The sequence below is a fragment of the Vibrio sp. 1641 genome (assembly GCF_033339995.1).
Taxonomy (GTDB): Bacteria; Pseudomonadota; Gammaproteobacteria; order Enterobacterales; family Vibrionaceae; genus Vibrio; species Vibrio alginolyticus.
Genome location: NZ_JAWOVP010000002.1, coordinates 552,773 through 610,443, shown reverse-complemented (window position 1 = coordinate 610,443; position 57,671 = coordinate 552,773). Strand labels below are relative to the sequence as shown.

Sequence of the window (57,671 nt, the reverse complement as noted above, 5' to 3'; positions counted from 1 at the left end):
GCAGAAAACCAAGGTGTCTCACCACTCAGCAGGCCCGATGGCAAGACGGTTTTGAACTTAATCGGCTGCGTGTAAAGTGTGCCTGACACCTTCTCGCCGTCCGGCGCAGACACCTGAACGCCCACTGCGACAGGTGGAATCACAAAATCACCAGAAGCTTGAGGATACAAAGTCACTTCCCATCGTTGACGCGACCAAGTTTGTCCCTCTTTTTGCTCAGTAAAGTTGGTTGCTAGTTGATTACGCTGTTTGGCGATAACATTGGGCATTTCAATATTGCCAATTCTCGTACCACCCGTAAACCAACGCGGCGTTGCCACTTCGATGGTTAAAATAACTTGCTCATTGACGCTAAAGCTTGGTGTTTTACGCTTCTCTCCAGCCGTTGGTTGTTGACCAACCCACGCTTGTAACTCTACACCATGCTCTCGTTGAACGTCACGAATATCTTGAGCTAACACACTACTACTCAGGAGGAAACCGAAACAGATAACTACCCACAAGGGTAAAGCAAAGGGCGTAAAACGGTGACTTTTCATCATTGCACCGCCTCCTCTGTATTTTCGCTCGCAGTAGAGGTTGATTCTCCGGTTTCTATTGAACGCAATTGAATCTGAAACTTCGCATTTAAGAAGTATTTAGGATCCGCTTCGACTCGCTTTAACCATTTGTCGGCTAATTCTTGGCTACCTATGATGTCGTCTGCATTTAACGTCTCTTTAATCATCAACTCCGCTGACGTTTTTTCATCCGCCCCTTCTGCGGTTTGAGGGTTATCACCTAGCTCGGTTGATGCTTCTTGCTCTGTTCCTGCCTGACTCTCACTCATCCGGTTGATGTCCTCTACAATACCACCAATCACTTTCAAGTTATGCTCAACATCCGGTCTTAGCCTCTCGCTCAACGTTGGCTTGTTGGCTAGGGATTTTAACAAGTCACGTGCAGCCAAATATTCACGCTGACGCGCCAATGCACTCGCCGCATTATAAAGACCGTAATCTCGAACCTCTTCGGACGGGTCGTTTTGCATTTCCAAAAACGCACTGTGCGCGAGCTCAAACTCGCTAGCGTAGTAGTACGCCGTGCCTTTACGTAATGGATCGACAAAGTGTTTTGCAGCTTCTAAATACGCTTGTTGGTTGAACAAACGCTGTCCTTGTTGATCTGGCGTTAGCCACAAATCCCACCACCATTGCGCCACCTTGTCGAAAGCCGTCACTTTTTGCACAACTTGTGGCTGCTCGGCTTTAACTGAAATGTTCTCGGCCAATGCACTTGTTGGCATCAATAACGTGCCGCTCACCATTACAATCACGCACCACTGCACTAACCACCCTTTTCTAAACCACAGCATCATGATCAGCGCGATTGGGAACAGAATTTGATACCCCATGTCTTTCCAAGGCATTGAAGATTCGCCATTAAGCTGCATATTGCGCTCAACGTATCGATTCAGTTGCTCGATATCACTATTATCGACGGTCACTTCCACCAATCGACCGTTAGCCTGACTAGCCAGTTCTTGTAGAGAATCCAAATCCATTGGGTTGTTACTCACAATGTCAGCATTCCCTGCCGCAAGAATTAACAGTTGATAAGGTTTGCCCGAGAAATACGCTTGGTATTGCTCAATCGTGGCTGGATTAACGCCATCACTCACCAACAGAACAGTGGAGCCTGGTTGACCTTGCAATTGTTGGTCAATTAACGGCAATGCTTTTTCGGCAAGCTTACCTTGCACGGGCATAATTTCTGGCGTAATGGCCGCCAAAAACGGGTCAAATACTTTGCTGTCTTGAGTTATAGGCATCGCGACATGAGCACTGCCCGCGAACACGACTAAACCCGTTTTTCCGCCTTTTCGCGCGGCTAGCAAATCGCGTATTTTCTGTTTGGAACGCTCAAGGCGGCTTGGTGGGAGATCTTTTTGCAGCATCGAGTCACTGTTATCAAGCACCACAAGCATAGAGGCTTTATCTTCGCCAAAGGGGGAAGATTCACGTTGCCACGTTGGGCCTGCACAAATCACAATGGCGATGAACACAATCAGCATCAAGAGCTTAAGCGGCAGTTGCTTACGCCAGCCTCGCTCACCTATCGTCAAAGCATTGCGTAAATGTTCGGGCAGAATATCCTTCCAGCTTGGCTTGCTTTCTTCTCGCCAGCGTAACCACACCAAGAAAAACATGGGGACCAAAGCCAGTAACCACTGTGGTCGAATAAAATGAAACTGCGTAAAGAATTGCGTCCAACTAAGAGAATCAAACATCGCCCTCTCCTAATGATGATCGTGTAACAGCCCTTCTTTTGAGTGTTGCGACGCTGAACGCGAGCAAATGCATGATGACCACTAACGCCATCAAGTAATGATGAAGGCTTTGTTTTGGGCGGTATGTAGTGCTTTCGTAAAGTTGAGGTTCCAGTTTGCCAATTTCGTCGTAGGCAGCCGATAGTTCATCACGGTTGAGTGCTTCAAACGCTTCACCGCCGGATTCTTTCGCAATGCGATGAATCGTGTCCATATCCAACGCGGTTTCACCTATCGTTTCCGGATCGCCCATCGCAATGACGTGTACTCTCACGCCTTTGGCTTTCGCAACTTTCGCCGCATCAATCGGTTCAACAAAACTGCCCGTGTCGTTACCATCGGTTAATACAATCGCGACTTTTTCACGGTTTTGGTCTTGTTCTAAAGCACTACGCGACTTATCGCTTTGCTCAAAAACTTTAATCGCTAAGCCAATCGCATCACCAAGATGGGTACTCTGCCCTGCCATTGCCACATCGGTTTGGTTAAGCAGTTCGAGCCACACTTTTTGGTCTGCGGTAAATGGCGTTTGCACGAAAGCAGCATCACCAAAAAGCACCAAGCCTAATCGGTCACCTTTACGAGACTGAACAAACTCCGACAGCACTTCTTTTGCCGCATCAAGACGAGAAATTTTTTCGCCTGTACGTGAGGTGAAATCTGGCTCGGCCATGGAGCCCGAAAGATCCACCACCACCATCACATCGCGCCCTAAACTCTCGCGAACTTGAGGCTCGCCTAACACGGTGGGTTTTGCCATCGCACACACCACCAAAAGCCATGAGAGAATTAACGTTGCTCGTTGCCACCAGCTTGGGGTTAACTGGCTTGCACCTTCTGACGGCGTCTCGCCAATCGCTTCCACCAACTGACTAAAAAACGGCACTTTGATCGCCATTTGCTTAGTGCGATATGCAGGCACCAAGTAGTATACCACCAATGGCAACGGCAAAATCAGAAACCACAGTGGGTGAGCAAATTCAAAACCAGACAAACCAGTTAGCGATACAAGAAGATCATTCATGTTGACCTCCCTGATTTGCTTTGCGTTTCAATAGTGGTGATTTCTTTGTTGTGCCTTTTTGAGCATCGCAACGGTGTTCACTCACCCAGTTTTTCGCACGAGCAATAAGCGTTACTCGCTCTTCGTTGGTTAGCATAACGCTTGGGTCAACAATACTTTGTAGCCAACGCTTTGAAAGCTCATCGTTAAAGACCACTTGCGAGTTTGCTTGAGAATCTCCGGTTTGCAGATATAGCGCATCGAGCTTGCGCAAAAAGGCGGTATCAAACAATTTCGCGTTACGGCTATCAACATGAATCAACACAATTTTAAGCACAGAGAACAATGCTTTAGGCATGCCTTTGTCGCTCGGTTTGATTTGCGAAATCGCCAACAGAGCTTCTTGTCGGTAGCGGTTACACCACCACTGTTGAGCCAAACGATACGCGACATACACCAATGCAATGAGCGCAACCGCCGCTAAAATTTTCCAGCCAATAGTTTGCGGATACCAACTCACGCTTGGTGGCACGGCCACATCATGTAACTCACTGAGTATGTAGGTACTCGGAGGCGTAGGAAGACCACTCATTTAACGCCCTCCTACCAGTTTTTGAAATTGTTTAATGTGCTCGCCAGTCGTATCGAGTTCAATGTGCGGAAGGTGTTTCATCGCCATAAGTTGAGAGAGTGATTGACGCTGTAAGCTGGTTCGAGCCTCAAGCTTTGCGCTCGCGGCTTCTACCTTTGCTTTGCTGTCTAAATTGAGTTGATACTGCCCATCACCAACCACCCATTTCGATTTTGCCAAATCGTCTGGTAACGTTTGTTCTAATGGGTCACTAACCATCACTGCGAGAACATCATTGTGCTGTTGCAGCTGTTTAAGGTGATCAAGATGGTGCTCCTCGCAGTCGCTCCAGTCGCTGATAAAAATCAAAGTGGATTGCTTGAGCTTCATGCGTTTAATGAGCTCAATCCATTGACTGAACGTTACTTTTTCGGAGTTGCGGGAGTCCACATTGAGCGATTTATTGGCTTTAGCGAGACGTTTAAGTTGCGCCAGAAGATCGTTTTGCGAACGCTGTGCCTTGCTGTGAAACAACGCCTGCGGGGATGCGATGACAAAACCGACTCGGTCGCCATCTTTTAATACTCGCCACCCACACATCGCTGCGATCTCTGCCGCGACAACTGATTTCATTACTTGCGTCGAAGCAAAAAACATTGTGCTTCTCTGGTCGACACACACGATTACGTTGCGATCTTTTTCTTCTGTATAACTGCGTACATGCGGCTTACCCGTACGCATCGTAACTTTCCAATCAAGGTTACGAATATCATCACCTAATTGGTAATGGCGCAGCTCTTCGAAGTTCAATCCACGACCGCGAAACAACGAATTGTGTCGGCCAGAGAGAACGCTACCCGCCTTTAGGTGAGGAAGTAAACTGAATGATTCTGCTTGTGCTTGAAGACGTACTAAACGAGCGTAATCGCAGTACAAACGAGGATCCATCCCCTGTGATTTTGGCGCAAGAGTTGGCTTAGCCATAATGCCTCCCACTTACCCAATTTCTACACAATCTAGCAGCTCTTGTACGACTCGTTGGTGATCGACTCCGTCTGCTAGTGCATCGTAGGTCAAAGAAAAACGGTGGCCCAATACAGACGGAACCATGGCACGCACATCGTCAGGAGTCACATGGTCACGTCCTTGCATCCACGCATACGCACGAGCGCATTTGTCGAGTGCGATGGAAGCACGAGGACTAGAGCCAATCTCAATCCATTTTGCTAAGTTTGAATCGGCATAACGCTCTGGCTTACGAGTCGCCATCACTAACGCAACGATGTAGTTTTCCACTAGGTCTGATACCACGATGTTTGGTAACTGACGACGCGCTTCTAGCACCACGTCTGGCTCGATGTGTTTTGGCGTAACAATTTCGCTGCTGGTTTCCGCACCCAATTCTTCACTGCGCACCAAACGAATGATGTCACGTTCGGCGTCATCTTCTGGATAATCGACGGTAACCTTCATTATAAAGCGGTCCATTTGCGCTTCTGGCAGTGGGTACGTGCCCTCTTGCTCTACTGGGTTTTGCGTTGCAAGCACCATAAATAAGTCTGGCAATACGTGAGTTTTATCGCCTACCGTGATTGTGCCTTCGGCCATGGCTTCAAGCAGTGCCGCTTGTACTTTGGCTGGTGCACGGTTGACCTCATCAGCAAGTACAATGCTGTTAAAAATTGGCCCTGGCTGAAAATGGAGTTGCGGCTTACCATCCAGCTCTTGATAAACCTCAGTACCCGTCACGTCAGATGGTAAAAGATCCGGTGTAAACTGGATTCGACCAAAACTGGTGTTTAACAAGTTCGCCAACGATTTTACGGAACGTGTTTTTGCCGTTCCCGGTAAACCTTCTAGCAGAATATGCCCATTTGTTAATAACCCAATGACTAAAGCTCGAACCACGTGGCTTTGTCCAATGACGCTTTTTTCTGTTTGTTCGATGAGTTCTTTTATCGCTTGTTGTGCGTGGTTCATAGGATACCTTTTCAATGGTTTAAGCCGTCTTTTCGATAGTTAAGTATAAGAACAAATGAAATAACTTAAGGTTATATTCACTATGTTATCTTTGCGGTTCTTGAGATTGGAGAAGTTGTGCAAGACCAACCAACATCGGTAACGCATAATCAAAGAACATTTTGATTCCCGAACACAAATAGTTTAGACCACTCTCACCATTCGGCGTTTTGATCAAACGGTTTTTGGGGCACTCACCCCAACAATAAGGCAAGTAAGGGCATTGCTTACAATACGTCGGCAATGAATCGCGTTTTGCCATGCCAAAAGTATATTGTCTTGTAGAGAAGGCCATTTCATTCAGTGAGTGTTCATGAATGTTGGCGAGTTTGTATTCTGGATACACATAGTGGTCGCAACTGAACACGTCGCCATTGTGCTCAATCGCCAACCCTTTGCCACAAAACTCCGCCGTCATGCAAAGCTGAGACGGTTTCCCCATTACTTGCGCCACCGCGGTTTCAAACAGATTAACCAACACACGGCCAAGATCGTTATTCACCCACTCTTCAAAGGTCGCCATTAAAAAGCGTCCCCAGTCTTCAGGATCGACTGACCAATCCGTTACAATCGACATTGGATGCCCCGGTTTAGCCAGATCACTGCCTTTGGTTGGGATCATCTGTTCGTTCCAAAACTGCGGCGCGGTTGTTTGGAAGTTGTTGGCTTCTACCACCGGCGCAAACTGAATATAAGTCACACCCAATTCTTGGGTTAAAAATCGATATACTTCGAGCGGGTATTTCGCATTGTGACGATTCACCGTGACCAACGCGTTGAATTTCACGCCATGCGCTTTGAGCTTATCTACCGCTTTCATCACGAGATCAAACGTTGGCTTACCGCTGCGGGTTTTGCGATATTTGTCGTGCAGCTCTCGTGGTCCATCAATCGACAAGCCAACTAGGAAGTTGTGCTCTTTTAAAAACGCACACCACTCATCGTTTAGCAAAATGCCGTTGGTCTGAAGATCGTTTTCAATGCGAACGCCTTTCGGCTGATGTTTCTTTTGCAAAGCTACGACATTGCGGAAATAGTCCAACCCAAGCAGCGTCGGCTCCCCGCCCTGCCATGAGAATACAATTTCTTCGCCATCCTGACTTTCGATATAGCTTTTCACGAACGCTTCCAGTGTTGCGTCGTCCATTTTTGGCTGCTTTTCTTGGTGCAGTAGATTTTCTTTATGCAGATAAAAGCAGTACTGACAATCGATGTTGCACTTTGCTCCGCCTGGCTTTGCCATCACATGGAATCGACGGTCATACGCGCCCAGAACCGGCGCTTTAGACGCCGTTTTAAGAGGAACAATAGGCATAGTAGTAGAATGGCGAGGGGAAATCTTACTCATACGTTTCTCACTATTACATATACCCAAATAACCTCGTGAGCGCTGTACAGCAAAAGTGAAGCTATTTGGGTATATAGCGCTCCAAAAAGCGCTATATAATCTTAATTTACTTAGAAGACTTAGGTACGAACGAACCTGCTTCCATACGAGGCGGGAATTCTTTGAATGTACCCATCACCTCTTTCACTGTATCCATTGCTGGCATCATTAAGAATGAACGCTCGTACATCCAACGAGAATAACCCATGCCTTGATCGCCTCGTTCAAATGGATCAATGCTCAAGTCAAAGATCAGTGGCACACGAAGTTTAGTGAACGGCTTACGCCATACATCCATACCCGTTTCATTCTCTTGAATCATAAAGTGGAACTTGTACTTTCCTTGGCGCAATGCCACAAGATCGCCGTCGTCGCTCCAGTAAACGAACTCATTTCGTGCGGATTTGTCTGACTTACCCGTTAAATATGGCAGTTGGTTGTAACCGTCTAGGTGAACTTTGTAGTCCATATCGCCAACTTTTTTGCCTTTTAGCAGTTCGTCTTTAACTTTGGTATCACCTGCCGCAGCAACTAGTGTCGGGAAAAAGTCCTCTAATGACATCATGCCGTTGAATGTTTTACCTGCCTCAATTTTTCCAGGCCATTTAATCAACATTGGCACACGGAAACTCCCTTCCCAGCCAGTGTTTTTCTCTGAGCGGAACGGTGTCATCCCTGCATCCGGCCACAAATCAACCATAGGGCCGTTGTCAGTGGTGTAAACAATGATTGTACTGTCATCCACACCTAACTCTTTGATCTTGTTAAGTAGCTGACCGATTTGGTCATCGTGCTGCTTAACACCATCCGCGTAGAAACCGGCACCTGTTTTACCTTGGTATTCTTCAGGAACATGTGTGAAGTTGTGCATGCGAGTGGTGTTAAACCAAGTAAAGAACGGCTTGTCCGCTTTTACTTGCTTTTCTATGAAGCTCTCTGCGGCATCAAGAAACTCACCATCAACATTTTCCATACGCTTACGCGTTAGTGGACCGGTATCTTCGATTTTGCCGTCAGCGTAAGAATGGATAACGCCACGAGGGCCAAATTTCTTCTTGAACTCCGGGTCTTTAGGGTAATCCACGTTCTCTGGCTCTTCTTCTGCGTTCAAGTGGTATAGGTTGCCGAAGAATTCATCAAAACCGTGGTTGGTAGGAAGATGCTCGTCTCGGTCACCTAAATGGTTCTTACCAAATTGTCCGGTTGCGTAACCCATTTGCTTAAGCACGGTTGCAATCGTCGGATCTTTTTCCGAGATACCTTCCGGAGCGCCTGGTAAGCCCACTTTTGATAGACCTGTACGTTTTGGCATTTGACCAGTGATGAATGCAGAACGGCCTGCTGTCGAGCTTTGCTGTGCGTAGAAGTTAGTGAACTTCGCACCCTCTTTAGCAATGCTATCGATGTTTGGCGTGTTGTACGCCATCATGCCTTGGTTGTAGGTACTAAGGTTCCAGTAACCAACATCATCACCAAAGATGACAAGAATGTTGGGTTTGTCTGCTGCATGTGCAACTGCAGATGCAGCGCCCAAAGCTAACGTACATGCGTTAAGTACGAGTTTTTTACTGCTCGTTTTGGTCGCATTTTTCATATTATCTCCAAGAGTTCGCTAGTGCGTAAAAAATGGTATTCGCTTTTCAATACCATTGTTGATATAAGATAAAGCACTAATTTAAGGCGATAAATGCAGTCAAAATTAGTTAACCTATAAATTAAATTTATGAGTGACGTTATGGACTTGAATTTGATCCAAACTTTTCTTGTTGTTGCGGAGTTTCAATCTTATACAAAAGCCGCGGAACAATTAGGGCTTACACAACCTGCTGTGAGCGCTGCAATAAAGCGTTTAGAGCAAGTCGTAGATAAGCAATTATTCGTTAAAAAAGGACGAGGGATCGCACTAACCTCCACCGCTTATCAATTACTGCCGCAATTCCAGCAAGCGGTTAATATTATTGACAATGCGATATCTGATAAAAATCATTTTGAAGTGTGTTGTTCGGAAATTTTGTTGCACATTATGGACCCGATAAAGAACACTATTTTTTATGAATCACCACCCGAAAAATTCCTATTATTTGAGCTGTTAAGACAACAAAAAGTCGATCTAGTAATCGATACGGTGATCACGAAAGATGCAGCGTTTATTATTGAAGATGCCTATGAGGAAGAAGCCGTGGTTATCTGTCGTGAGAACCATCCCCGTGTACACGGCACGCTCACAAAAGAGCAATTTTATGAGGAAACTCACTGTTTATTTTCAGGAAAATGGAACAACATGTCGGGGTTCGAGCAACTAGCAAAGGAAACAATTCAAGAAAGAAAAGTCGACTTGATCACATCTTCGCTAGCGGGCATGGCGCTGTATGTCGCCCAAAGAGACAGTTTAGGGATCGTGTCTCAATCTTTTGCAAACAAGTGGAGCAAAGCGCTCAAACTTCAAATTTTGCCCTGCCCCATTTCGATACGCTCTATCCCTTACAAGTTCGTCTACCATAAGCGAGAGGTAAACAACCCAGCCCACATCGCTCTACGTGAAAAAATCAAAGCCAACTTAACGGCAGCCCACTACGAACCAATTTGTTTATAACTCTTGTCAATTGAAGCGTTAGGCGTTTTCGTCATCAAGCTTTCTACAAACCTGAATAGATAGAATTTTACAGATAAAAAAGAGGCTCACGTTAATGAGCCTCTTTCTATATGTGATACTTCACTTAGCTTTTCTTACTTATTTGGGTTCTCTTTTAGTTTCTCCATCACTTGATCGAGCGAGAAGCTTGCTGCTTTTTGCCTTGGTGGGAACTCTTTAAACGTTTCAAGGAATCTGCCAACGTAAGCTTGCGCAGGAACAAGCATGTAAGCACGGTCTAGCATCCAATCATAGTAAGTGTTAGAAGTGATATCAGCCACTTCGTAAGGATCCATACGCAAGTTGAAGATCTTAGGAACACGAAGTGTGGTGAATGGTTCAGCCCAAATACGCAACGTGCCTTTTGCTCGTTGCTCCATAAAGACCAGCTTCCATTTGTTATAACGAAGTGCAGTTAAGTCTCCATCATCTGAGAAGTAAAAAATTTCTTCACGTGGGGCCTTATCCTCTTTACCAGTCAAATATGGTAGGAAGTTATAGCCGTCTAGGTGAACTTTGAATTTCTTACCATTCGCACTATAACCTTTGAGCAATTTCTCTTTGATATTGTCATCACCCGCGGCAGCAACGAACGTTGGCATCCAGTCCATGTGATGCATGATATCATTCGAAACAGAGCCAGCTTTAATTTTACCCGGCCAACGTACCATCGCAGGAACTCGGTACGCACCTTCCCAGTTGGTATTTTTCTCTCCACGGAATGGCGTTGTACCTGCATCTGGCCACGAGTTCATGTGTGGGCCATTATCGGTGGAGTAAAAGACGATTGTGTTGTCTTTAATACCCAAATCATCCACTTTTTTCAGTAGCTGACCTACATGGTTATCATGCTCGACCATACCATCTGCATACTCGCTTATACCTGTTTTTCCAGAGTTCTCTTCTTTCACATGAGTACGGAAGTGCATACGAGTTGCGTTCCACCAGACAAAGAAAGGTTTTTCAGCCTTGACTGCACGATCCATAAAGTCGAGTGCCGCATCTAACGTCTCTTCATCCACGGTTTCCATGCGCTTGCGGGTTAGAGGTCCTGTATCCTCAATTTTGCCATCAGCGTACGAACGGATAACGCCGCGCGGACCGAACTTTTTACGAAACTCAGGATCTTTAGGATAATCGACGTTTTCTGGCTCCTCCTCGGCGTTCAAGTGATAAAGGTTGCCAAAAAATTCATCGAAGCCGTGATTAGTAGGAAGGTGCTCATCTTTATCACCTAAGTGGTTTTTACCAAATTGCCCTGTCATATAGCCCATCGGCTTCAGCATTTCGGCAATGGTTGCGTCCTCTTCCTTCAAGCCAAGATCAGCACCTGGAAGCCCCACTTTACTCAAACCTGTTCTAAGAACGGTTTGGCCCGTAATGAAAGTAGAACGGCCCGCTGTACAAGATTGCTCACCGTAATAGTCAGTGAACATCATGCCTTCTTTGGCGATACTGTCTATATTTGGTGTTTTGTACCCCATCAAGCCAAACGCGTAAGCACTGAGATTGGACTGGCCAATATCATCACCCCAAATGACGAGAATATTTGGTTTCTCTGCTGCGATACTGCTACTTGTCGCACCGATTAAAGCGGCGGCAAGAATCGCTAATCGGCGTTTAACGCCATATTTCGCTGTCATATAAACCTCTGTGTGTATTAGAAAAGTGCTTCCTGCAACAGAATGTATAGTTCACAAATAGCGGATAAGCGAATTTACTAAATGAGAATTCTTTCTATCTTTGCCTAACATTACACCGTTGTTTGTAGCTAATACGCACTCCAATAGCACTTTAGTTCAGAGCGCCATCGCACCATTCATCACTACTGTTAATCTCAAATATTAAGATTGTCTACGCATATCACAGTGCCCATAAAGTACCTGATTGCTTTTATATAAATATTAATGATAATACGTTTTACTACCATTAATAATTAAGGTGCCCGCGTGCTTGACTCCAAGGTTTCAAATGGAAAAACTTACCAATGCCAACACAACGGCGTTCACCATAATGATGAGGAGCTATTACTAGATAAGCGCACTCACTCTGTGGTACTCAATTACTTGCCAAACAAGAAATCTGTTCAGTTAACAAGCATTCAATTTAAGCTGCTGCAAACTCTCACTCACCATCAAGATCAAGTACTTAGTAAGCCTTTTCTTTACGAAACAGTACTAAAACGTGAATTTACTGAACATGATCGAGCACTCGATATGCACATGAGCAGAATGAGAAAGCGTCTAGTTCACGAAGGCGTTCCGACAGACAGAATTCAGACAGTCCACCGCCAGGGCTACATTTTCAAGCGCTCAGACAATCAACAGAAAAATTAACGCTAATTGACCCAACTTTTGGTAATTGACCGCTTATTTTGCTTTAATTAATGCAAATTCTAATCACGTAAAATAACTCAATGAATTTGCGCTTAATTTTTACACTTTGCATTGCTACTTTGTTTGCCGGCTGTGCAACCTATGCTGGTCTTAACTATGATCAACTGTTTGGTCCACAGCTCGTGCGTGAACGCACTGTTGACGTGGAAACCCCTCAAGCAAACTTCTTCCAAAGCGAAGTTAAACCCATTATGGATAACCGCTGTGTCGTCTGCCACGCGTGCTACGATGCACCATGTCAGCTTAAGCTCTCTTCTGTTGAGGGCATTGACCGTGGTGCGAGTAAAGCACTGGTATATGAAGGAACAAGACTCACAGCCGCAGCACCAACACGCTTATTCGAAGATGCAGAAACAACCCAAGAGTGGCGCGATGCGGGTTTTCATCCGGTTCTCAACGAACGTGATCAAAGCATGGCAGCCAACATTGACGCAGGCCTTATCGCACGTTTGCTACAGCAAAAAGAGCGCCACCCATTGCCTGACCAAGTCCAGTTAGAAGGCTTTGACTTTTCGATAGACCGAGAGCAAACCTGTCCAACGATTGAAGAATACGAGCAATACGAAAAGGATAACCCAACCTGGGGCATGCCTTTTGGTATGCCAAATCTATCAAACAGTGAATACCACACACTCATGACTTGGTTGGAAAACGGCGCAATAATGAACGTTCACCAACCTGTTAGTGAGAATGAGCAAGCGCAAATAGATAAGTACGAAGCATTACTTAACCACTCTGATTTGAAAAATCAGCTGATGGCTAGGTATATATATGAGCATTTGTTTTTATCTCATCTCTACTTTTCGGAACTCGATGAAGATCCCCGATTCTTCACGCTCGTCCGCTCTGCTACACCACCAGGACAGCCCGTAAAACGTATTTCAACGCGTCGCCCGTATGATGATCCAGGGGTTGAACGCGTGTTTTATCGAATTATTCCAGAGCAAGGGACCATAGTAGATAAAACTCACATGCCATTCGCGTTAAACAAGCAACGCATAGAGAACTGGAAAACTTGGTTTATTGATGCTGATTACATGGTTAGTCAGCTACCGAGTTATGAACCAGAAGTTGCTGCAAACCCGATGACATCATTCATCGACCTTCCAGTGAAGTCGCGCTTTAAGTTCATGCTAGATAATGCACAAAATACAATAATGGCATACATCAAAGGCCCAGTTTGTCGTGGCCAACTGGCATTGAATGTTATCAATGATCGCTTTTGGGTGTTTTTCCTTGATCCAGATAAAGCAGACATCCCAGAAGTAAATGAGTTTTACCGATCTCAGGCTGATAACCTAAAACTACCGGCAGAACAAGAAAGTAACACGCTACCTGTTACCAACTGGGTCAAGTACGCGCGCCAGCAAGCTCGCTACCTAGAGGCTAAATCTGAGTTCACTAATAACTGGTTTAAAGAGGGTGAAAACCTATCCACCGATGTAATTTGGGATGGTAATGGCACCAACCATAATGCGGCATTAACGATATTCCGCCATTTTGATAGTGCTTCTGTTGTTCAAGGGTTAGTTGGTGAGCAGCCTAAAACAGTGTGGATTCTTGACTACGCGTTACTAGAGCGTATCCACTATTTGCTTGTTGCTGGGTTTGACGTTTACGGTAACTTCGGCCACCAGCTCATGACACGAATGTTTATGGACTTCTTGCGTCTAGAAGGCGAAAGTAACTTTATCTCGTTGTTACCCGCCGATATGCGCCATGAACTTCAATCTAGCTGGTATAAAGATCAAAGCCCGCAGTTGAGTGACTTTTTACAACGAAATGTGAAGCCGTTTAACCAACCAACCAGCGTTCAGTATAAGAGTGACGATCCAAAAACGGAGTTGGTGGAGTTGTTGAGCGAACATGTTTCAGATGTGCTTCTGCCTCGCTACGAAATTCAAAACACGGCTCTTTCTGCGAGTAGTGAAAAGCAACTAAAACGTATTGACCAAGTTCGTGGTGAAGGCCTAAAAACCGTTCCGCAAATCACTATGCTTATGGTGAGAAGTCAATCAGGGGAAGATGAACTGTTCACCTTACTTCACAACAATGCACACACAAACATCTCTAGCTTGTTTGATGAAGAAAGTAACCGTGACTTTGCTAACGATGATATGACCATTGTACGCGGCGTTGTGGGAAGCTACCCTGCGGCATTTTTCTCGATCAACGAAAACCAAGTAAAAGATTTTGTCGATCAATTTAGTGCCATCCAAAACGAGTCCGATTACGTTAAGTTATTGGATAATTTTGCGATTCGTAGAAGCTCAGAAAAATTCTGGTCATTTAGCGATCGTTTACACAATTGGTACCGTACAAAACAACCGATCGAATTTGGATTACTTGACTATAATCGTTTTGAGAATCGATGATGATTTAAGGGGGTTCTCATGGGTATCCGAGATAACATTGCCGCTCTTGAACAACAGATTTACGTTGCTTGTTCTGAGGGAGACTACGAAACGGTCAATATGCTTGAGCATCAACTCGAATACTTGCGTGGCAAAGTGGAACATCCTTTTGATGATGACCCTTATGCCCTAGACACTCGATTCGAGTGGGAAGATGACATGACCGAATAGAAAAAACCTCCGGAAAGCCGGAGGTTTTTTTATTTTCAATGCTCGATGGATTACTTCGCCATTAACTCATCGAGAGCTTGAATTGATGCAGACACTTGAGAAACTAAATCATCTTTAGTCGCATTATAGGTATCTAGAGGTTGAGGCGCGGCTTCAATTGCTTGGCAAGCGTTCATTAATGCAGTTAGTCCTAAACTTCCCGCGCTGCCCTTTAATTTATGGGCAAGGTTCTTTACTTCTTTACTATCATTGTCCTCAGCAGACGCTTGCAGTTTGCTTAATACATCAGTGCTGGTGGATCTAAACAGATTAATAATGTGCAACATCTTATCTCTGCCCAAGATTTTCATATCGGACTCAATCACGCTCGGATTAATGATAACCACATCGGGTTCCTTTGTTTTAGGTGCTTGAACGACCTTTAATTGTAGCTCTTGTTCTTGAGGCGAAATTTGATCAAACGGGGTACAGTCGGCATTTTGTGGCAACAACAACGGCTTTCCGTCTAGCGCATCCTGAATCAATGCCGCGAGTGCCTCTTTTGCCAATGGCTTAGGCAAGTATCCGTCAAAACCAGCGGCTAGATAGCGCTCAACTTCTTCCGCAAAAACGTGCGCAGACACTGCAATCATTGGCGTGACGGCAAGCGCTTTATTGGCCGGCTTATCACACTCAATCCGCTTTAAGCGTTGGATCAACTCAGTTCCATCACAATCAGGGAGGTTGATGTCGACCAAAGCGATATCAAAATCTTGTGTGCTGATCAGTTGCTCTGCTTGTGAGCCGTTTTCTGCCATCACGACTTGATGCCCCATGCTTTCTAGAAAACCTTCCGCGACCACTCGGTTGACTTCATTATCTTCTACCAGCAAGACCTTTGCTTTCACTTTGCAACGTGCGGTTGCCACGGTTCCTGTTTCAACAGGTTCGCTTTCCTCTAACGGAATAGAGAACCAGAATCGGCTACCATTTCCCTCTTCGGAATCGACTTCTAAAACACCGCCCATCGCTTCAATGATTCGCTTACTGATAGCAAGTCCAAGCCCCGTGCCTCCAGTTTGGCTCATCCCACCTTCAGCTTGCGTGAAGGCATCAAACAACGTTCTCTGGTATTTTTTGGCAATTCCTATTCCAGTGTCTGATACTTCAAATAGGACTTGCGACTCGTCCTCTGGGTTCAGGCTAACGTAGATATCAATTTCTCCTTCGTCAGTGAACTTAATCGCGTTACCAACAAGATTGTTCAGCACCTGACTGATTCTGGTGACATCCCCTTTCCAGTAGCGACTAACATCACTTTCAATATGGTAGGAGAACAGCAGCTTCTTCTCTTGTGCTCGACTGTTCATTAACTGGAAAGTGTCCTCCACCATTTGGTGTAAATCAAAGCCCATGTGACGAATTTCTAAATGCCCCGCTTCAATCTTGGAGTAATCCAGTACATCATTAAGGATCGCGAGCAACGTTTTACCACTACGATTAATGATTTCCGCATAACGCTTTTGAATTGGGTTGAGGCCTGAGTCAATCAACAAGCGTGCTGTCCCCAACACTCCGTTCATTGGCGTTCTTATCTCATGGCTCATCGTCGCCAAGAATGCCGATTTTGCTCGGCTCGCTTGCTCTGCTTGCTTGCGAGCTTTAGCGTGATTCAAAACCTCTTCATTCAAACGGCGGTTTGCTTGTTTTAACTGCGAAGTGCGCTGCTCAACGAGCTCTTCTAAATGCTCTTTATGCTCCTCAAGCTCTCGCTTGGCTTGAGCTTCACCCTCTGCTACCACTTTTAGTGCTTGCGCGGTATTACGAGCCGTGATGATGGCTTGCCCCATATGCGCCAACTCATCTTTGCCTTTCACTTCCAACTCAACCGCTAAATTACCCTGCGCCACAGACAGCAACGCAGCGGAATATTCAGCTAACCGCTTCACAACAGAAAGGTACACCACACGCCATAAAATCAGCACCAATACAATCAAACCAACAATTGAAATAACGGTTAGAGACCACTGAGCGAATTTCAGTGTGCTGGTCAATTGGTCTACAGCGACGGTAGTGGTTTTGTTTGAATCATCAACCAATTTGTTGACCGTGCCATTAAGCTCTGAGAACAACTCTAATGTCTTTTGCATCAGTTGTTGTGACTGTTCGTTATTCTCGTATTGCTGCATCAGTATAGAAAATACGACCTGACGCTTACCAAGCTCTATGAGCAGTTGGCTCATTTGCTTAGAGCGCGTAGGATCTTCCACAGCGAGTACACGGCGTTGCATGATTTTGAGGTTGCTATCGAAATCACTTTGAACCTGTTGAATTCGCTCAATATTCGTTAATGTCCGAGCCTCTTCAATCTGATTCAACATTTTAAAGGCCAACAAGTGCAGTTCATGCAATCGCTCAGTCAGATCAAGATCGACCTCCACCAGTGCATCTAGCGCCTGATAAACTTGCGATTTTTTATTCGATTCTAATAAGTCATAAATATGCGTGACGTTAGCAACAGCAATGGTGCTTGTATTCTGAACTTGCGTACGAGTTAGTTGTTCTAGCTCTTCACTGAGCAGACGCATTTCTTCAACACGAGTATCTATCTCTTTTGCAAGCCACAGCTTTTTTTCAACCGAAACACCGAGTTCTGCCAAATTGTCGATAACGTTCTGGACGTTATTCTCTAAAGCTTCTAACAATTGAGAATCGAACGACTCACTCCCGAGCTCCTTGATGTGAGTGAGTAAAGACTCGAGCTGTTCGAACAGCACTCGCCCTGACTCCTTTCTTTCCTGCTCGTTTCTTGCGTTCGACAACATTTGTACAGACGAAATAATACGAGTACTCAACTCAGAGACTTGTCTCGCCTCAATCATGGCGGGAATCGCAGAATCCACGACATTTCTTTCGGTTTTGGCAACCAAAGAAAATCCAGACACACCAATAAGTGCCGATAACATGACCAGTATTGCCATCGCAATGAAAGACAACAAAAGTTTACGACCGATGCTTGCAGTTGCTAGCAGCATATTTTCATGACCTTAATGTTCGTGTTCAGCGACATATTACGTTATATTTTGCAGTGTTTACTTAATCTATGCCAACGAACTTCATTTCATGGTTAAAAATCAACACGCATTTCGCACATTTTTCAAACATTCTGCAGCCACTTTAACCCTCGTTGCTTCTTTGCCAGCGGTTGCCGCAGAGAAAATATGTGCAATATACCCTCACCTAAAGGATTCATACTGGTTGTCAGTAAACTATGGAATGGTGTCGGAAGCGAAAAGAGAAGGTGTCGAGCTACGAGTCCTTGAAGCGGGCGGCTACCCAAACAAAACCCGTCAAGAACAACAACTCGCACTGTGTAACCAATGGGGAGCAGATGCGGTTATCCTTGGGACCGTGGACCCACAGGCTTACGAGCATTCACTTAAAAATTGGGTGGGGAATACTCCCGTTTTTGCTACTGTGAACCAACTCGACTTGGATGAAGAACAAAGTGAGTTGCTAAAAGGGACTGTCGGTGTTGACTGGCATTGGATGGGATACGAAGCGGGTCAATATTTGGCAGCTCGCCATCCAAAGGGGTCAGGAAAAACCAACATTGCCTTACTTTTGGGGCCGCGAACTCGTGGTGGTACGAAACCCGTTACTGCCGGATTTTATGAAGCGATACAAGGAAGTGATATCAACATTGTTGACTCATTTTGGGCAGACAACGACAAGGAGTTACAACGTAACCTAGTTCAACGTGTGATCGATATGGGAAATATAGATTACATTGTTGGCAGTGCAGTGGCGATTGAAGCGGCCATCAGTGAGCTGCGCAGTGCCGGCAAAGCTGAGGAGATCGGTTTAGTTTCTGTGTACTTAAGTCATGGTGTATATCGAGGCCTGTTACGTAACAAAGTACTCTTCGCACCAACAGATAAAATGGTGCAGCAAGGTCGGCTTTCCGTGATGCAAGCAACGCATTACTTAAGAGGTGAAGCTTATGACAAACATGCCTCACCAACCATCAAACCACTGACTCCGAAGACGCTTCATGACGACACGATCGAAGAATCGTTATCTCCGTCAGAATATAGGCCGACATTCCGTGTTAAGGCTGTTGATTGAAAGACCAAAAACGTGTTCTATTGAGTCACAACAATTTTAAAATCATACAAACGGAAACATCTTGATGCAAAAAACCATTCGTACCATGCCAACCCATAAACATGTGGCTTTGGTCGCTCACGACAACTGCAAACCTGAGCTACTTCGCTGGGTAAAAGAAAACAAAGAAAAGCTACAGAGTCACTTCCTTTACGCAACTGGCACGACAGGACACATGCTGAGTAAAGAAACTGGACTTGCGATCAAGAGCATGATCAGTGGTCCGATGGGCGGTGATCAACAACTAGGCGCTCTCATTTCAGAAGGCAAAATCGACGTTCTCGTTTTCTTTTGGGATCCACTGAATGCCGTACCTCACGACCCAGATGTTAAAGCGCTTCTTCGTATTGCTAGTGTTTGGAATATTCCTGTAGCAACGAACCGAGCCACCGCTAAGTTCCTGTTTAACTCCCCTCTTCTTGAGCAAGAAGTAGACATCGAAGTACCGGATTACGAAGCCTATCTTGCTGAACGCATGTAAGCTTTGATGCCAACCAAATAAAGCAAGGGCGATACCAAGTATCGCCCTTGCTGTTTTTAACATTCTAAACGTTGCATTTAACGGGAAGTCACGATGGGATAGTCACCATTAACGAGCTCTTGAACGAATGCAGACCCCGCACCAGTATGCGTGATCCAAACCTTCTCTTTCGCACGTGTAATCGCCACGTAAAAAAGCCTGCGCTCTTCTGCGTAAGGGAATTTGTCTTTGGACTCCGTCAACGCACCATCAATGTGAATTTGCTTCTTCTTAGCGGGGAATTGCCCCTCATCCACAGAAAGAATAATCACAAAGTCAGCTTCGCGTCCTTTACTCGCATGGCAAGTCATAAAGCGAATATCGAGATTAGGGAAACGTCGCAACCAATCGTCGAACAAATCGGGCTTGTGATAATGGTTACGTCCTAGCAATAAAACTGACTTGGTTTGCTTGGCTTGTTGATTCAAGTGATCCAAGATCTTTTCCACTTGATTGCTCGGCGCGGTATGTACGCTCTTCTGCTTGCGTTGTTTGTGGCTGTTTAGTGTTTTCGGCAACTGCGATGGGTTTTGCTGCACGAATGTATTCGCTACATCACCAATCTGATTGTTGAAACGATAAGTTGTATCTAAGTGATGAACGGTTGAGTGAGCAAAGCGTTCTTTAAAGCCAGTGATAAGATCGACATCCGCTCCTGCAAACTGATAGATCGCTTGCCAATCGTCGCCAACAGCAAATAACGTCGCACCTGCTTGTTTCTGAGTGGATTCACACAGTGCTTCAATCAATGCCAGACGGTCTGGAGAGATATCTTGATACTCATCGACCATAATAAAGCGCCATGGCGAGACAAACTTTCCTTTATTCACATAATCTGTCGCACGACTGATCATGGTTGGGAAATCCACTTGGTTGCTTTCTTTAAGCATTTTCTGCCACGCTGTAAAACATGGCCAGCATAAGGCGAGTTCACTATTTAAACGCGTATAGTCTTGGTGGTTTACGAGCTTTTCTTGTACTTGCTTTTTGGTCAACCCTACCGCCGCTAAATGAGACAGCTGCGAATCTAGCCAAGCGATCAGTTTTGGATTTTCTGAATGGCTTCCTAACTCATCATCCCCTTTTAGGTACGCAATCGGCCATTTGTCTAAATGTTTTTGCCAACGTTTAAAGTTGGTGGGTGTCATCCAATGTTTTTTCAACCAGTCTACACACCATGCCGTTCGTTGATTTTCGTCCAACGCTAAAGGGCTAATTTCGACAGGTTGCTGTTCGACTTGTTTAAGAATATACAAGCCCAACTGATGGAATGTGTTGACGCGCACACCGTCTGCCGCCATGCCCACTTTATCTACTAAGCGTTCTTTCATTTCAGTCGCCGCATCACGACCGAACGCTAACATGAGAAGCTCTTCTGCTTGAGCCTGATGGCTTTGCAACAAATAGGCAACTCGTGCGGTTAAAACGCTGGTTTTGCCCGAGCCGGCACCAGCAAGAACTAAGTTGTGGTCGTCGTTGAGTAATACCGCATATTGCTGGGATAAATTCAAAGGAGAGGATTCAATTTGATTAAACAGCACTTCCCAATTTGGACGTTCTGCTTCTAGCCAATCGCGATTACGCTCACCAAGCGCCTCAGAGGTATCAATGAGCCAAGGCTCTATTTGCGACATACGATTCGGCATTCGCATTTTGGCTTCTTCTAGGGTGGTTTTCATCTCGCTTAACTCTTGGTTAAGACTTTCAACCCAGGAGACCACTTGAGAATGCGATAAGTAAGCAGGCAAGTGCTTTAGTTTGTAAAGCTCTTCTTCCCACTTAGGTAGATACTCAGCCAGTTTTCGGCACTGAGTGTTGTGCCACTCTTGATATTGACGAACGGCCTCAAGCGCGAACTTTCGGCATTGTGGCCACGGTAAACCTTGGACTAGCCAGCTTTGTTGTTTGCCTTCGTGTTCATGAGCAAAAAACTGTAAAGAGCTCCATAATAACCCACGCTTTACGCTAACTTTGCCATTCCAGATCGTAAAAGGAATATGTTCTTCACTGCCTATCGAGCTTAATAAAACACTGTTCTCTTTTATTTCGACGTGATGGTACTCATTTTGAATAAAAAACTGTGCTTTGCTAGTGGCAGTAAGCTGCATGAAACGTGCGCCTTTTAGTTTAGAAGTTGTCGATTTATATCATTTTAAGGCGCTAAATTGTAGCAACGGCGAGCTCCTAAGTAAGCTTCTTCTTCTATTCTTTAATAAAATTCACATTACTGTCGATTTAATAACCTAAAGCTGAGGTTATTTGAAGCTGGCTTTACAATCCTCAATACATGACCTGGCAGCTTTAATATAAGTCAATGACATCCCTGCTGATTTTATCAGCAACCACGAATTTTTCTTAAAGTAAATCATAAACGCGCTATAGTGGGTCTGGTAGTATTCCCCCTGTTCTTCATCGGAAACATAAGGCGCATTGTGCAAGCAACTTCTAAATTTCGGCTATATTGGGCAAACAAGACGATAAATTACAGCGTTCTTATCCTCATTACCTTACTGGGTGTGGTTATCCCAACTTGGTACTTCGAGCAAAACACGCTGATAACGCCATTAATATTAGGCGTTATTGCTGCTGCTTTGGCTGAAAGTGATGACAGTTTCACTGGACGCATCAAGGCTCTGATTCTCACCTTTCTCTGTTTTGCGCTTGCTGCTTTTTCAATTGAAATCTTGTTCGATACCCCATGGGCTTTTGCGTTGGGATTATTTATCTCAACCTTCGGCTTCATCATTCTTGGGGCGATAGGTCCTAAGTACGCGAGTATTGCTTTTGGTTCGTTGCTGATCGCTATTTATACTATGCTTGGCGCACATGAAAGCACCAACATTTGGTTTCAGCCACTACTGCTTTTGACTGGTGCCGCCTGGTATTACTTCATGTCCATGATTTGGCAGATATTTTGGCCTCTTCAACCGGTGCAACAAAGCTTAGCCAATGTGTTCTTCCAAATGGCGAATTATCTTGATGCGAAAGCCAAGCTTTTTCACCCTGTGACCAACTTGACGCCACAACCGCTGCGGATTGAAGCTGCAAAATGCAATGCTGCCACGGTTACGGCACTAAACGTTTGTAAAACCACATTACTTAACCGATCGAAACGGGGTCACATTGATGGGCCTAGTGACCGATTTTTAAATATTTATTTCATCGCTCAAGACATTCACGAACGAGTCAGTTCTAGCCATTATCGCTATCAGGATTTAGCGACCGAATTTGAACGTTCTGATGTGCTGTTTCGTTTTAAATATCTTTTGGAGTCTCAAGCCCAAGCGTGTCGTGATATTGCACTAGCCATTCAGCTAGGAAATGAATACTCCCATACCGATCAATCTATTCTGGCATTAGCTGAAGTACAAAACTCTCTTGCTTATCTAGAAGAACAAAAGCAAGGGCACTGGAAACGTCTTCTGATGCAGTTAACATATTTATTCAATAACTTAGCGACGGTAGAAAAACAGCTTAATAACATTAACAACCCAGATGTTGAAGGCCTCGAAGAAGATACCCTCGCCGATACCAACCCACACACGCTAAAAGCGATGTGGCAGCGTATATCAGCAAATTTACACAAAGATTCGATGCTGTTTCGGCATGCATTACGTATGTCAATTGCCTTAACGATTGGCTATGGAATCATTCAAATATTCAACATCGACCGAGGTTACTGGATACTCTTAACCACTTTATTCGTATGCCAACCGAACTACAGTGCCACTCGCCAAAAATTGACGGCGCGAGTAATAGGTACATTAGCTGGTTTGTTGATTGGTGTACCATTGCTGACTTTTTTCCCTTCTCAAGAAAGCCAGTTAGTATTTATCGTTATCTCTGGTGTAATGTTTTTCGCCTTCCGGATGAACAACTATGGGTACGCGACTGGTTTTATTACACTGCTCGTCCTCTTCTTATTTAATCAACTAGGTGAAGGTTACGCAGTTGTCCTTCCTCGACTAGCAGATACCCTCATCGGGTGTGTGCTTGCAGTAGGAGCTGTATTAGTTATTTTGCCCGACTGGCAGTCGAGAAGGCTTCACAAAGTTATGTCGGATGCGATAGAGGCGAACAAGCAGTATCTCGATCAGATCATTGGTCAGTATAGAATCGGCAAGAAAGACAATTTGAGTTACCGTATCGCTCGCCGCCAGGCCCACAATAATGATGCCTCACTCTCTTCTGCGATTAGTACGATGCTGGCGGAGCCTGGCAAATATCGCGCAGCTGTTGATGAAAGTTTTCGCTTCCTAACGTTAAATCACGCAATGTTGAACTATATTTCTGCATTAGGCGCGCACAGAACTCGCATCGAAGATGAGTCAATTCATAAACTCGTTTTAGATGCTCACCGTTGTATTCATCAGCATCTGGATGTACTTCATAAACAGCTTCACCAGCATTGTGAGGAGTGTGACCTATCTAATATTGATGATGCTGGACTCGAGCAACGCTTAAACGAATGGCGCGATGAAGACGACAGCTCTGCCCGCATGGTATTGCAGCAACTTCATCTTATCTATCGCATGCTCCCAGAGCTTCATTCACTTGCTAGTAAGTTTGCCGTCAGGGTAAGTTAGTAACATTCAAACCATATGTAAGAGGGAAGCGCTATATCGCTTCCCTTTTTCTTTTTACGTTTCCATCTACCCCAAAGTGGGTAATTATGTACCTTCTTAGGAAAAATCTGACGTATCACTTAACACACCTTGACAATATTCGGACAAAAAGCAATCGATCAAATTCTAATCTATTTTGGTTGAATAAATATGTTGTATCCAAAGGATGAAGAATTTCGGGCAACGACGGATAAACCGAATCACGACGAAGGTATTGAGATGAACGCACAACAATTTAATGAACTTAAGCAAAAGCTCAGTGATTTAACGGCAAGTCAGTTAAAGTCATTACAAGGTGAGATCAGCGTGAAACTAAATAAAGCGCAAAAACCGGTTCTATCTGGTGAAGAAAGAGAAATGCTTGCCAAACTGTTTGCCTAATCAAGTCATTGATATAAAACACTTGAACGTTTTATAAACTCCACCTATGCTCTCACTATCATAATGTTGGGAGTAGTGATATGCCTGTATCAGGAATTCAATCTGGACACCACATCGTTCAGATGTCACAACAAATGGCCGAGAAAGCTGCACATGGCATTAACAATAATGTAAGTAAGGTAAAAGAAGAACTTTCTGATCACAACATCGATTTAGCTGCGGTTGCGGATGTCGCAATAACAGCCTCAACACCTAGCCTTCCCTCTCAAAAAGTTGAATCTCTCTTCAACCTAGCTCAAGCCGCTGGTTATAACCGAGTTGGCGCGTCTGCCATAGAGAAAAACAATGAAATCATTGGCAGCTTGCTAGACATCCACGTTTAGGCGATTTAACGTCAAATTATCGCTATTTTAATTTCCAACTATCACTATAACGTCGTAACAAGATAACCCCTTTGCTTCGTTCTTGCTTTCTATTTCGATTCAAATATCTCCTGTTTAAAATCAAGCTTTCCCGAAAAAAATGGGCGGCTTATCAGAGCCGCCCATTTTTGTGTTGTATACGGGTTTATCCGTTATCAATAACACCGTTGTTCAGCAATGACTCTACAATCTCGTTGGAGCTGAGACCGTTGAAGTCGATTGAAGTACCTAAGTTTTCCACGACAATTGTCTGTTGAACATTTGCATCCGTCGTAATGTTCAGAGAGACACTTTCCGTCGATGCATCGTAGTCTGCCGAAATGTGACTAAGCAGATCATCCATGTCGATCATTGAGTTATTGAGATCAGAGATAACTTCACGTAAATCGATACTGTCTTCGTTAACAGTGAAGTCAGTAATGGTATCCACTGCCCCTTCATCAACGGAATCTACCGTCCACTTGAAGATATCACTGCCGTCTCCACCCGTTAAGATATCTGAACCTAAGCCACCGATAAGCACGTCATCGCCATCGCCACCCAGAATAACGTCGTCACCGTCGCCACCAATCAAGTTGATACCTGTGTCTCCACCGACTAAATAGCTGTCGTCCACTGCGGTTGACTGGTCAATATCGTCGCTATCACTACTCACATCCAAACTAATTTGGACAGGTGAAGACTGCGCTTCATCGCCATTAGATTCCGTTGATATGGCCGTAAGCGAAATATCGTAAGAACCGACATCAATACCACTGTTAGTATCTGTTGCGACAATTTCTAGCGTATCAATTTCATCGCTTGGTACTGTCCAAGTGGTACCATCGAAGCTAATGCCTGATGGAGAAACGCCACTTGTTACCTCAGCACTAGCTGGTACGCCCGTTAGCTCCAAAGACAGCACCTCGTCAATATCAGTAAGCGCCGCCATGATTCCGACAATCGCTAAACCTTGACTGCTCGCGGTTTGGCTAGCCGCAATTTGACGAATGTAATTAAACTGAGGATTGATACTCAATGTAGGTGCATCAGCTACAGGTGTCACATTGATAGTGAAATCTTGATTCGCTTCCAATGCGGTACCCGCATTTTCGAAGTACACGCCGTTGTCTTCGACTTTCACCGATAAAGTGATTGAAGCTGCGTTGACATCTCCTGCATCCACAAATACACCCTCAGAAGCGTCTGTTGCTCCAAGAACGGAGTTAATATTATCTGGTGTGCCCATTAGGGTGATTTCACCAGCCATCCCCGCCCCAACAGTCACACCACTACCTGCTGGCGGCTCGACACGAAGGTCGCCCTCGGTAACTGTAAGAGTCACGGTCATGCTTTCATTTGCTTGTGCGCCCGCAAAGTCGACGTCACTCACACTAATACCCGTTACTTTCTGGCCATCAGCTTCATTGATCGTATCCGTTACCGACGTTGCAGTGATTTCAGGTGCGTCATTGGTCGCTTCAACATTCAACACTGCTGTGCCCGCGATTGTAATTGGGTCTGGAGCGCCGTTAGTGGTTCCGTCATCTGTGATTTCATAAGTGAAATTAACGTCACCAAAGAAATCTGCTGCGGGTTCAAACGTCCACTCTGTCGCACTCACTTGAGTCAGCGTGCCGGAAGCTGGATCCACTAACACAACATTATCGACGGTCAAGTTGTCTGACTCAGGATCACTTGCGTTGCTCAGCAACTCAGTAGCCGTAATAGTTACCGAACCACCATCTTCTTCGGTACTACTCAACGTTACCTCTGATGTTACCGGTGCATCGTTCACCTCAGTGACTTCGAAGGTCGCCGTTCCTGACACCGTTTGAGGATCTGAAACACCGTTCGTTGTACCGTTGTCGGTAATGTCGTAGGTCAGATCGACCTTGCCGTTGTAGCCAGGCGCAGGAGTAAATGACCATGTACCTGTTACGTTGTCGAAATCCAATGTGCCGCTGCTTGGATCAACCAACTGGACATTGCTCACCATCAAGGTGTCGTTTTCAATATCAGACGCATTCGCCAACAAATCAGCTTGGGTAATATCAACCGCCGTACTGTCTTCTGCGATATCAGAAAGTGTCACTTCAGACGTCGTTGGAGCATCATTGACTTCCGTTACGTTGAACGATGCGCTGCCGTTAACCGATTTAGGATCGGATGCACCATTTGTCGTGCCATCATCTGTAATGGTGTACGTGATTTCAACTGGACCGTTGTAATCTGGTGCTGGGGTAAATTCCCACTCTCCCGTGCCACTGTTGAAAGTAATGCTGCCCGAATTCGGATCCGTTAACTGAACATTGCTAACCGTGAGATTATCGTTCTCTACGTCTGTCGCATTCGCAATAAGATCCGCTTCAGAGATGGAGAACACACCACTGTCTTCTTCAATGTCCGGTAGCGTCACTGGCGTAGTTTCTGGGGTATCATTCACCGCTGTTACTTCAATATTGAAGCTGCTGCTGTTGGTATTTAGGGTGTCATCTACCCCACCAATTACGATACCTTCATTACCTTGGTCATCGACTGTCACGTCCACCTGAACGTCACCAAAGAAGTTCAGCTCTGGGTTAAACTCAATCAGACCGTCTGCAATGGCATTGTTTAGATCGGCCACTGTGCCTTTCAGTTCAACGGAGTCCGTACCATCACCGCTCACGGTTAGGTTGTAAGTAGCGATGAGCGTTGGATTAAGCTCCAAGATACCGCTGTCGACGTTCACATTGAGTACATATTCAGCATTCGGATCATCGAGTACGGCATCAATGTCGGTAATGCTGAAACCATCAAGCAGCAATGGCGTATCTTCTGGTGTTTCCACATCCACGGTGTTGACGAACTCTGGACGATCGTTCACTGCTTCAACATCAACAGTGACATCAAACTCCTCTGCGGAGCCCAAGCTTTGACTGCCATCGAGCCCAGTATCAACGGCTTGCACTTTGAAATGCAGCGAACCACCCCATGAGTTATCGTTGCGATCCCCAGAATTAAACACCACTTGATCCAAGTCTTGAGCATTGATTTCTAAGACAAAAATGCCGCCGCCTTGGTCAGTAAACACGGTCCCATCAGGTAATGAAACACTCGCCCCATCAGGGACATTGGAGACCTCAACTCTCAGCGTCTCTGGATCATTTTCCTGGTAGTTTGCACCATCTCCGATGGACTCTTTGTTATCAACCACTAACGCATTTACATTAATAACAATGTCTTCGCCCTCATTACCTGCAGCCGAAGTATCGGGATTCACATCAACATCATCACCAATAGGATTAACAATCAGCGTAAAGTTGTTGTTTCGTTCCGTTGGAACTTGTAGCAACTCCTCTTGAATGAAGACCGTAATACCTATCTCAGCCTCGCCACTAAAGTGTTTTGGCGGTTTAATTTGGATGTCACTCAGGTCAATGGACGTCTGAGTGAGATCTTTTAGTTGAATACTCCATTCGCCCCCACCGTTGTTCTTAACAACATAATCAGAGGAATTGGATTTAACGATAAAGTCATCAGGAAGCCCCGTTAACTTGAGTGAAACGAAACTCTCAGAACCGTCATTATCGTTCAGGCTGATCGAAACACCAGACCCTGATTGATTAAGCGAAATTAAAGTATCTTCGTCGCCAATCACCGTGATTGGCTGCGTCGGATCGGCACCTGTAATGGTAATGTCATCAACGACTGGCGTAACTTCAAATGTGACATCGTCAGTGAAAGTTCTTACATCTATATTATCGCCAGAGTTATTCAAGATAGACTGATCAAACACAGCTTCATCAGTAATTTCTCCCTCGATATTAATCTTGACGGTATTTTGGCCACCACCTACGGGGTAATTTTCTTTTGGCTTAAACAGAACATTGTCAAGCGCACCAGCTAAAATCTCAGCTTCATTAAACTCAATACTGGTTCCTAAGCTGTTACCATTGGCATCAACAAACTCACCTAATGTTGTGTCATCAAGCTCTAACTTGATGTTCGTTAGTGTTTCTCGACCACCTTGAGTGTTGTTAAATTGATCGGCAAAATCAACACTCAAGTTAAGTTGGATTAAGCCATCTTCGTAACCAACACCATCCGCCGTGGGAACGTCGTTATTTAGATCAGTCACAGGTTGTTTGTTTGCATCCAAGCCGAAAGTACCGACGATATCTACTCTTACATTTGGTGTGACATCGCTATCCAACGGCTGATCCCCGGCTGAACTCGGAACGTCTGCAACCGGTAAAACCTGAACTGGAAACTGAACATTATTTTCTTTTTCATCACCGGACTCAGTGTCTTTAGTGACGAACCGAATTGGTAATTCGAAATCACCTGCGTAATCTTCTGCCAAGTGCATCGTCAAACCATCAAGGCCAGTAATATTTCCACTCGCATCGATATGGGCTTGGAACACGTATTTGCCATTGACAAAGTCGATATCCGTCCCCGTGATCACCAAACCAGGAGGAATACCAGGAGCTGAAGGATCGACGATAATAGTCAAGACATCCTCCACGCCATCTGCATTAATCGCATCAACTTTCGACGTTAACTGAGCACCAAGGTTAATAGAATTGTCTTCCAACGCTTGAATTTGGACATCATCAGCCACCTGAATCTCTGCCGCTACACTCATTTGCGGTGTGAGAACGGTAGGAAATTCAAGTGTCACATCCGTTTGGCGCATGACCGTCGCATCTTTTTCGTTGCCCAAATCTTCGCCCAAATCATTCACTTCTGCGTAAATGGTTAAGCCAATTTGAGAGAGACCACCGTTATCGCCATCGTCACTGTCATCGTTTGGTGTTAAATCAAGTCCAGACGGCGCTTTAATTGAGAAGTTGTCTTCATTAGTTACTGTCCAACGACCTCCACCTTCATTTAGTGCACCGACGATAACCAATTGGTTGAGGATCTCAGGGTCCACATTGTGAAATTGAACAACAAGTTGAGTCACCACTTCATCTGAAGACGCATCAAACTCTTGATATTTAATGATATGAGCACCAGATTCGCCCCCCATAGAAGTGTTGATCGTAAAGTCAATGTTACCTTGATCGTCTGACTTCACGATATCGGTAGCACCACCACCACTTTCAGTGACAAGCAGACGGGTTTGGTCGTCTATTGCCCCCGTCTTATCCTCTGGCTCAACGATTGGATTAACTTGGACATTCACCGTACCATTGATGGTTTTCTCTGCGATACCTTCACCGGGATTCGAAGCGTCAACATATTCATGGTCAATCTCTTTCACAGTGACGGTTGTGGTCAAGTCAAAGTCAGTACTTGAATCCTGCTCCAACTGGACTTGAACATAGCCACTTTGAGAGATTCTAGCGGAAAAATCTTGCTCTGATTCACCAGCTTGCGGTGAAAGCGTTAGTGTTCCAGAAACAAGCGCTTGTGCCACACCATCTACATAGACCGTGCTGCCTGGAGGAAATCCAGAGATGGTTACATCACTAAAGAATTCATCGGTATCAGGGCTTTGTACGAGCGTCGGTTTCCAATCGATGTCAAAGCGCGTATCTTCATCTCCCTCCGATCGAACAACGTAGTTATCTTGAGCGTCAATAACGGGTTCGACCTTGATCCTTACCTCTCTTTCAATCACACGACTATGACCATCATTTTCGGTAACAATGATCGTCCCTGTAATCGCAATGTTTTCGGTTGAAGAGGCTTCTGGAATAATTTGAATACCGGAATTAAAATTCAGCCCAGTGATGTTTGCTTCGTAAATCGGTTGACCGTTACCATCATAGCCAACAAAGGTGAGGTCAACGCTTGAACCGTCTGAATCTACGACACGAACACCGTCGGGGATGTTGGACAGGATAACAGTAATGGCTTCTGAATCATCCTGTGGTCTATCGGCAACTTCACCTGATACAACCGAGAAGTTGAGGTTTACAACACCATTCTCTTCAATAGTCGTCTCTATCCCGGCCACATCTCCGTCTACGAATCGGTTCCAAACGTTCCCCGCGTCAATTAATACCGTGTCTGGTATGTCAGCAACACCTTTTACACCAACGATGACGGTCTTACTGCCCAGTGACAACACATCTTCTGTCGTACCGGTAGACAATGATGCTGTGTCTTTCACAATGCCTTCGACATTGAAAGTAAAGTCATCATTGCTGTGCAACGGAGGAAGAACTTCGACGTTCGCTAATTCAGACTCTGGCACTTCGTAATAAAGTACATTGCCGCCTGAATCGGTCACTTCTACTATCTGACTTGGGTTTGCTGAGTCCAGCCACACCAAAGTAACCCCATCAATTGAGAAGTTAGAAATGCGCACAAATAACGCTTCAGAACCATCTAAGTCCGCTGATGGTTTCATGGTGATCACTTCACTTAATTGGAGTGGGTCGTGATCAGTGACAGGGTCTACCGTATTTTGAGTTCGAGCATTATCCTCAAACACATTAATTCGGTTTACAGTAAAACTACCTTTATCCGCAACTGGGTTTACATCAATAATGATGGTTTCGGTTTCTGAGCGAGCGGTATCTTTCCCAAGCAGTGGATTGTTGTTTTCCGTCGTAATAGCGGTGACATCAATTCTGATTTCGCCCGAGAAGTTATCTATCGGATCAACTTGAACTTCATCAATTCGGCTTGCATCCACCAGATAAACACCACCGGATTTTGGTATCGCACTACCATCTGAATAGACTAACTCTGCGCTACCTTCTCCTTGTGTAAAGACAAGCTCGTACACAATGCCTTCAGGGTTACTAGTGTCTTGGGTTTCAGCCGTGATGTTAAGGGCGACATTGTTTCCATCTTCATCAACCGAGTAGTTAAATTCGCTGCTTGCCATCCACGTTGCAATATCTGCGACGGCAGCAACTTCAATGTCTAAACGACCATTAATCGTATGATCTGGCGTACCATTGTTAAGAATTTCCACGCGGATACGAGGATCGATACCAGAAGCATCGGTTGATGTATGACGATCTGGTACGAAGTACAAGTTATCTAACGAGACAAGCTCACCATTGAATGACTGCTCAACATTTGATGCGTCGAGAACAACCGTATTGCCCACAGATGTTAATTCAATGTAGTTGCCACTGCCGTCTCGGTAGTAGAAAGTACCGTTGTGAGTATCAGCATCTCGAATAGTGATGTCACCTAAGCTCTCGTTACGGTCGATATCATGTAAATTGATAACCAAGTCGACTTTCGCAGGGTTAACATCCAGCGTCGACAAGTTGTCCTGAGTATTTGCAGAGTCAACGCCCACAACGACACCATCACGCCCTTGGTCTTCGAACGCAGTAACGGTAGACGTGTCAATTTGCGCATTGCGGTCTCTTATCGAGATATCCACATCGGCATCTGCGATATCGCCATCACCATCGGTTGCAACAACGTTTATGGTGAAATCAATCGAGTCGGTTTCGGTATGGTCAAGATCGTCATTCGGACGGAATGACACACTGCCATCGGTTCGAACAACCAAACGACCGATTTCAGTATCCACTCCGTCAAGAACCTTGTGAACAAATACGACTTGGTCGCTGCCGTTCAAATCGACAGAATCAGAATCAACACCGTTTTGCTTAAAGTAAATGCCTGAATCATCAGCCGAGAATGAAGTCACTTGTGCGCCGTCAGCACCAAGGTCATCATCCCCCTCTACAGGGTCTCGGAATAAACGAACCGTGCGGCTGCCTTGCCCCTCAACACGCGAAATAGATGCATCGTGCAAGGTTGGAACATCATCGGTAATCGTCACTGGTAAGTTAATACCTGCCGTATCACCATCGACATCGGTCGCAAAGACTGGGAGATCAAGTATGAGTGTATCTTCGCCTTGAGTTGAGTGATCTAGCGCACCCTCAAGCGTAAACTTGTAAGAGCCGTCAGCGTTCAAAACTAGTGTGAACACTGAGTTACCATCAGGTGTTTGACCTTGATAAGTAAAGTTGTTGTTGCTTACCGCGGTTTGAACTAACGTCACCGCAAAACCACCTGAAGTTACTCCTGGTATCGGGTTAGAAGTAAGATCCAGCTGATAAGAGACAACGGTATCTGCCCCTTCCACCGTATCGAAATTGCCCGTTGCTTCTAGGCTGTCTTTGTTGGTTGCCTGAGAGCCGTTGGCAAGGTCATCCTCATCAACAGCCAAAGCATCTGCTGATTTAATTTCGGGAATGTCATCAACTACGGTAATTGGAAGATTCAGTGATGATGACGTGTCACCATCAAAGTCTGTTACTGTAATTGGAATATCAATGACAAGGTTGTTTTCACCTTGAACAGCGTCATGGTCGATTGGTCCCAACAGCTCAAATTGGTAGCTGTCATTATTCGCATCAAGAGACAGCGTGAAGATCTTAGTTGATGTGCCAGTAATAACCGCTTCGTAACTGGTTACTCCACCATTCGTGCTTACTAGATTCAACTCGATGCTGCTGCCGTTCGACGTTAAACCAGACACGACTGCATCGAGGTCTGAAACTTGGTAGCTGACAATCTTGTCTGCACCAGCAACGACCTCAAATCCGCCGTTCAATACCGTTGAATCACTACTTGTCGTGTCAGAGCCACCGGAAAGATCATCTTCATCAACGGTTTGTTGGCTAGAGTCTGTCACTTTCACAATAGCTGGGACATCGTCCACCACGGTGATCGGCAAGGTGATGTTATTGGACACATCGCCATCAAAATCAGTCGCGTTGACTGGGAAGTTAATGACCAACGAGTTTTCATCGTTACCCGCAGGATGATCAAGTGCACCCAACAGTTCAAATTCATAACTGTCTGCTGAACCATTTAGCGTCAGTTTAAAGACGGTGTCCGTCGTACCTTGTACATAAGCTCGGTACTCAATCACACCGTTTGAATTTGAAAACTCAACCAACTCAAGCGGTTGACCACCTGAGGTAAGGCCAGAAACAGGCGATGTTAAACTATCCAACTGGAAGCTAACGATAGAGTCGGCACCATCAGTAACGTCAAAGTTGCCACCAATGATATTAGATTCTGGCGTGTCGTCCGAACCTTGGCTTGGAATATCATCCTCATCCACAGACAAGGTACTACCAGAGCTAATAGCATCAATGGTTGGTTTGTCATCTACGATCGTAACTGGCAAGGTCGCAGTGATGGTATCGTTGTCGCCATCCGTGATCTTCACAGGTAGATTCAACAAAATCTCATCAGAGTTAACCGCGTGATCTAACTGACCAGATAACTCAAAGTCGTATTTACCATCTTGATGAAGTGTCAACGTGAAGACCGTCACTCCACCCGGTGTTTGTCCCACGTAAACAAGCGCGTCAGCAGTTGAAGCGCCAACGTCTTGAGAAAGTGTTACCTCTTCTCCACCCGATTTCAGATTCGGGATAGGATTTGAGCTTAGATCCAATTCAAAAGCATCAATACCATCTGCGCTAGTGACTTCGAACTCACCTGATACCGTTAATGGCTCTTTCGTTCCATCAGAACCAAGAGGTAAGTCATCTTCGTCGACACGTAGACTTTCAATATTGGTAACAACTGGAACATCGTCCACAACGGTAATTGGCAATGTGAAGGCTGGTGAAGTATCACCATCATTATCTGTCGCCGTCACAGGGAGGTTAATAACAATCTCGTTTTGCTGATTACCATCGGGATGATCAAGCGGCTTCTGTAAATCGAACTCGTAGGTGTTGTTCGTTGCATCCAACGTCAGTTCGAACACCACTTCAGCAGGATTGCCTGCGACACCTTGGTATACGTTCACGCCGTTTGCGCTAGAAGACAGAACTAAGGTGATAGCTTCACCATCTGAAGTCAGTGACGCAACAGGCGTGGTCAGGTCACTCAGCTGAATAGAAGCAACTTGGTCAGCACCTTCGGTGATATCAAAAGTACCTGAAATAACAGTATCTTCTGCACTTGCAGCATCCGTACCTGCTGGTAGGTCATCTTCATCAACGGTTTGTTCGCTGCCTGCTAGTAAACCGTCAATGGTCGGAACATCATCCACAACCGTAATTGGTAAGGTGATGTTGTTCGACACGTCTCCATCAAAGTCAGTCGCGTTTATCGGTAAATTGATGACCAGTTCATTTTGGCCATCAGCATTTGGATGATCGAGAGGAGCAAGCAAATCGAAAGTGTAGCTATCATCAGAAGCATCGAGAGTCACACGGAATACTGGTGTCGTCGTGCCATCAATACGAGCTTCGTAAACTGAAACGCCACCTGCGTTTGATACTTCAACCATAACCAGAGATTGACCACCAGAGGTCAGGCCTTGTACTGGCGTGGTTAGGTCAGAAACGCTGTACTCCACAATGCCATCAGAGCCATCAGTCGCGATGAAGTTACCTGCAATGCTGTTCGACTGCGTACCATCAGATCCGACTGTTGGGATATCGTCCTCGTCAACCGTTTGCACACTTGTTGCTTCGATGCCACCAAGTGTCGGTTTGTCATCAACGATCTTGACAGGAATTGTCTCAGCAGACGTGTCGCCATCAAAGTCGGTTGCGATGATTGGGAAGTTCAGTGTCAGCTCGTCACTATCTACCGCGTGGTCGATTGGACCTTCTAGCGTGAAGTTATAAGAGCCATCGGTATTCACTGTCAGCGTAAAGACCGCTTCAGTCCCCGCTGCCGCTTGGTAAGTAAAGCTACCATCGCCGTTTGCGGTTTCCGTCAGTGTGACTGCCACGCCTTGTGATGTGAGTCCAGCTACAGGTGTTGCAGAAGCATCGAGCTGATAGCTCACCACTCGGTCCGAGCCTTGTGTGGTGGTAAAGTTACCATCGATTGAAATCGGGTCAGTTTGGTCTGAGCCAATCGTACTTAAGTCATCTTCATCAACGGTAATCGCATCGACATCAGTAATGGTCGGTTTATCATCCACGATGGTGACTGGGATCGTTTCTGTGGTGGTATCACCATCAAAATCCGTTGCGATGATTGGGAAGTTCAGCGTCAGCTCATCACTGTCTACCGCATGGTCGATTGGCCCTTGCAGCGTGAAGTTGTATGAGCCATCCGTGTTTACTGTTAGCGTAAATACGGCTTCAGTTCCTGCTGTCGCTTCATAAGTGTAGCTACCGTCGCCGTTTGCGGTTTCAGTCAGCGTGACGGCCACACCTTGTGATGTTAGACCGTCAACAGGCGTTGCAGCAGCATCCAATTGGTAGCTTACTACCCCATCAGAGCCTTGCGTTGTAGTGAAGTTGCCATCGATTGAAATTGGATCTGAGCCGTCGGAGCCAATCGTCGCTAAGTCATCTTCATCCACGCGGATTGCGTCTACGTCAGTGATGGTTGGTTTATCATCAACGATGGTGACAGGTAACGTCTTCGATGAGGTGTCGCCATCAAAGTCTGTTGCGATAATCGGGAAGTCGATTTGCAGACTGTCGCTATTCACCGCATGGTCTAGTGGGCCCTGCAGAGTAAAGGTGTAGCTGCCATCTGGCTTCACCACCAGTTCAAATACGGCATTGCCATCTGCTGTGGCAGTGTAAGTAAAGCTGCCATCACCATTTGTTGTCTCAGCAAGTACGACAGGCTCACCATGAGAGGTTAACCCTGCTACTGGATCTGCTGTTGCATCAAGCTGGTATTTAACAACGCTGTCCGAGCCTTCAGTTGTGCTGAAAGACCCCGACATAAACGCATCATCGTTTTGGTCTGAGCCAATTGAAGCGAGATCATCTTCGTCCACCGTGAGTGGAACAACGTTGTCAATGGTTGGAACGTCATCAGTAATCGTAACTGGAATGGTCGCGGTCGTCGTATCGCCATCAAAGTCTGTTGCAATGATTGGGAAGTTCAGTACTAGCTCATCGTTGTTTAACGCGTGATCGATTGGCCCTTCTAGACGGAAGTTGTATGTGCCGTCTGCATTCACATTCATGGTGAAAACCGGATTGCCATCCGCGGTAGCCACGTAAGTGAAGCTGCCATCGGCATTCGCAGTCTCTACCAAAGTAACAGGCTCACCTTGAGAAGTTAAACCTGAAACAGGATCAGCCGTTGAATCAAGTTGGTAGCTCACCACACGGTCTGAACCTTGAGTGGTCGTGAACGCGCCTTCAACATAAACAGCGTCAGTTTGGTCTGAGCCAATACCTGATAAATCATCTTCGTCTACTGCAAGAGGCACAACATTATCTATGATTGGTGCATCATCCGTGATCGTGACTGGAATGGTTGCCGAAGTCGTATCACCATCAAAATCGGTGGCAATAATTGGGAAATCAATCGTCAAGCTGTCGCTGTTAGCTGCATGGTCAATCGGGCCTTGCAGCGTAAAGTCGTATGTACCATCTGTTGCTACATTCAACGTGAAGACTGGATTGCCGTCAGCGGTCGCAACATAAGTAAAGCTGCCGTCGCCATTCGCGGTTTCCACCAAGGTAATCGCCTCACCTTGAGACGTTAGCCCCGCAACAGGATCAGCCGTTGAATCCAGTTGGTAGCTCACCACTCGGTCAGAGCCTTGTGTGGTCGTAAACGCGCCTTCAACGAACAGATCGCCGCCTGGGTCTGAGCCCACACCGCTAAGGTCGTCTTCATCGACACTCAACGCATCCACCGCTGTAATGGTAGGTACATCATCAACAATCGTGACTGGAATGGTTTCAGTAACGGTGTCGCCATCAAAGTCGGTTGCGATAATTGGGAAGTTGAGCGTTAACTCATCACTATCAACCGCGTGATCAATCGGCCCTTCTAGCGTGAAGTTGTAAGATCCATCAGTATTCACTGTCAGCGTAAAGACCGCTTCAGAGCCCGCGGTTGCTTCGTAGGTAAAGCTGCCATCACCGTTTGCAGTTTCAGTTAATGTGACCGCCACACCTTGCGATGTTAAACCGTCAACTGGTGTTGATGAGCCATCTAACTGGTAGCTCACCACTCGGTCTGAACCTTGTGTGGTGGTGAAGTTACCATCAATAGAAATTGGATTGCTTTGGTCTGAACCGATTGACGCTAGGTCATCTTCATCAACCGTAATGGCATCTACGTCAGTAATAACTGGCTTATCGTCCACGATGGTGACCGGGATAGTGGCATTTGTGATGTCACCATCAAAGTCGGTCGCGATGATTGGGAAGTTGAGCGTTAACTCATCACTATCAACAGCATGATCGATTGGGCCTTCAAGCGTGAAGTTATAAGAGCCATCAGTGTTCACTGTCAGTGTAAAGACCGACTCGGTGCCTGCTGTTGCTTGATAGGTAAAGCTGCCATCACCGTTTGCGGTTTCAGTCAGCGTGACTGCCACGCCTTGTGATGTGAGTCCAGCCACTGGTGTTGCAGAAGCATCGAGCTGATAGCTCACTACTCGGTCCGAGCCTTGTGTGGTGGTGAAGTTGCCATCGATTGAAATCGGGCCAGTCTGATCTGAGCCAATCGTACCTAAGTCATCTTCATCAACGGTAATCGCATCAACATCGGTAATGGTCGGTTTATCATCCACGATGGTGACTGGGATCGTTTCTGTGGTGGTATCACCATCAAAATCCGTCGCGATGATTGGGAAGTTCAGTGTCAGCTCATCACTGTCTGTCGCATGGTCGATTGGACCTTGCAGCGTGAAGTTGTATGAACCATCCGTATTAACGGTCAGCGTAAATACTGCTTCAGTTCCTGCTGTCGCTTCATAAGTGTAGCTACCGTCGCCATTTGCGGTTTCAGCCAGCGTGACGGCCACACCTTGTGATGTTAGACCATCAACTGGCGTTGCAGCAGCATCCAATTGGTAGCTTACTACCCCATCAGAACCTTGCGTTGTAGTGAAGTTGCCATCGATTGAAATTGGATCTGAGCCGTCAGAGCCAATCGTCGCTAAGTCATCTTCATCCACGCGGATTGCGTCTACGTCAGTGATGGTTGGTTTATCATCAACGATGGTGACAGGTAGTGTTTCTGTCGACGTGTCGCCATCAAAGTCTGTTGCGATAATCGGGAAGTCGATTTGCAGGCTGTCGCTATTCACCGCATGGTCTAGTGGGCCCTGCAGAGTAAAGGTGTAGCTGCCGTCTGGCTTCACCACCAATTCAAATACGTCATTGCCATTTGCTGTGGCAGTGTAAGTAAAGCTGCCATCACCATTTGCTGTCTCTGCAAGCACGACAGGCTCACCATGAGAGGTCAACCCTGCTACTGGATCTGCCGTTGCATCAAGCTGGTATTTAACAACGCTGTCTGAGCCTTCAGTTGTGCTGAAAGAGCCCGACATAAACGCATCATCGTTTTGGTCTGAGCCCATTGTAGCGAGATCATCTTCGTCTACTGTCAGTGGAACAACGTTATTAATGGTTGGAACGTCATCAGTAATCGTGACTGGAATGGTCGCGGTCGTCGTATCGCCATCAAAGTCTGTTGCAATGATTGGGAAATTCAGTACTAACTCGTCGCTGTTCAACGCGTGATCGATCGGACCTTCCAGACGGAAGTTGTATGTGCCATCAGCATTCACATTCATGGTGAAGACCGGATTGCCATCCGCGGTAGCCACGTAAGTAAAGCTGCCATCAGCATTCGCAGTCTCTACCAAAGTAACAGGCTCACCTTGAGAGGTTAACCCCGAAACAGGATCAGCCGTTGAATCAAGTTGGTAGCTCACCACACGGTCTGAGCCTTGAGTGGTCGTAAACGCGCCTTCCACAAACACAGCGTCAGTTTGGTCTGAGCCAATGCCTGATAAATCATCTTCATCAACAGCCAGAGGCACAACATTATCGATGATTGGCGCATCATCCGTGATCGTGACTGGAATGGTTGCCGAAGTCGTATCACCATCAAAATCGGTGGCAATAATTGGGAAATCAATCGTCAGGCTGTCGCTGTTAGCTGCATGGTCAATCGGACCTTGCAGCGTAAAGTCGTACGTACCATCTGTTGCTACATTCAACGTGAAGACAGGATTGCCGTCAGCGGTCGCAACATAAGTAAAGCTGCCGTCACCATTCGCGGTTTCCACCAAGGTAATCGCCTCACCCTGAGAGGTCAGCCCCGCAACAGGATCTGCTGTTGAATCCAGTTGATAGCTCACCACTCGGTCAGAGCCTTGAGTGGTGGTAAACGCGCCTTCAACGAACAGATCGCCGCCAGGGTCGGAACCCACACCGCTAAGGTCGTCTTCATCGACACTTAACGCATCCACCGCTGTGATGGTCGGTACATCATCAACAATCGTAACTGGAATGGTTTCTGTGACAGTATCGCCATCGAAGTCGGTTGCGATAATTGGGAAGTTCAGTATCAGCTCATCACTATCAACAGCATGATCAATTGGCCCCTCTAGTGTGAAGTTGTAAGAGCCATCAGTATTCACTGTCAAAGTAAATACAGGGTTGCCACCCGCAGTCGCTTCATAAGTGAAACTACCATCACCATTTGCGGTTTCTGTCAGTGTCACAGCCACGCCCTGCGACGTTAAACCGTCAACTGGTGTTGATGAGCCATCTAATTGGTAGCTCACCACTCGGTCTGAACCTTGTGTGGTGGTGAAGTTACCATCAATAGAAATCGGGTTGCTTTGGTCTGAGCCAATTGACGCTAGATCATCTTCATCAACCGTAATGGTATCTACGTCAGTAATAACTGGCTTATCGTCCACGATTGTCACTGGGATAGTGGCATTTGTGGTATCGCCATCAAAGTCTGTCGCGATGATTGGGAAGTTCAGTGTCAACTCGTCGCTATCAACAGCATGATCAATCGGCCCTTCTAGCGTGAAGTTATAAGAGCCATCAGTATTCACTGTCAGCGTAAAGACCGCTTCACTCCCCGCCGTCGCCTCGTAAGTAAAGCTGCCATCACCGTTTGCGCTTTCAGTCAGCGTGACGGCCACGCCTTGTGATGTAAGGCCATCAACTGGTGTTGAAGAAGCATCGAGCTGATAGCTCACCACTCGGTCAGAGCCTTGTGTGGTGGTGAAGTTGCCATCGATTGAAATCGGGTCAGTCTGATCTGACCCAATCGTGCCTAAGTCATCTTCATCAACGGTAATCGCATCGACGTCGGTAATGGTTGGCTTATCATCCACGATGGTAACAGGCAATACGATTTGACTTGTGTCACCATCGAAATCAGTAGCAATAACATTAAAATCGAGGGTTAAGCTGTCGCTATTTGCCGCATGGTCGATTGGACCTTGCAGCTCAAAACTGTACGAGCCGTCGGTATTCAAAATTAATGTGAAAACTGCGCTGCCATTTGCCGTTGCGCTGTAGGTGTAACTGCCGTCTGCATTTTGCGTTTCGGCAATGGAGACGGTTTGACCTTGAGATTGCAGGCCATTTAAAGGATCAGCGTTTACATCCAACTGATACTGTACGACGCCATCAGAGCCCTGAGTTGTCGTGAACTGACCTTCAACCAACGTTGGCTGTGATTGGTCAGAGCCTACCGAACTTAAGTCATCTTCATCGACGGTAAGAGCAACAACGTCATTAATGGTTGGCACATCATCAGCAATGGTAACTGGTAGAACAAGTGAGCTGGTGTCACCGTCAAAGTCCGTTGCGACAATATTGAAGTCTAGAGTTAAGCTATCACTACCCACAGCATGATCGATTGGACCTTCAAGGGTAAATGAATAAGAACCGTCAGGGTTCACTTGTAAGGTGAAGATAGCGTCCCCTTCTGCCGTTGCAGAATAGGTAAAGCTGCCATCTGAGTTGGTTGTTTCCGTCAGAGAGATAGATCGCCCCTGTGATTCCACCCCATTGAGTGGATCAGTGCCGCTTTCTAATTGATAACTTACAACACGGTCTGAGCCCTGAGTCGTCGTGAAACTGCCTTGCGCGAGCACAGAGTCGCTTTGATCAGAGCCGATGCTTGATAAATCGTCTTCATCGACGGCTAGAGCCTCAACGCCATCAATCGTAGGAACGTCATCTTGAACTTGAATGACAATTTGCGCTGCTTCTGGTGTGTTCGAACCGTCGGTAATCGAGGAACGGTCACCATCCGCATCTACCGCGTAAACTGGCAATGAGAAAGTAAGCGAGTCATCGTTGGCACCCGTATGGTCAAGTTGTTCATACAAGTTGAATTGGTATTCGCCCAATGCAGGCGCATCAATCGCCACATCAAATACGGTAATACGCACACCATCCAGCTCAATGAAGCCTTCGTAAGTACGTACGCCGTTACTCTCGGACGCTAGTTCTAGTTGAACAACCTGCCCTTGAGATTGGAGTTCTCCACCAACATTGAACTCTGTAGGTTCCAACTCATAGTGATCAATGATGTCACTACCGACCGCTGTCGTGATCGACCCAGTCCCACTTGTTACTACCGCGCCTTCCTGTGAACCTTGGTCAACCCCCGCCTCGTCTAAAGACAATCCCGTCACGTTTTCAATCACTGGATTATCGCCATCAAGGATGGTCATCGTAAAGGTGTTGCTTGCCGTATCTTGGTCAAAGTCGACGATTGTGGTTGGCAAAGAGAGCTCAATTGTATCTTCACCGTTTGTTTGTTCTAACGGCTTAAATTGCTCAAATTGGTAGGTACCATCAGTATTCAAACTGATGGTTAAGACGGTTTCATTCGAGCCCGCAATGGATAGGGTGATAGTACTGCCGTCTTCAGAGAGTACCGCTTCTGTCGCCTGATTATCACTCAATAGGCCATCGAACTGACTAAGTCCTTCTTGATTAAACGTGACCGTTGCCAATTGATCACTACCAATATCAACAAAGGTGCCAGTGATTGGTGTAGAAGAAGATTCAACGTTTTCAAAAGTAACGTTTTGCGGCGCAGGATCATCGCCATCAATAACGGTTGTCGTAAAATCAATAGGCGCTTGAATGCTGTTCCCACCAATATCTGCGCCAGTAATATCAAAAGCGATATTGATTTGATCACCGACGATAGATACTTGGCCATCAGCGATGGACGCCACATGGTCAATACCCTGGCTAATCGTGGTAACGACCTCTAACTCTAAATCACGGCCTAAAGATGTCGCTTCGATCTCGATACAAAGCACTTCGTTACCACCTTGAGTGCCGATAATGGCATTTTGCGCTTCGTCGTAAACGAACGCTACTGGCTGACCACCAGAGGTAATGTCACTATTTAACTCGGTTAACAAAGACTCTAATGAGGACGTTTCAGGTACAAATGAAGCAGTATCAAGTGCGAGATCCCCTGCTTCAACCAGCACACTAGAAGAAATGGTTTGCGGGTAGCTAGATAGAGAAATTGAGCCTTCTGTTACGCTAGATTGCAGTGACTGCCCACCATCAGCAAAGATCGTGACATTCAAACCGTCATCTTCGTCGCGATCATCTTCTCCGCTGCGAGTCGCAGACGTTTCAAAAAAAGTAGACGCGAGTACTTCCGGGTTATTATATTCAACCGTCACGTAGCCAGCATTAGCCGAGCCTTCAGCACCTGCGCCAGCAGCTGTTGCTTCTAAGATAGCGGTAGGGTCAGCTCCGTCTAAAATAGCTTGCTGGATAGCGGCAATATCGTTGGCGTCGAAGTCAGCACTTCCAATAGCCGTTGGGTCAAAAGTCACCAAGCCATTAACTGGAGATTGTACCAATACTGGTTCTAGTGATTCAGAAGAAGGCACAGGAAGACAAGCAACACAATTTGCATCGACCAGATAAAGCTCATTATTTATCTGTACGTCGAGAGAAGCATTATTTTCTGTGATAATAATCTCGCCAGGTCTTAACTCATCCCCCGCTTTTATGACCTTAACGTTTCCATCCAGGCCCAAAACCAAAACTTCACCTTTGACAGCATTTACAATCGCGCTCTGCGGTACCGTGTGCGTACTCATCTGACCTCCGCTAATGGCTTACGTTTCCCATTAACCTTTTTAGATAATTTCTTATTAATTTAGTGCGGCATACTGCACACCTTTATGCGATTAAACTAAGTATTGAATCATTAAACAATCGATAAATACCCTACTACCGAGCAACATAAGTAAAACTTACTCGTAGTCACAGAAATGTGACACATGTGCTAACACGTAGATATCGAATAATTATATGAAATTGATACCTTATTCTAATTAAGTGTAGTTGTTTTAAGAAAAGAAGAGAGATGAAATCATTCAGCTAAACGCCAGACTGCCGGTTGCGATCAATAATGGAAGAAAAGCAATGAGAATGTTGTATACACCGGAGCGTGATGACAGCTTAATCAATATCGGTGACGAAAAAAACGTAACGATTAAATATTGAACAACATAAATTGCAGGACAAAATGCAACGATAAAAATGTGGCTTACGATATGAATCCCCGCACACCACGAGTTCGGTTTTGTTCTGATATACAGCAAAAAAAACACGAGCAAGCTAATAATAAAATACATAAACACAGCACTTGAAAATAATTATCATTTTCAATCATATGTAAATATTCCCTTACTTTCAATGGTGTTTGAGCTATTAATGTCATCGTTATTATCAATCAACACAATAAGTAAAATTATCAGTAATTCCAGCCCTAAACGTTTGCGTAATCGCTAACCTTCTCTTAACCTTGATTTGAGGCTTTTATCACGGTTTTTCCATTGATATAGTGCGTCCATACAACAAAAAAAGACCATTCGAGGCATGGAGCTTCCTCATTAATCTCAAGATGAGAAGAATTGGTACCGACAAAATTCGGCAGATTTTAAGAGGGTCAAAAAATGGACATGAATATGGTTGAGATTTTAGGTTATGCAGCTTCAATCATGGTCGCTATTTCGCTAACTATGAAAGATATTGTTAAGCTTCGTATCCTTAACTTTATTGGTTGTGCGCTATTTACTGCTTACGGACTAATGATTGATTCTTGGCCTGTAGTACTAACTAACGGTTTTATAGCTTGCGTTAACATCTACTTCCTAGCAAAAATGCAGCAGGAAAAAAAAAGCCTAGAGCCTGAGAAAGCGCAATAGCATTCAAACAATAAAAGCCCGCAAATCATAAGATTGCGGGCTTTTGCTTTTAACATTCCCTTTCTATCACAGCATCCTTAAACGAGCGCTAACGAACCCAGCTAAGTGCTAATGTTTCTCGACGAGAAAACATGTCCACATGCGATGAAATGATCGCCTTAACCGTATTCAGTTTCTCTTCTGAATCCGCCTCACAGGTTATAGTTAAGCTAGATGCACAAAGGTTAAACTCCGCTTTTCCCGTCGGAAATGTCACCAAACCGCTATTTTCATTCCAAGTAGCAGGAACTTTTCGTCCAAAATGCCGACAAAGCGTCACTAAGTATTTGTCAGCGTGTTCGCTATCTATTCGGGTGCTTTCTTTAATCATGAACTTACTCGTTACTTTGAAACGTCCTATGAAGAACCTTGTTAGAATTGATAAGCTGCAGAGAGCTTGAAGTTGCGACCCGGCTCGTAGTCATCAAGCGTGAAGCCACGTGCAGTACCCGAACGAGACGCATGAGAGCTGTACAACTCGTCAAATACATTATCAATACCAAAGGTCACCGACAGTCCATCAATATCAGACGGCACCCATTGAGCGTATAGATTATGCACATCATAACTTGCTTTCTTTGGCTGACCATCAAAGACGTTGTCTTCCTCTCGAACAAACATTGAGTTCCACCCGAAGATCGTTTCTAAAGCGTCTGACTGGTAATCCAAAGTTAGAGCAATGCTATCACCCATATCAATGCTACGCCCATTGCCCCCAGCAACAGGACCACCAGTATTCTTGTTTTTGGTGTCCGACTTAGAGTAAGAAAGTTTGCTGTTAAACTTGTCGTAACCATAAGAAGCACTTGCCTCAAAGCCTTTAATCTCAACATCACCTAAGTTGTAAATCAGGTAAGTTTGAGTCGCGTTTTGGTACTGATCTGCAATGTAATCATCAATTTCCGTTTGGAATACCGTAATATTCGCCCCAAAGAAATGCTTATCAAAGGTTTTATCAAAACGAACACCACCCTGCGTGTTCAATCCCGTTTCTGGCTTTAACCCATCCTCTAAAAATGCAACGTCTTGGTAAGCAATAAAGGTTTCCATTAGCTCTGGACCTTTAAATAGAGAACGTGCACTCGCAAACAACGTCCAATCTTGAGTCACCGCCCACTCTGCTGCTAGAGCCCAAGTCACATCATCATAATTACTGGTTCCTGTCTCAGCTTTGCGTTTGTAATCATCAAAGCGCATACCTGCGGTAATAAAGAAGGCATCAGAGAAGAAGAACTGATCTTCTACAAACAGTGCGGTTGAAATCGCCGATTCGTCCATAAACTTACGACTACCGTAGTAACTCGAAGACGTTTTATCCATGTAGTCGAAGCCATAAGTGACTCGATTATCAAACTCACCTAACATAACATCTGACTGGAATTTGCCATTCAAACCAAAGTTTTGGTTTTTGGCGGTGTTCTTTGATAAACGGTTCGAGGGCCAACGAGGGGCCATCACCGTTTCGTCACGTTTAATTTCTGTCTCGGTATTATAAAGAGTGACGTTTCCTTGGTGTTGTTCGCCTCGCAACTCGTAACTCAAAGTAACGGTATCGCGGTCATAATCCGTAGGGATAAGTAACTTGCTCGACAGGCTATTATTTGCACTACCAGACATATCAGGACGCGGACTGTAATCTCCACTATCTCGGTACATGTCATAAGAGAGCTCAAAACGATGGATGTCATTTAGTTCATACCCCAGCTTAGCCAGAATGTTGTAAACATCACCTGCAGCACCATAGGTTTTATTGCCATCACCATCTTCAAAATCATCACGCGTAACGTAATGGCCATAGACCATCGCATCAATGTTTTCGGACAAAAGTCCGTACAGTGTCAACGAACCTTGTTGGTTGTCGTTGGATGCATAGCCGCCATAAACACGCGCACCAAACTTTTCATCGTAACGAAGTAAGTCACGAGCGTCTTTCGTTTCAAAGTAGACCGAACCGCCTAACCCGTTTTGAGTCACAGAGTTATTACCTACCTTAATGTCCGCAGATTTGAGAATGTCAGGGTTCAACGTCAAGTTACCAATATGATGGAACATGCTCGCATGCTGAGAAGCACCGTCAAGACGAATGTCCAAATCGGTTTCGCTCAAACCACGAATCGTAATACGTTGATTCACAGAGTGTGTGCCACCAACATCCACACCGGGAATATCGCGCAGTAAATCAGACATGTGATCCGCTTGCTTCAGTGACATGTCGTCCGCAAACATCGACTCAGTGTTGCTGGAAACTTTCGTTCCCCATACAACGACCTCTTCAAAATGTGACTCAGTATCTTGAGCTAAAACAGGGGTTGATAGCACCATTCCCACTGCAAGGCAAAGGCTTGAAAGCTTGATAGGTGAACAAGCAGGGCTTTCCATAACTTAATTCCTAAATATTAATGATAATAATTCTCAGGTATAATAAGCATGAGTTTTATAAATACAAAGGCGATTTGGTTATGCGAAATCGCACAAGTGTTATGAGGAAGTGTCAAATGCAGGAAGTCACAACAAAACGAACTAAAATTGCCAAGATAGCTTTAACCCAAAGACTAGAGGCGACAGAGAAACAATGGATTGTCACGCAAGGCCAACCTTATCAAACTCAACTGGCCGAAGGTAAGTTCCTATCATATCAGTACAATGATCAAATTTTTGTTCATGGCGGGCGTTGTCTAGAACTTATTGATTCGAATATTGTTTCTACTGCACACGCCTCACTGCTGGTCACTATTCTTTTAGAAGGTAGACTCTCGTTTGGCTACGACGATTTGCAATTTGATTTAGACGCGAGCGACGGCCCTAAGGGTGTAGTGGTGAACTTACTCAAACCTGCAAATTTTCGTCGTTCACTGCTCAAAGATAACCTCATTAATAAGATCAACATATTGGTTAAGCCCCAATGGCTAGAGGCCCGCCTTGAGCAAAATTGTAGTCATCGAGCCTTTTTTAACTCTCATCAGGCGTTTCAACAGTTGGAGCTTAACCAGACGCTATGCGAGCTGGCTGAAACGTTAACAAATAGAGAAACACCGCAAGAGTTCCAAGAGAAGCTAGAGGTCGAAAGCTTGATCTATCAAATATTACATCAAGCCACCAAGCAAATTCCTAAGAATTTCAGTGCTAAAAACAGCAGTATTGAACGACACATTGATGGTCGGATTGAGGATATTGTCAGCTATATTGAAACTCACCTTGATCAAGAACTACGCTTGGAAAAGTTGGCGAGCCAATTCTCAATGAGTGTTTCAAACCTGCAGCGCCGATTTAAACAATCACTTAATATGACCATAAACGGCTACATTCGTTTTCGACGTCTTGAGATTGCTAGGCAACATTTGGAACGTGGCCTAGTGACGATAACAGAAGCCGCCTATGAAGCCGGATACCACCACCCTTCTAACTTCACTTATGCCTTCAAAAAGGCATTTGGTGTGCCACCACATGAAGTGATTAAAGAGTAAGGTAACTGACTGTTATTTAGGAGTGTCTTATCCACAACATCGGTATATACTCGCCTTAAACGTTATGGAGGTTAAACATGAATATTGGTGCTGTCGCGAAGCTCACAGGGCTTTCATCTAAGTCGATTCGATTATATGAAGACAAAGGGATCATATCTCCACCAGCGCGTAGCGACTCTGGCTATCGCGAATATTCAGATAATCATATTCAAGAGCTTAACTTGGTATCACGCGCAAAAAGCGCAGGCTTTTCATTGCAAGAATGCAAAGAGTTCGTACAACTTGCTCATAACCCCAACCGCAAAAGTAGCGAAGTAAAAGCAAGAACCATGGACAAACTGAGAGAGGTTGAAGAAAAAATTGCACACCTCATGGAGATCAAAACACAACTTGAAGGTTGGGTTTCTTCTTGTCCTGGAGATGCAGAGAGCCGATGCCCGATCATAGACGAGCTCACCAAGTAAGCCCGCCTATCTATTGATCTCGTTAAAAACGAACTAGCTCGCTTAATGATAGGTACACATGCGCTTACCGTTTAACTCTATGATGTTAAATGGCGTTTCATAGATGTCCTCTAGCGTAGATGCTTGAATAACCTCTTCAACCGCACCACTCGCCACAACCTTGCCTTTCTTAAGCGCCAATATGACATCTGAGTAACACGCCGCGAAATTAATATCATGAATCACGACCACCATGGCTTTATTCATGTCATGGGCTAACTGCTGTACAACTTTCATGATCTGAAGAGAGTGTTTGATATCTAAGTTATTAAGAGGTTCATCAAGAAAGACATAATCTGTATCTTGTGCAATCACCATAGCAATAAATGCAAGCTGTCGCTGACCACCACTTAATTCATCCAAGTATTTGTCTTGAATATCTTGCAAATCTAAGTAGTCGATCGCTTGTTCTATGACCTCATGATCTTCTTTAGTCAGATTTCCTTTAGAGTATGGGAAACGACCAAAAGAGACTAACTCTTTTACGGTAAACCGCATTGTAATCGAGTTAGCTTGGCGAAGTACTGCCAGTTTTTTCGCTAGCTCTTTTGTGTCCCATTCCGAGATTTCCTTGCAATCAATGATAACACTACCGCCATCTCGCTCCGTTAAGCGCGAGGCCATAGATAACAGCGTGCTCTTTCCCGCGCCATTTGGACCGATAATCGATGTTACCTTGCCCTTTTCAAACTGAGTATTGGCCTCGTCTACGACTTTGTTTGAACCGAAAGCCTTCGTTAATTTGTCTATTACTATCATATTTATACAACTTTGTTTTTCAGCAGCAGGTATAAGAAATACGCACCGCCGATAAAGTTAATTACGACACTCAACGTCGTCTCAAAACTGAACACGTTTTCGATTATCCATTGCCCAGCAAGTAATGAACTGATGGATAGAAACGAACATCCGACCAATAGCGTTTTATGTTGGTAACTTCGGAACATTTCTCGGCTTAAGTTGGTCACTAGTAAACCAAAGAACATGATTGGCCCTACCAAAGCCGTAGAAATAGCAATCAAAACCGCCGAGATAATAAACACATTTCTCGTCACTTTAGGTACATCAACACCCAAACTTTTCGCATTGTCTTGGTCGAGCCAAAACACATCTAAAGTGCGATGCATCCTAAACAACAACCAACATGCAAACATCAAAGCCGGAGCACTAAAATAAACCAAGTTCACTTTGACATTATTGAAACTGGCGTACAGTTTCGACTGAACAATTGCATATGTGTTTGGGTCCATCAGCAAAGAAAAGAATGACGCCGCATTGGAAAATAGCTGACCAAAGATCAAGCCGACCAATAGCAACGTAATCAAGTTCTTGCTGCCTTTTGAAAAGTAAAACCCAAACAGCAGTAGCGAAAACGACACCATTACAATTACTGCAATCGCGAAATTTACGTACAAGTTAAGAACTAAGGTACTCAACCCACCAAAAATCAACACGATCAAAATTTGGGTTAACACATACAGCGCATCAAAACCCATGATACTTGGCGTTAAAATTCGGTTGTGCGTAATGGTTTGAAATACAAGTGAAGACTGAGCAATGGCCACACCCGCTAGCACTATCGCCAATACTTTAGGAACTCTACGAGACAAAAAATATTGGTAGTTGTCAGCCGTTAGCCCAATACCAATAAACAGACACGCGAAAAGAATCGCAATGCCACCTAGCAGCAGGATTTTCGTTGAATCACGCATGTTGCTTACCTCGCAACAACATTGCGATGAATACCACGCCACCCAATATGCTAATCACGATAGAGATTGGCATTTCATGAGGGAAAATAATTAAACGACTCACCAAATCGCAACACAACACTAAAATGGCCCCATACATGGCCGTAAGCGGAATGTTCTTTTTGAGGTTATCGCCATAAAAGTGACTCACGAGATTCGGTACAATCAGCCCTAAGAATGGCAACTGGCCAACAATCATCACGACACTTGCTGACATGATGGACACCAATAGCACGCCAATCGTCACAACCTGCTGATAATTTAAACCCAAGTTAATCGCGAAATCTTTTCCGATACCTACGGCAGAGATCCTTGCGCCAAAAAGATAGCTGAGGATAACCATTGGTACCGCGATGTACAGCAGTTCAAAATCACCACGCAAGATGTTGGCGAAGTTTGCGACTGTCCAAGCATTCAGACTTTGAAGTGCATCATATTTGTAAGCGATAAACGTAGTCATGGATTGGATGACATTGCCGAAAATAATCCCGACAAGAGGCACAAAAACCACGCTCTTAAATTGAATGCGCTGAATAAAGAAAACAAACGCTAGCGTCCCAAATACCGAGATGCCGAATACGAGCCAAAGGTGATTGTCGTTACCAAAGAAAACCACGCTCAGTACGTAGCCCAGCATGGCACATTCGATCGTACCAGTTGTAGAAGGTGCCGCAAATCGGTTCTGGCTGATTTGCTGCATGACAAGACCCGCAATACTCAAGCCAGCACCAGCAAGCAGTATGGCAAATAAACGTGGTATACGGCTGGTAAAGAAAAGCTCTAATGCTTTCTCATCACCTGAAAAGAGTTGTTGGGGTGTCATGTTTGCCACCCCAACAAATAACGAAACCGTGCTTAAAACCACAAGGGTTAGCAATAACTTCTTCAAAGTTAACCTCTGCTATCTTGGATTACAGTTCAACGGTTTGCTTAATCTCACTGACCATTTTTTCTGTTGCTGTCACACCAGACATCGACAAATACCACGCGTCCACATCTAAATAAGTGATTTTGTGATTTTTATATGCTGCGGTCGCTTTGACTAAGTCGTTATCCATGGATTTACGAATATCGTTATCCGGCGTACCTGTCAGAGAATTTCGGTCAACCACGAGAATATTTTTCGGGTTAGCTTCACGAATAAACTCATAAGAAATGACATCTCCGTGAGTGCCCGTTTTCACGTGCTCAACCGTTTCCAAGAAGCCAAAGTCGTTATAAATGACGCCAAATCGCGACTGGGCACCAAACGCGCTGATGTTGTCACCCATGCTTAAAATCGTTAATGCATCATTTTTGTTCGATTGGTTGTAGTCGCGGATTGCTTTGAATTGAGTATCTAACGCTTCAATTTTCTGCTCTACTTTTTCTTCGATATTGAAGATCTTACCAATATTGCGCCATTGCGCTTGCGTGCCTTCCCAATAGCCTTGGTTTTCTTTCGCCGCGAAAACAACTGTAGGGGCAATTTCACTCAGCTCTTCATATTTCGCAGACGCTCGCGGACCAACCAAAATCAAATCCGGTTTTTGCATGTAGATGGTTTCAAAATCAGGTTCAAACAAACTACCCGCAGAGGTGTAGTTATCTTTGCTGTATTTTGAAAGGTAACTAGGAAGATTAGACGAGTTAGATACTGCAACAGGATCGATACCAAAGTTGTCCAGCGCATCTAGCGGGCCAAAGCCAATCACAACCACACGCTCTGGGGATTGTTCTAGCTCTGTTTGACCCATGTAGTGGTCAATCACAACTTTAGCAGCGAAAGAAGGAGAAACAGTAAATAACGACAGCATAGCCGCACCAACGAATTTTTTCATTTTGTTAAGCCTTAATGAGATCTATTATCATACGCGTTCGCAATATAACGCTACTCTTTAATGCATTCAACAAAATTTAAGGTACTTTACATTAGTTACGTTTACTCAAGACTTAGATATATCAAAGACTTATAAAACCCATCAGTTCCAATACCTGGGCGTATCATTCATGCGCTTCAATAAACGCTTTGAGTGCCAGCGCATCAATAATCTCCAAACCGTTGTCCGTTTTTGTAATCAATCCCTTTTCAATCAAGTCCTTAACTGCACGTCGATAGACTCGGCCTGAGGTACCAAACCGCTCAGCCTCTTGGTTCACTTTATCAAAACCACCAAGCAACTTATCCGTCTGATTACGGACGAGAAGATCATAGGCAATGTTGTAAGTAATGGGATGCAACAAACGGTTAGTGTAGATATCCATGGAGTCTTGATAATCCTCAGCCAATGCTGAAGCGAAGAACACCATCATTTGGGGATGATTTTGCAGTGCTTCGGTTAGTTTTTGGATACAGATAACATCAACCTGCATATGTTCATCTGCTATCACATTCCATTGACAAGGAGTCTGAGTGAAGAACTCCATTTCACCATAAATATGATAGTCGCAGTTAGCTTCCCCTAATTGAAAACGTCGTCCATTTGCGGCCAATATGTTCATCGAGACTCGACCTACTGGCACAACATACAAGTACTGAAGTTGCTCACCTTGGCGGAGAATTGCTTCCCCAGCATCAAAGTAACGCGAATTTATTTGGCATTGATAAATCAAATCGCGAAAGGTGGCACTCTTTTCTTCAAGGTATGTTTTGAAGCGACCAGTCGGATAAGGGCTGATTTTCATTTTCTGCTCTCTCAGAAAAAGTTACGGACAACTATTTAAGGTGGATTGTACCCCGTAACTCCAAATAAAAAAGCGACAGTGACCTGTCGCTTTACATCTATTCTGTTTATGTGACTTACTGAGATAGAGACTGGCTAACGCTGAGCAACCAAGGCTTCTAATGCCGTAATCGCGGCACTCTTCTCACCTTGCATCATTACTTTAGCCTCATCAACGTACTGACCAACACCTTCTTTCACATCTTGTTGATACAGCACCACGTTGTTTAATATCGAAGCCACATGAAGGCCTCGTAGTCGACCGACCGTAAACAGCGCAGAGGTTTCCATATCGGCACCTAAGATGCCTTTCTTGTTCCAATGTTGGCATATTGCATCCTCGTCATCGGTATAGAAACTGTCGTGAGAACGCACCACACCAAAATGATAATGCACTTTTTGCATCGACAAGTAACGCTCAACTTCCTTTAACAGTGAAAAGCTTGCGTAGGCTGGATAAGACGAATCGACATACGCTTTAGAGCCGCCCTCATCTCTTACCGCGCCTTCGGCAATGATCAACTCGCCAAGATGAATGCCTGATTGCATTGCCCCCGCCGATCCAACGCGTACCACATGAGTCACACCGCACTGTTTTAGCTCTTCCACTGCGATGATCATCGATGGCGCACCTATACCTGTACTACATACTGAAACAGGCTTGCCTTTGTAGTTGCCGGTAAACACACGGTACTCGCGGTTTTCCGACACCATTTCTGCATCATCAAATAATACCGCGATACGATTCGCTCGATCTGGCTCGCCGCATACAATAACGAGGGGAGCGATTTGTGTTTCATCCACTCCGATATGAGGTTGTTTGGCCATTTTTCGTTCCTTACGCAGCAGCGTGCGCTAAGGTTTTATCGCCATTGCGCTTAGCGCTACGAGCCCACTCACGCGTGCCATTGGCAGCGATGAACATAAGAATCGCGTACTGAACAGACATTGCGTAAACACCTTGCGTCGCGTAGATACCCACACTGATAATATTAATCACAACCCATAGAATCCAGTTTTCGACGTATTTACGTGTCATCAGAATTTGTGCAACAACAGAAAGTACTGTCATGGTTGCATCCCAGAACGGGAACGCGTCAGGTTCAAGCACCGGTTCAGCCAAGTCAGCACCAAAGAGATTCAAGCTATCAACAGCAATGTTTGCTAGCGCAAAGAAAAATGGGTCGATATAGATCGTTAATAATGCGATACATGCAACGCTAATAGAGGCAGTAGTAATAAGTTTCTGTTTATTTAACCAGCGAACCTCCAGCGTTTCACCTTGTGCGTTTGGACGAGTCCACGCATACCAGCCGTAAATGTTCGCACAGAAGAAAAACAATTGAAGAAGCAATAATCCGTATAACTGAATTTGAAAAAAGATAACGGCAAAAAGCGTGACATTCAGCAAACCGAATAAGTAGTTGATGGTTTTTTCTTGGCTGGCAAACCAAATGCAAAGCAGTCCAAAAACGGTACCGAAAGCTTCGATCCAGCTCATTGCGTAGCCGTCGCCAATCGGAATGTTAACGAGAGTATTATTAATATCGAGCAAGGCAAAGAGGTCCATAACATGTCCTTTATTATTTTGTTTGGAATACGCTTATATTAGAGCGTGATCCCCAACAAAAAGGAGGACATTTGTCCTCCTCTTGATGCACTCGATCATAATTCAGTTCAATGTTTACTTGAAAGCAATAAATGATGCTATTGAACGATGTTGGAAATAGACGTGCCTATGAATCCAAGCCTAGATAGCGTTTTTTGAATGCAGAAGCTGATGCAAATAAAGCTGACGCCAAAAGTGTAATAATAAAGCCAATTGCGTACTCAAATGCTTCATTAACCAGTAGCTGATAGCAGCTCACAAAAAAAATCAATACAACTGTAATAACATTAACTCGGTGAAACCAAGGGTGTTTTACAGATAACTTAGCGTAACCTTTTGATAACATTTAACTAATCCGCCAGACAACAATTAATAGTTTTATTTATAATCAACGACGATAGTAAGGCTTTATCGTATAAAGAGAAACGACTTTTTTAATTTTTTAGCTCAACATCACACGTCATTCAGTGACGTTTGACTTTAACCTCTTGACGCTTTTTCGTTCCACTAGAGTCGGTTCTAATTGTACGACCTGTGCCTCTGTTGACTTTTCATCCAACTTTCGGACAAGAGTCTCAACGGCAGCCTGCCCCAAACGGTACTTAGGCTGATGAATGGTAGTTAGCGATGGCGACATAAATTTCGCGATATGGATGTCATCGTAACCAATAATGGACAGGTCGTCCGGCACTTTAATATCGAGCTCATTTGCGGCGTTAATCACCCCCATCGCCATCATATCGTTAGAGACGAAAATCGAGCTAGGTAATGCGCCACGCTGAGCCATTTTTTTGAACGCTTGATACCCACCCTCACACTCGAAGTCCGATTCAATGATCCAATTGGCATTAAATTCCAAGCCAGCTTCGTTCATTGCTCGCTTATAACCTTCGTATCGCATTTGCGCTTGGTGTTTAATCAAAGGGCCAGTGATGCACCCAATTTCGGTATGGCCGCAATCAATTAAGTATTTCGCCGCTAAGTAACCGCCACGAAGTGAGTTGTCTTGGATTTTATCGCTTGTAAATAGCATCGGCCCCCAGTCCATTACCACAACTGGGATATCTGGGTAACGCTCAAATACATCGATACGCTCTCCTTCTAGCGACGAGCACATCAAGATCAAACCATCGACACGCTTTTGCAATAGCGTATTAATGGATTGACGCATACGTTCGTTATCACCCTCGGTGTTACATAAAATGAGGCTGTAGCCTTTTTGGTAGCAGCTGCGTTCGACGCCTTTTACGACTTCGCCAAAGAATGGGTTGGTTGAGGTTGTCACGAGCATACCAATGGTTTTGGTACGATTGACTTTGAGGCTACGCGCCAACGCAGAGGGCGCGTAGTAGTTAAGCTCTTTTGCGGCATTGTTAACGCGTTCAGAGATCTCTTCGCTCACAAAACGCGTCTTGTTAATAACATGGCTCACTGTTGAAGTGGAAACCCCTGCCAGTTTTGCGATGTCTTTCATCGTCGCCATGTTACTACTCCTATTTTAATGAGGCGTTGTGCGCCTTATTGTTCAGCGAGAAACGCGTCCACCTCTTCGCGGGTTGGAATCGACGTTTGCGCGCCAAAGCGGGTCACAGAAATTGCAGCCGCCGCATGTGCAAACTTAATCGCTGATTCTAAAGGTAAACCTTCTAGGAGACCAGTGACGAATGCCCCATTAAATGTATCGCCCGCAGCGGTAGTATCCGTCGCTTCAACGCGGAAACCCGAGATGATTTCGCCTCGACCGTTTTGGCTTAGCCAAACGCCTTTTGCACCGAGTGTGATCATGACAATTTCTATACCTTTACCATGTAGCACATTCGCCGCTTCTTGCGCGCTTTCGTTGTCTGTTACAGTAATACCTGTCAGAACTTCAGCTTCCGTTTCATTTGGCGTAATCACGTCAATGTAAGACAGTAATTCATCTGACAATTCACGAGCTGGCGCAGGATTCAAAATTACGTTGGTTTTGGCATCTTTCGCTACACGCGCAGCTTTCTCAATGCCGCACATCGGCGTTTCCAATTGCATTAGCAAGTAATCTGCTTGGCGAATACGCTCTAAATCTGGCTCAATCGCTTCTGCTGTCAGTTTGGCGTTCGCTTCAGCTGAAATGCAAATGCTGTTCTCACCACTGTCCGACACTTGAATCATCGCGATACCTGTCGGGCAATTTGGCTGCATCTTCACACCAGTGATATCGATGCCGTCCATTTTGAAGTTTTCGCGAATGTTAATGCCGAATGAGTCGTCGCCCACACAAGCGATAAAACCGATGTCTGCATTTAATCGCGCCGCCGCGACGGCTTGGTTGGCACCTTTGCCACCTGGGATAACTTGATAGTTGCGACCATGCAGCGTCTCGCCTGGGCGAGGGAAAGAAGGCACTTGAAGAACATGGTCAGCGTTTACACTACCTAACACCACTAACTTATTCATACGGTTATCCTCGGTTCTGAATGAACCCTTTTTAAAAACTGTTTAGGAAAATACATTAGATGACTTTAACTTCTCTTCCTGACGAAGGAGTCTCGATAAAAAGCCAAAGGCATCTATACCCCACACTTTGCAGTATTTTGGGTAAGTTTGCCCTCACCTCCTAAACGACAGATATAAACGGAGGAGAGAGCAAAAATTAGGATGATTTATTGAACTGAAAACTTACTTAGTGACTACTTTTAGTGGTACTGGGATGTACTCTTCTACTTCTTCACCTTTCAAAACTTTGTCAGCCG

36 protein-coding genes (2 of these 36 running past the window's edge) are annotated in these 57,671 nt (G+C 45.1%); 12 read left to right on the top strand and 24 right to left on the bottom strand.

Translation table 11 applies throughout. The annotated features are described in order from the left end of the window. From R7Z47_RS06610 to R7Z47_RS06575, 8 genes are all read right to left on the bottom strand, one after another. Nucleotides 1-542: the beginning of a BatD family protein gene (locus R7Z47_RS06610; protein WP_318118955.1), read on the bottom strand. 760 nt of this gene lie to the left of the window's left edge; the window shows 542 of its 1,302 coding nt (coding positions 1-542); it begins with the start codon at nt 540-542; its stop codon lies off the left edge, out of view. Next, a complete protein-coding gene (locus R7Z47_RS06605) occupies nt 539-2,269 on the bottom strand; it encodes a vWA domain-containing protein (RefSeq protein WP_318123746.1) in 1,731 nt (576 codons plus the stop codon). Before R7Z47_RS06605 ends, R7Z47_RS06610 begins: the two co-directional genes overlap by 4 nt. Continuing rightward, complete coding sequence (locus R7Z47_RS06600; RefSeq protein WP_318122015.1) at nt 2,262-3,332, bottom strand: VWA domain-containing protein; 1,071 nt, start codon at nt 3,330-3,332, stop codon at nt 2,262-2,264. The genes R7Z47_RS06605 and R7Z47_RS06600 overlap by 8 nt, the downstream gene beginning before the upstream one ends. Next, nucleotides 3,325-3,903 (bottom strand): DUF4381 domain-containing protein, encoded by a 579-nt coding sequence (locus R7Z47_RS06595; protein ID WP_318129908.1) that lies wholly within the window; start codon nt 3,901-3,903, stop codon nt 3,325-3,327. Before R7Z47_RS06595 ends, R7Z47_RS06600 begins: the two co-directional genes overlap by 8 nt. Further along, entirely contained in the window at nt 3,904-4,866 is a 963-nt protein-coding gene (locus tag R7Z47_RS06590; protein ID WP_213971543.1) for a DUF58 domain-containing protein, read from the bottom strand. Between the two features lie 12 nt (nt 4,867-4,878). Beyond that, nucleotides 4,879-5,862 (bottom strand): AAA family ATPase, encoded by a 984-nt coding sequence (locus R7Z47_RS06585; RefSeq protein WP_021485244.1) that lies wholly within the window; start codon nt 5,860-5,862, stop codon nt 4,879-4,881. Between the two features lie 85 nt (nt 5,863-5,947). After that, on the bottom strand, nt 5,948-7,249 hold the full coding sequence (locus R7Z47_RS06580; protein WP_213971544.1) for an anaerobic sulfatase maturase: 1,302 nt from the start codon (nt 7,247-7,249) through the stop codon (nt 5,948-5,950). Nucleotides 7,250-7,355: 106 nt separating this feature from the next. Continuing rightward, on the bottom strand, nt 7,356-8,882 hold the full coding sequence (locus R7Z47_RS06575; protein ID WP_213971545.1) for an arylsulfatase: 1,527 nt from the start codon (nt 8,880-8,882) through the stop codon (nt 7,356-7,358). A gap of 141 nt (nt 8,883-9,023) precedes the next feature. On the opposite strand from R7Z47_RS06575, the gene R7Z47_RS06570 reads away from it, so the two are divergent. After that, on the top strand, nt 9,024-9,881 hold the full coding sequence (locus R7Z47_RS06570) for a LysR family transcriptional regulator (protein WP_025767859.1): 858 nt from the start codon (nt 9,024-9,026) through the stop codon (nt 9,879-9,881). Nucleotides 9,882-10,015: 134 nt separating this feature from the next. Here the strand turns inward: R7Z47_RS06570 and R7Z47_RS06565 are convergent, their stop codons facing one another. Continuing rightward, nucleotides 10,016-11,563, bottom strand: a complete 1,548-nt coding sequence (locus R7Z47_RS06565) for an arylsulfatase (RefSeq protein WP_318129905.1) — start codon at nt 11,561-11,563, stop codon at nt 10,016-10,018. Nucleotides 11,564-11,869: 306 nt separating this feature from the next. Between R7Z47_RS06565 and R7Z47_RS06560 the strand changes: the two genes are divergently transcribed. The 3 genes from R7Z47_RS06560 to R7Z47_RS06550 all read left to right on the top strand — a co-directional run bounded on the left by R7Z47_RS06560 (nt 11,870) and on the right by R7Z47_RS06550 (nt 14,901). Beyond that, on the top strand, nt 11,870-12,256 hold the full coding sequence (locus R7Z47_RS06560; protein ID WP_053349174.1) for a winged helix-turn-helix domain-containing protein: 387 nt from the start codon (nt 11,870-11,872) through the stop codon (nt 12,254-12,256). Between the two features lie 80 nt (nt 12,257-12,336). Beyond that, nucleotides 12,337-14,691 carry a fatty acid cis/trans isomerase gene (locus R7Z47_RS06555; RefSeq protein ID WP_262606767.1) on the top strand — a complete coding sequence of 785 codons (2,355 nt, stop codon included), beginning with the start codon at nt 12,337-12,339 and terminating at the stop codon, nt 14,689-14,691. 18 nt (nt 14,692-14,709) lie between these two features. Continuing rightward, nucleotides 14,710-14,901: a hypothetical protein gene (locus R7Z47_RS06550; RefSeq protein WP_005376565.1), complete on the top strand. Its 192-nt coding sequence runs from the start codon at nt 14,710-14,712 to the stop codon at nt 14,899-14,901. A gap of 50 nt (nt 14,902-14,951) precedes the next feature. On the opposite strand, the gene torS is transcribed toward R7Z47_RS06550, so the two are convergent. Continuing rightward, entirely contained in the window at nt 14,952-17,915 is a 2,964-nt protein-coding gene (torS, locus tag R7Z47_RS06545; RefSeq protein WP_167416079.1) for a TMAO reductase system sensor histidine kinase/response regulator TorS, read from the bottom strand. Nucleotides 17,916-17,958: 43 nt separating this feature from the next. Here torS and torT point away from each other — a divergent pair, with 43 nt between their 5' ends. Together torT and R7Z47_RS06535 are read left to right on the top strand one after the other, a co-directional pair. Continuing rightward, nucleotides 17,959-19,008, top strand: a complete 1,050-nt coding sequence (torT, locus tag R7Z47_RS06540) for a TMAO reductase system periplasmic protein TorT (RefSeq protein WP_080960073.1) — start codon at nt 17,959-17,961, stop codon at nt 19,006-19,008. Between the two features lie 64 nt (nt 19,009-19,072). Then, a complete protein-coding gene (locus tag R7Z47_RS06535) occupies nt 19,073-19,528 on the top strand; it encodes a methylglyoxal synthase (protein ID WP_005376571.1) in 456 nt (151 codons plus the stop codon). 77 nt (nt 19,529-19,605) lie between these two features. Here the strand turns inward: R7Z47_RS06535 and helD are convergent, their stop codons facing one another. Next, nucleotides 19,606-21,675 (bottom strand): DNA helicase IV, encoded by a 2,070-nt coding sequence (gene helD / locus R7Z47_RS06530; protein WP_005376572.1) that lies wholly within the window; start codon nt 21,673-21,675, stop codon nt 19,606-19,608. 324 nt (nt 21,676-21,999) lie between these two features. On the opposite strand from helD, the gene yccS reads away from it, so the two are divergent. The 3 genes from yccS (at nt 22,000) to R7Z47_RS06515 (ending at nt 24,956) form a co-directional block, all read left to right on the top strand. Then, complete coding sequence (gene yccS, locus R7Z47_RS06525) at nt 22,000-24,153, top strand: YccS family putative transporter (protein ID WP_031781171.1); 2,154 nt, start codon at nt 22,000-22,002, stop codon at nt 24,151-24,153. A 189-nt stretch (nt 24,154-24,342) separates the two neighbouring features. Further along, nucleotides 24,343-24,573 carry a hypothetical protein gene (locus tag R7Z47_RS06520; RefSeq protein WP_005376575.1) on the top strand — a complete coding sequence of 77 codons (231 nt, stop codon included), beginning with the start codon at nt 24,343-24,345 and terminating at the stop codon, nt 24,571-24,573. A gap of 80 nt (nt 24,574-24,653) precedes the next feature. Continuing rightward, a complete protein-coding gene (locus tag R7Z47_RS06515; RefSeq protein WP_031781170.1) occupies nt 24,654-24,956 on the top strand; it encodes a hypothetical protein in 303 nt (100 codons plus the stop codon). A 184-nt stretch (nt 24,957-25,140) separates the two neighbouring features. Here the strand turns inward: R7Z47_RS06515 and R7Z47_RS06510 are convergent, their stop codons facing one another. Then, nucleotides 25,141-43,758, bottom strand: a complete 18,618-nt coding sequence (locus R7Z47_RS06510; RefSeq protein ID WP_318129903.1) for a retention module-containing protein — start codon at nt 43,756-43,758, stop codon at nt 25,141-25,143. Nucleotides 43,759-44,619: 861 nt separating this feature from the next. Here R7Z47_RS06510 and R7Z47_RS06505 point away from each other — a divergent pair. Beyond that, nucleotides 44,620-44,871 (top strand): YgjV family protein, encoded by a 252-nt coding sequence (locus R7Z47_RS06505; protein WP_005376619.1) that lies wholly within the window; start codon nt 44,620-44,622, stop codon nt 44,869-44,871. An 88-nt stretch (nt 44,872-44,959) separates the two neighbouring features. Here the strand turns inward: R7Z47_RS06505 and R7Z47_RS06500 are convergent, their stop codons facing one another. Both R7Z47_RS06500 and R7Z47_RS06495 read right to left on the bottom strand, forming a co-directional pair. Beyond that, complete coding sequence (locus tag R7Z47_RS06500) at nt 44,960-45,241, bottom strand: DUF2218 domain-containing protein (protein ID WP_005376622.1); 282 nt, start codon at nt 45,239-45,241, stop codon at nt 44,960-44,962. A gap of 41 nt (nt 45,242-45,282) precedes the next feature. Further along, nucleotides 45,283-47,289 carry a TonB-dependent siderophore receptor gene (locus tag R7Z47_RS06495; protein ID WP_276576962.1) on the bottom strand — a complete coding sequence of 669 codons (2,007 nt, stop codon included), beginning with the start codon at nt 47,287-47,289 and terminating at the stop codon, nt 45,283-45,285. Nucleotides 47,290-47,405: 116 nt separating this feature from the next. Between R7Z47_RS06495 and R7Z47_RS06490 the strand changes: the two genes are divergently transcribed. Then, nucleotides 47,406-48,374 carry a helix-turn-helix domain-containing protein gene (locus R7Z47_RS06490; RefSeq protein WP_213972720.1) on the top strand — a complete coding sequence of 323 codons (969 nt, stop codon included), beginning with the start codon at nt 47,406-47,408 and terminating at the stop codon, nt 48,372-48,374. Nucleotides 48,375-48,451: 77 nt separating this feature from the next. Further along, the gene (cueR, locus tag R7Z47_RS06485) at nt 48,452-48,838 is read left to right on the top strand and encodes a Cu(I)-responsive transcriptional regulator (RefSeq protein WP_005376627.1); all 387 of its coding nucleotides are present in this window, start codon (nt 48,452-48,454) and stop codon (nt 48,836-48,838) included. 42 nt (nt 48,839-48,880) lie between these two features. Here the strand turns inward: cueR and vctC are convergent, their stop codons facing one another. The 10 genes from vctC to rbsB form a co-directional block, all read right to left on the bottom strand. Then, on the bottom strand, nt 48,881-49,636 hold the full coding sequence (gene vctC, locus R7Z47_RS06480) for an iron chelate ABC transporter ATP-binding protein VctC (RefSeq protein ID WP_256902734.1): 756 nt from the start codon (nt 49,634-49,636) through the stop codon (nt 48,881-48,883). A gap of 2 nt (nt 49,637-49,638) precedes the next feature. Further along, nucleotides 49,639-50,589, bottom strand: a complete 951-nt coding sequence (gene vctG, locus R7Z47_RS06475; RefSeq protein ID WP_005376631.1) for an iron chelate uptake ABC transporter permease subunit VctG — start codon at nt 50,587-50,589, stop codon at nt 49,639-49,641. Further along, nucleotides 50,582-51,517: an iron chelate uptake ABC transporter permease subunit VctD gene (vctD, locus tag R7Z47_RS06470; RefSeq protein WP_158155936.1), complete on the bottom strand. Its 936-nt coding sequence runs from the start codon at nt 51,515-51,517 to the stop codon at nt 50,582-50,584. Before vctD ends, vctG begins: the two co-directional genes overlap by 8 nt. Before the next feature lie 22 nt (nt 51,518-51,539). Beyond that, nucleotides 51,540-52,448 carry a siderophore ABC transporter substrate-binding protein gene (locus tag R7Z47_RS06465; protein ID WP_065275234.1) on the bottom strand — a complete coding sequence of 303 codons (909 nt, stop codon included), beginning with the start codon at nt 52,446-52,448 and terminating at the stop codon, nt 51,540-51,542. A 163-nt stretch (nt 52,449-52,611) separates the two neighbouring features. Then, nucleotides 52,612-53,292, bottom strand: coding sequence for a Crp/Fnr family transcriptional regulator (locus tag R7Z47_RS06460; RefSeq protein WP_005373126.1), 681 nt, complete (start codon nt 53,290-53,292; stop codon nt 52,612-52,614). Between the two features lie 134 nt (nt 53,293-53,426). Continuing rightward, nucleotides 53,427-54,158 carry a nucleoside phosphorylase gene (locus R7Z47_RS06455; RefSeq protein ID WP_005373131.1) on the bottom strand — a complete coding sequence of 244 codons (732 nt, stop codon included), beginning with the start codon at nt 54,156-54,158 and terminating at the stop codon, nt 53,427-53,429. Nucleotides 54,159-54,168: 10 nt separating this feature from the next. Then, nucleotides 54,169-54,900, bottom strand: coding sequence for a nicotinamide riboside transporter PnuC (gene pnuC, locus R7Z47_RS06450; RefSeq protein WP_017820308.1), 732 nt, complete (start codon nt 54,898-54,900; stop codon nt 54,169-54,171). A 499-nt stretch (nt 54,901-55,399) separates the two neighbouring features. Beyond that, on the bottom strand, nt 55,400-56,422 hold the full coding sequence (locus tag R7Z47_RS06445) for a substrate-binding domain-containing protein (RefSeq protein ID WP_025767871.1): 1,023 nt from the start codon (nt 56,420-56,422) through the stop codon (nt 55,400-55,402). Between the two features lie 35 nt (nt 56,423-56,457). Next, complete coding sequence (gene rbsK, locus R7Z47_RS06440; RefSeq protein ID WP_017820311.1) at nt 56,458-57,375, bottom strand: ribokinase; 918 nt, start codon at nt 57,373-57,375, stop codon at nt 56,458-56,460. A gap of 222 nt (nt 57,376-57,597) precedes the next feature. After that, a protein-coding gene (gene rbsB, locus R7Z47_RS06435; protein WP_005373143.1) for a ribose ABC transporter substrate-binding protein RbsB crosses the window boundary here: on the bottom strand, nt 57,598-57,671 show its 3' portion. Its footprint extends 805 nt past the window's final position; 74 of the gene's 879 nt are visible here — the last part of the coding sequence; its start codon lies off the right edge, out of view; it ends in the stop codon at nt 57,598-57,600.

Bases quoted from the DNA above. Each gene is read 5' to 3' on its own strand.
- R7Z47_RS06605 (WP_318123746.1), bottom strand. From the start codon at position 2,269: ATGTTTGATTCTCTTAGTTGGACGCAATTCTTTACGCAGTTTCATTTT.
- R7Z47_RS06600 (WP_318122015.1), bottom strand. From the start codon at position 3,332: ATGAATGATCTTCTTGTATCGCTAACTGGTTTGTCTGGTTTTGAATTT.
- R7Z47_RS06595 (WP_318129908.1), bottom strand. From the start codon at position 3,903: ATGAGTGGTCTTCCTACGCCTCCGAGTACCTACATACTCAGTGAGTTA.
- R7Z47_RS06590 (WP_213971543.1), bottom strand. From the start codon at position 4,866: ATGGCTAAGCCAACTCTTGCGCCAAAATCACAGGGGATGGATCCTCGT.
- R7Z47_RS06585 (WP_021485244.1), bottom strand. From the start codon at position 5,862: ATGAACCACGCACAACAAGCGATAAAAGAACTCATCGAACAAACAGAA.
- R7Z47_RS06580 (WP_213971544.1), bottom strand. From the start codon at position 7,249: ATGAGTAAGATTTCCCCTCGCCATTCTACTACTATGCCTATTGTTCCT.
- R7Z47_RS06575 (WP_213971545.1), bottom strand. From the start codon at position 8,882: ATGAAAAATGCGACCAAAACGAGCAGTAAAAAACTCGTACTTAACGCA.
- R7Z47_RS06570 (WP_025767859.1), top strand. From the start codon at position 9,024: ATGGACTTGAATTTGATCCAAACTTTTCTTGTTGTTGCGGAGTTTCAA.
- R7Z47_RS06565 (WP_318129905.1), bottom strand. From the start codon at position 11,563: ATGACAGCGAAATATGGCGTTAAACGCCGATTAGCGATTCTTGCCGCC.
- R7Z47_RS06555 (WP_262606767.1), top strand. From the start codon at position 12,337: ATGAATTTGCGCTTAATTTTTACACTTTGCATTGCTACTTTGTTTGCC.
- R7Z47_RS06550 (WP_005376565.1), top strand. From the start codon at position 14,710: ATGGGTATCCGAGATAACATTGCCGCTCTTGAACAACAGATTTACGTT.
- torS (WP_167416079.1), bottom strand. From the start codon at position 17,915: ATGCTGCTAGCAACTGCAAGCATCGGTCGTAAACTTTTGTTGTCTTTC.
- R7Z47_RS06535 (WP_005376571.1), top strand. From the start codon at position 19,073: ATGCAAAAAACCATTCGTACCATGCCAACCCATAAACATGTGGCTTTG.
- helD (WP_005376572.1), bottom strand. From the start codon at position 21,675: ATGCAGCTTACTGCCACTAGCAAAGCACAGTTTTTTATTCAAAATGAG.
- R7Z47_RS06520 (WP_005376575.1), top strand. From the start codon at position 24,343: ATGTTGTATCCAAAGGATGAAGAATTTCGGGCAACGACGGATAAACCG.
- R7Z47_RS06515 (WP_031781170.1), top strand. From the start codon at position 24,654: ATGCCTGTATCAGGAATTCAATCTGGACACCACATCGTTCAGATGTCA.
- R7Z47_RS06510 (WP_318129903.1), bottom strand. From the start codon at position 43,758: ATGAGTACGCACACGGTACCGCAGAGCGCGATTGTAAATGCTGTCAAA.
- R7Z47_RS06505 (WP_005376619.1), top strand. From the start codon at position 44,620: ATGGACATGAATATGGTTGAGATTTTAGGTTATGCAGCTTCAATCATG.
- R7Z47_RS06500 (WP_005376622.1), bottom strand. From the start codon at position 45,241: ATGATTAAAGAAAGCACCCGAATAGATAGCGAACACGCTGACAAATAC.
- R7Z47_RS06495 (WP_276576962.1), bottom strand. From the start codon at position 47,289: ATGGAAAGCCCTGCTTGTTCACCTATCAAGCTTTCAAGCCTTTGCCTT.
- R7Z47_RS06490 (WP_213972720.1), top strand. From the start codon at position 47,406: ATGCAGGAAGTCACAACAAAACGAACTAAAATTGCCAAGATAGCTTTA.
- cueR (WP_005376627.1), top strand. From the start codon at position 48,452: ATGAATATTGGTGCTGTCGCGAAGCTCACAGGGCTTTCATCTAAGTCG.
- vctC (WP_256902734.1), bottom strand. From the start codon at position 49,636: ATGATAGTAATAGACAAATTAACGAAGGCTTTCGGTTCAAACAAAGTC.
- vctG (WP_005376631.1), bottom strand. From the start codon at position 50,589: ATGCGTGATTCAACGAAAATCCTGCTGCTAGGTGGCATTGCGATTCTT.
- R7Z47_RS06465 (WP_065275234.1), bottom strand. From the start codon at position 52,448: ATGAAAAAATTCGTTGGTGCGGCTATGCTGTCGTTATTTACTGTTTCT.
- R7Z47_RS06460 (WP_005373126.1), bottom strand. From the start codon at position 53,292: ATGAAAATCAGCCCTTATCCGACTGGTCGCTTCAAAACATACCTTGAA.
- R7Z47_RS06455 (WP_005373131.1), bottom strand. From the start codon at position 54,158: ATGGCCAAACAACCTCATATCGGAGTGGATGAAACACAAATCGCTCCC.
- pnuC (WP_017820308.1), bottom strand. From the start codon at position 54,900: ATGGACCTCTTTGCCTTGCTCGATATTAATAATACTCTCGTTAACATT.
- R7Z47_RS06445 (WP_025767871.1), bottom strand. From the start codon at position 56,422: ATGGCGACGATGAAAGACATCGCAAAACTGGCAGGGGTTTCCACTTCA.
- rbsK (WP_017820311.1), bottom strand. From the start codon at position 57,375: ATGAATAAGTTAGTGGTGTTAGGTAGTGTAAACGCTGACCATGTTCTT.